Source organism: Aquimixticola soesokkakensis (genome assembly GCF_900172375.1).
Classification (GTDB): Bacteria; Pseudomonadota; Alphaproteobacteria; order Rhodobacterales; family Rhodobacteraceae; genus Aquimixticola; species Aquimixticola soesokkakensis.
The window spans coordinates 1-44,420 of record NZ_FWFS01000015.1 but is presented as its reverse complement, the minus strand read 5'-3'; the positions used below and the strand labels follow the sequence as shown (position 1 = coordinate 44,420).

The window sequence follows — 44,420 nt, the reverse complement described above, 5'->3', positions numbered from 1 at the left end:
CCACAACCAACATCTCCATCGCGCTCCCTCATGCAACTGAGAAAGCATCAAATCAGAAATATCAGGGGGGTCACTTTTGGACGCCGATTACCCCAATACTGGGGTCAATCTTGCATGCCGGTTCACATCTAGAGGCGGCGACCGCCGGCATCGACCGCAAAACGGGTCTCAGGAGCACAAGGTTCTGTTTGATGCCGGTCTCACGGATGTTGACGAGTAGTTCGGCACCCGGGCTTCCCTTGCTCTTGCTAGGAACAGCCATCCGCCTCTGCCCGCCAAAATCGTATAAGCTTATGTATATATTACCTAATGCCGTTTGGGTGTCGCCAGAGAAGCCCGATGAAGAGACCGTCAAGGCACCGCCATTGCAGTTAACCGCGACCCTGGCCCCGATCAGTGTAAGTCGTTTGGTCGCTTCAAAGGACGTAAACTGCGCGCCCTGCACGATATTCATGATCTCGAGTGGGACAAACTTTTAGAAATCCGCAAAAGTTTAAGGAATACAGTACGTTGAGGATGGGCGGATTACCACATTGAGAATAAGACAGAGACGATCAAACTTGCGTCACGATCGGAATTTCAGGATGTGCTGAGCCGCTTTGCAAGCGGGCCGCCGTTGCAAGGACAATAGCTTGCGCGACGCAGGATGGCGCTGCAATAGACCTTGAAAACGTATGTCTATGCTCCGGCACCGCGAAAAACGCATCAGCAGATTTAGCGAGTGGGGAAAGTGTACTGTCAGAAATCGCAACGGTTTTTATTTCTTTTTCGCGCGCCTCATGCACTATGGAGACAACCTCGGTGGCATAATAGCGAAACGAGACAGCAACCAGTACGTCTTGCTTTGTCATCGTTTTGGACATGTGTGTGGCAAGCCCGCCGCTCGGATCGAGCATCACGCAGCGTTTTCCGATCATAGTGAGCATATAGCGGAGGAATTCGGCAACCGGAGCCGACCGGAGTTGACCCACAAGATAAACGGTATTTGCTTCACTCAGCAAATCGGCGGCATAGGACAATTGCGCGGGATCCACGTCGTCCAACAGCGACTGAAGAGCTGCAATGTCCTTGACGACCAGCTCGCGCAAAAATCCGAAGTCGGTCGGATCGTCCCTGTTTACAAGCTCGTCTTCCAAGGCACGGATACGGGCTTCAAAGCCTGGTGCGGCTGTTTCCAGACGCTTTTGGAAAAGCAACTGGAGATCTTTGAACCCGGAATACCCAAGGGCCTGTGCAAAACGGACAAAGCTCGACGCATGGGTACCACATCGCTGGGCAATCGCATTGACCGAATGTACGGCCACTTCGTTCGGGTTTTGCGTCAGGAAACGCGCGATTTGCTGATAGGTCTTGCTCATAGTTTCGAAACGCTCGTGTATAAGCAACACGAGCGCTTCGTAATCCTTCGGTGGGGGTGTCGTCGATTTGTCCAGCGGTTTACTCCTCCCAAGCCCCTGCCTTAGACCATCAAGCGTCTCCCGGTCGGGGCGAAACGGCGAACCATCGTCGCGTCAGGGTGTCTCCTGCGCTGGTCTAGCTCAATTTTTTGTGCCGTGCCAGTCTTGACGGCTTCCTCCAGAGCCAAGAGGATCTCGACATCCGCGAGCCCCTCTTCGCCGCAGGCCTCAGGCGCAACCCCTGCAGTGATGCAGTCGGAGAAATATGCGGTTTGCCCTGCAAACTGATCGGTTTTCTCAAAGACATGCTCGATGACCTCCGCGCCGCGCGTCAGACGAACGATGGTCGGCGATTGAAAGTCATACGCGCATTCCACCGCAATGTCGCCTTCGGTTCCGGAGATACGGTATGTATCAAGCTGTTCTGCTCCGAAGCTGGCAACAAATTGCGCGACGCGCCCTTTGGGGAACATCATGGTGGCGGCGAAAGTCTCCTCGACTTCGCTAAAACGTGGGTCGTCGGTCTGATTACGGACAGCGGTGACTTCGACAGGTTCGTCGGCAAAAATATGGCGAACGGCATTCACGCAATAAATGCCGATGTCCTGCAAAGGTCCGCCCCAATGGGACGCTTTGAGCCGATGGTTGTCCGGGCCGGCCTGAAACGAGAACACCGACGAAAACACCCTTGGATCCCCGATCGCGCCCGAACGGATAAGTTCCAACGCATGGACCGTTCCCGGCTCGTTGTGCAGCCGGTACGCGGTCATCAGGTAGACGCCCGCGGCCTCGGCCGCCTCGATCATCGCGCGGCATTCGGCTGCGGAAATCGCGAGGGGTTTTTCGACGATCACATGTTTGCCCGCCTTCGCGGCACGGATCGCATAGTCGGCATGCATGGAATTAGGCAGAGCGATATAGACCGCATCCACCACATCGGCGGCAAGCATTTCATCATACTGGTCGTATGTGAATGTGTGCTCGATATCGTAGAATTCCGCAAGACGCTCGCTCGCATCGCGATTGCCACTGACCAGAGCCGTGGTCTTGGAGTTTCCGGTCACATCCACACCGGGTAGAAAAGCAATTTGCGAAATCCACCCTGCGCCCACGACGCCATAACGTATTGTCATCTTATTCTCCCACCTTGCGCCAGGCGCGTTCCAGAGAGGACTGCTGGATGTCCTCCAGCACTGTCTGGATGCGAAGCCCCGCGCGGAAATTGAACGGCTCTGCGCCGTCTCCGTTGATGGCGTTCAGGTAGCCTGCGACCTCGATCGCCTTGAGGTCGTTGAACCCGATCTGATGCCCGGGCGCGACGCAGAACAGCCCGTAAGGCGGGTGCGCAGGCGCGGCCTCGATCTTGCGAAATCCCTGACGCCCTGCGGCATCGTCCGTCGAATAGAAATGCAGCTCGTTGAAGCGTTCCTGGCTGAACGCGAGCGCGCCTTTGGACCCGAACACTTCGAAATCGTGCTGCATTTTGCGGCCCGTCGCTACCCAATTGGCTTCGATGGAGCCCGAGGCCCCGTTTTCGAACCGCAAAAAGGCACGTCCTATGTCGTCGACTTCGATCTTGCGCGTCGTGCCGCTTGCGTCCGTGCGGGCGTCGATGACCGTCACGCAATCGCCCATGACGTCGGTCACGGAGCCCAGCAGGAACTCGGCTGTGGCCAAGGCGTGGCTACCGAGATCGGCCAGGGCGCCGCCGCCGGCCGGGTCATGGCGGAAGGTGAACGGGCCAGTGGCATCCGCCATGTAATCTTCGGCGTGCAGCCCGCGATAGCCGTGGATTTCACCCAACTCGCCCGCCTCGATCATGGCGCGGGCAAGTTTCAGCATCGGATTGCACAGATAGTTGAACCCGACCTGCGTTTTCACGCCCGCAGCCTCGGCGGCCTCGGCCATCTCGCGTGCGTCCTGCGCAAGCGGTGCAAGGGGCTTTTCGCAATAGACATGCTTGCCCGCGGCAATCGCCGCCAGCGCCATCTCCTTGTGCAGGGCATTGGGCGCCGTGATCGAGACGATCCCGATTTCCGGGTCGGCAATGATGTCACGCCAATCGGCGGTCGCCTTGGCAAATCCGAAGGCACGCGCCGCACGCCCGGCTTCGGCCTCGTTGATGTCTGCGACGGTGTCCAGCTCGGCCTCGACCGGAAGATCGAAGACGCGCGAGGCATTGGTGAACCCGAAAGCGTGGGCCTTGCCCATGAAGCCGGTACCGATCAGGCCGACCTTGATCTTAGTTTTGGAGGGCAACATTGAACTTGTCCTTGTTTACGATCAACGCGGGATCGATCGTCCCGTTGAAATAGTCGAGAATGTTTTCCGCTGAGGAAACGGCCATGCGTTCGGCGGCATCCAGCGTCAATCCACCGATATGCGGCGAGAGTAGGACCTGGTCGAAGCCTGCCAAGGGATGGTCATGCGGTATCGGTTCCTGATGGAAGACATCAAGTCCGGCCGCGCCGACCTTGCCGCTGGCGAGGGCCGCTATCATGGCATGTTCATCGAGGATGCCGCCGCGAGAGGTATTCACCACCACGACACCGTCGCGCATCCGCTCGAATTCCGCCGCGCCGATCAAGGGCGCGCCCGTGTGCGGCAGGCAAAAGCACAGGACATCCGCCCAAGCCAGCCCATCGTCGAGCGTTTTCACGCAAGTAACGCCGTTTTCGGGCCAACCTTGTTTCATCAGGTAGGGATCAAAGGCGCGCACATTCATGTTGAATGCCCGCATCATGTCCGCAGTCTTGCGGCCAATGCGACCGTAGCCGACCAGCAGAAGGTTCTGCCCGCTGACATCCCGGGCCTCGAGCTTGTTGCGCCATTCCCACGGCCCAGTCCGCACAGATATATCGGACCGGAGCGCGCGTTTGCACGCGGCAAGGATCATCATGGCGGAATGTTCGGCGACCGAGGTCGAATTGACATCGCCACAAACCGACAAGGCAATGCCGCGGCTGTTGAGCGCCGCCAAGTCGACCGCGTCATAGCCGACGCCGTGGCGCGAGACGATCTTGAGATTCGGCGCCAGATCGACGGTCCGCGCACCCAGAGGCTGGGTTCTGAGCAGGACCGCATCCGCGCCCGCGATCTCGGCGGCGAGGCTCGCCTCGGAGGTCTCCGCGATATAGGTGACCGTCACGTCTTTGGCATTGTCCAGAATGGCTCTGCCCGATGCATGCAAAGGCCCCGCAACAACAACATGTACCATCAGTATGCTCCTCCTTTTGAGACCGCACCGGCCGCCGGAGCCTCCTGGGTACCGGTCAGATCGCGAAAACGCTTGACGCTCGCGGCTGCGGCTCCCGCCAAAAGTCGGGTGTCCCCGGAGACGGTTGTCAGGCTATAACCCCAACCGGCGGCCTTGGCGGCGTATTCCGGAGTGCCACAATGCAGGCAGGCCTTGATGCCGTTCTTTTCACAGACCTTTGCGATGTGCTGGATAAGCTCGATCATCTCCGGTTCTTCACGATCGAACCCCGGAGCGAGCCGGCCTTCCTGAGTGCCGAGCGTCAGATCGGCAGGGCCGACGTAGATCCCGTCAAGGCCCGGCGTCGCCGCAATGGCGTCCAGGTTTGCGACACCTTCGGCGGTTTCGATCATCGCAAGGGCCAGGACCTCTGAGTTCATCCCCAGACCGTAGCCGGGTAGGGCGACGCCCGCCCGGGTGGGTCCGAAACTGCGCTGACCATAAGGCGGGTAACGCATGTAGCTGACAAATTCGGCGGCTTGCTCGGCGGTGTTGATCATCGGGCAGATGATGTTCATCGCCCCCGCATCGAGGGCTTTCATGATGATGCCTGGTTCGAGCCACGGCACACGCGCCCCGATGGTCACGCCACTGGCGCGCATCGCTTGAAACATCGGCAGCACCGCGGAATAATCGAGCGCGCCGTGCTGGATGTCGATGGAGATCGCATCATAACCCTGCGCGGCCATGATCTCGGCGGTGAACGGGTTGCCAATGGAAAGCCAGCCATGCAACACGGGTTTGCCCTCGGCCCAGAGGGTTTTCACTTTGTTAATTGACATGATGGCTCCTCAGAACACGATCTGGGCGAGCTTGGTGTCAAGGTAGTCCTCAATACCCTCGCTGCCGCCTTCCCGGCCCAGACCGGAGAAATTGGTGCCGCCAAAGGGGGCTTCGGAAGCGGCCAAAGCAAAGCTGTTGATCCCCACCATACCGGCCTTCAAAGCCTTGACCGTCCTGCGCGCGCGCTCGGGCGAGGCGGTAAAAGCATAGGCAGACAGCCCCATGGTGGAGTTGTTCGCCCGGGTCAGAACCTCGTCGTCACCGGAAAACGACGTGATGGCCGCAACGGGGCCGAAGTTTTCCTCTGCGAACACCTCCTGATCGTCGGACACATTGGTCAGGACGGTCGGCTCGTAGAAGTGGCCCGTGTTGAAGGCCGAAGGCCGCTTGCCGCCAAAAGCAAGGGTCGCGCCGCCCGATACGGCATCCTGAACGATCCGGTCGATCGTTTCGAGGCTGCGCGCATTGATCAGCGGCCCCATCCCCACGCTCGGATCCAGGCCATCACCCAGCTTGATCTTGCTCGTGCGGGCCACAAAGCCTTCGACAAACCGCTCATACAGGGCTTCGTGGACGAACATGCGGTCCGGGGTCACGCAAACCTGCCCGCAGTTCGCGTATTTCGTGGCAACGATCGCGTCGAGCGCCATATCCAGATCTGCATCATCGTACACGATCAGCGGCGCGTTGCCGCCAAGCTCCATCGAAACCTTTTTGACCGTCTCGGCCGCGTCGCGGATCATTTGCTGACCTACGCGCGTCGAGCCTGTGAGCGAAACCTTGCGCACGCGCGGGTCTGCCATAATCGGGCCATAGGTCTGGTCGGTGTTGCCGACGACGAGGTTGACCGCCCCGTCCGGCAGGCCCGCCGCGCGCAGGCAGTCCACCATAACCATTGCAACGCCGGGGGTCTGTGACGACGGTCGCAGAACCACAGGGCAACCTGCCGCGAGGGCAGGGGCGAGTTTGCGCGCTGGAAGAGCTGCCGGGAAGTTCCAGGCCGTAAACGCGCCAACGACACCCACAGGCTCGCGGCTGATTTCAAAGCGCCCACCGGGCACACGGCTTTCGACGGTCCGCCCGTAGATACGGCGCGCCTCTTCCGCGTACCAACGGAATTGGTCGCAGGCGAGGACCCATTCGCGTCCCGCCTGTGCAATGGGCTTGCCGGTCTCGGTCGAGATCATGGTCGCGGCCTCGTCAGCCCGCGCGATCATCTCGTCGGCGGCCTTATGCAGCGCGTCGGCCCGGCCGAACCCGCCCATGGCCACCAGAGCCGGGAGGGCCTTGGCCGCCGCATCAATCGCGTTTTGCGTGTCGGCAACGGCCGCGGTCGCGATCGTCCCGAGCGATTTTTCCGTGACGGGCGACATGACTTGAGAGGTGCCTGAACCCGCAGTCCAGGCACCGTCGATGAAAATTCCGAATTTTTCGTACATGTCAGGCAAACTCGCTTGTCAGTACGGTGCGCCCCTCGGCCACAGACTTGAAGCAGGCATCGGCCAGCAGCAGGGCCAGACGACCATCCTCGAAACCGACCGGGACCGGCGCGCCGTTTTCGATGGCATCGACGAACTTGCTGATCTCGACGTCAAAGGCTGCGCCGTAGCGCTCGATAAAGAAGTGCTGCAGGGGCGAGGACACATTGGTCTCGGTTGCCAGATATTTCTTCATCGAGTGGTTGTGATGGTTGTCGGTGACCAGCATCCCCTTGGAACCCAGCATTTCGATACGCTGGTCATAGCCATAAACCGCTTCGCGGGAGTTGGTGATCACAGCCTGCTTGCCGCTGGCGGTCTTCAGAATGACGACAACCGTGTCGTAATCGTCGCATTCATCCATCAGGGTGGGGTTCACGAGGCGCGAGCCGGTAGCCGTCACCTCAGTCACCTCTTCACCCAGCAAGAAACGCGCAAGATCGAGATCGTGAATCGTCATATCGCGGAAAATGCCGCCCGACGTCTTGATATAGCCATCCGGTGCCATGCCGGGGTCGCGCGACGTGATCGTCACCTGATGTAACTCGCCGATTTCGCCTGCCGCGCGGGCCCGTTCAGCCGCCGCGTGGCCGGGATCAAAGCGGCGCACAAATCCCAACATGATCGGCACTTTGGTGCCTTCGATTCGCTTGGCCAGGGCGTTGACCCGCTCGAGAGACAGGTCGATCGGCTTCTCGCATAGCACGGCTTTTCCGGCCTTGACGCAGGCCTCCAGAAACTCGACGTGTGTCGAGGTCGGGGTCGCGATCAGAACGGCGTCAACATCGTCCGAGTTGATCGCCTCCAGGGCAGAGGCAAAGTTGGTTACGCCGTGTTTCGACGCGATCTCGGCAGCGAAGGGGGCGTGGGTATCAAAGACGCCCGCGAGCGTGGCTTGCGGATGCGTTGCGATATTGTCGGCATGCATACGACCAATTCGTCCGCATCCGAGTACAGAAATTCGTGGCATTGTGGCCTCCCATTTTTCTGTTGCAATGATCATTGCAAACTGTAAGTATTGTCAATAAGTATTTCGCAGAGTGCCGGTGGAGCGGTGCTTGCGAAGCAATCCGGGAGGAACTCTAAATGGATTCGAAAACCGTGCGCCTTACAATGGCGCAAGCTCTCGTGCGCTATCTTTGCGCCCAAAAGACTCGAATCGACGGAGAAACGGTCCCTCTGTTCGCGGGCGTTTTCGGGATTTTCGGTCACGGCAACGTCACCTGCTTTGCAGAGGCACTGGAGCGCGTACAGGACCAGCTGCCCACCTGGCGCGGTCAAAACGAACAGTCCATGGCGCTTGCCGCCATTGGCTATGCCAAGTCGAAAAAACGTCGTCAGATCATGATCGCGGCCTCGTCCGTCGGGCCTGGCGCCACCAACATGGTGACGGCCGCCGGCGTGGCGCATGCGAACCGTTTGCCTGTTCTGTTGATCTCGGGTGATACCTATGTGAATCGCCTGCCCGATCCCGTGCTACAACAGGTCGAGCACTTTGGCGATCCCACTCTGACCGTGAACGACTCGTTCAAGGCCGTGACCCGTTACTGGGACCGCATCGTGCATCCGGCGCAGATCATCCAGTCGTTGCCGCAGGCGATCGCCACGATGCTCGATCCAGCCGATTGCGGCCCCGCGTTCATCGGTCTGCCGCAGGACACGCAAGAGCTGGCCTATGACTATCCCGAGGAATTTTTCGAAGAAAAAATTTGGGCGATCCCGCGCCCGCGCCCCTCTGTCGATCAGGTTGCAGAAGCGGTCGAGGTTCTGAAATCCGCGAAAAACCCGTTGATCATCTCGGGCGGCGGTGTGCGCTATTCCGGCGCCGAGGCTGCGGTCGCGGCCTTTGCCAAAAAGCGCGGGATTCCGATGGCTGAATCCATCGCGGGCAAAGGAGCTGTCTGCCATGACGACCCGGTTTACGTTGGCGCGATGGGCATCGAAGGAAGCGAAGCCGCACGGAAACTGTCCGAATCCGCGGATGTCATTGTCGCAATCGGCACGCGCATGCAGGATTTCACCACGGGGTCGTGGACAACTTTCCCCAAGGACGCCAGATTCATCAACATCAATGCCGCCCGTTTCGACTCGCTCAAACACCGCGCCACGCCCGTCGTCGGCGATGCGCTGGAATGCGTAAATGATCTGGACGCGAAGCTTGGAGACTGGGCCGCGCCGGCTGAACGGATGGTTCAGGCGCAGGCTTGGTACAAGGAATGGAACGACCTCCTGGACGAAGGGCAAGCCCCGACCAATCAGGTCGTTCCCTCCTACGCGCAGGTCATTGCGGTTGTGAACAAGGTCGCCCGGCCCGACGACGTTCTGGTCACAGCTGCGGGTGGCCTGCCGGGTGAGACCATCAAGAACTGGCGCTGCAAGTCGCCGCATACCTTCGACTGCGAGTTCGGCTTTTCCTGCATGGGCTACGAGATCGCGGGTGCTTGGGGTCACGCGATGGCAATGGGCGGCAAAGGCACGCCGATCGTCATGTTGGGCGACGGGTCCTACATGATGATGAACTCGGACATCCATTCGTCGGTGATCGCCGGGCACAAGATGATTGTCGTCGTGTGCGACAATGGCGGCTTCGGGGTCATCAACCGGCTGCAAACCGGCATGGGCGGCGCGGGTTTCAACAACCTGCTCAAAGACAGCCGCGTCGTGGATCCGACCAACGTGCGCCATGTCGATTTCGTCAAACACGCCGAGGCGATGGGAGCCTATGCCCGCCAGTGCGACAGCCTCGCCGACCTTGAGGCCGCAATGGAATGGGCACAGACCACCGATGCCACCACCGTCATCTGCATCAATTCCGACGCCTACACTTGGACCCCCGGCGGGGCCGATTGGTATGTCGGCGTTCCCGAGGTCAGCCCTCGCGCTTCGGTCAACAAGGCCCGCAAGGGACAAGAAGAATTCCGCAAAAAACAGCGGCATGGAGTCTAAGCAATAATGTTGAAAGCGAAACTTGGCATTGCGCCGATCGCGTGGTGGAACGACGATCTCGAGGAACTCTCGGATGATGTCAGCCTCGACGAGTGTCTGAGGCAGGCCTCCGAGGCCGGGCTTACCGGCATGGAAACCGGCCGCCGCTTCCCCATGAACATGGCGGAGTTGGGTCCGGTGCTCGACAAGCATGGCATCTCCGTCTGCGGCGGCTGGTTTTCCGGCATGCTGCTGGATGGCGATATCGAGGTGGAGAAGGACCGCATCGCAGAGCAGCACGCCTTCTTCAAAGCGGCTGGCGCGCCTTGCATCGCCTATGGCGAGACCGCGCGCTCGGTTCAGGGCGAACGCCACAGGCCTCTGGCGCAAAAGCCCAAGCTGTCTGAGGCCGAGATGGCGGCCTACGGTCGCAGGATTTCCGATTTCGCGGACTGGTGTGCCAAGGAGGGGATGCCGCTGAGCTATCATCACCACATGGCTGCCGCCGTGGAAACCGAAGCGGAGCTCGACCTCTTTATGAAGCATTCCTCGGTCCCGCTTCTGTTCGATGCAGGCCATATGGCCTTCGCCGGTGGTGACAATTTTCGTGTGATCGAAAACCACCACAAGCGCATCAGCCATGTCCATGCAAAGGACATTCGGGGTGACGTCGTGGGCGGTCTGGACCGTTCGAAAGAGAGCTTTCTGGATGCGGTCATAAAAGGCGCCTTTACGGTGCCCGGTGACGGCAGCCTGGATTTCGAGGCCATTGCAAAGGCGCTGGCTGGCAAAGGCTATGAGGGGTGGTTCGTCATCGAAGCCGAACAGGATCCCATCGCAAATCCCCCGCTTGAAATGGCCAAAAAGGGCCGTGCCGAGCTTTTCCGCGTCCTGAACGCGGCTGGTTACGAGGTCGTCGGAGCATGAACAGAATTGACGGGAAAATTGCGGTCATCTCGGGTGGCACGCAAGGCTTGGGAGCCAACGCGGCGTTGCTGTTTGCGCAGGCCGGTGCCGCAGGGATCGCCATCGTCGGTCGCGGACTAGAAAAAGGTCAAGCCAAAGCAGCTGAAATCACCGCCGAAACCGGCGTTCCGGTCGAAATGATCGCTGCGGATCTAGCGAATATTGATGATGTTCTGCGGATCATCCCTGCTGCGGACAAAGCCTTCGGCACGGTCGATATTCTGGTCAATGCGGCCGGCCTGACGGATCGCGGGAACCTGTTGAACACGACCCCGGATCTGTTCGACCGGATGTTCGCGGTCAATACCCGTGCGCCGTTCTTTTTGATGCAAGACGCCGTCAAAATCATGGAGCGCGACGGCAAAGGCGGCCGGATCGTGAATATCGGGTCCACCTCGTCCAATGCCGGTCAGCCCTTTATCGCGCCCTATTGCGCGTCCAAGGCCGCACTGTCCACGCTGACCCGCAGCTCGGGCTATGCCCTCATGCGCAACGGTATTCACGTAAACCAGCTTGATATCGGCTGGATGGCTTCGGATCACGAGCGCGAACTTCAACTGGCGGAATCCGGAGACCCGGATTGGGAATCCAAAGCCAATGCAGGTCTACCTTTCGGGCGTTTGATCGATCCGCGCGAAGTTGCGCGGGCGGCCTTGTTCCTCGCCTCCGAGGACGCCGGCATCATGACGGGTGCCGTCATCCACTACGATCAGTCGGTTTGGGGCGGATACGACGGGCAAGCCCCCGGCCCCGCGGTGAGGCTCGCAAAATAATGTCGGTTCGTATTGCAATCATCGGAACTGGTGTGATGGGGGCAGACCACGCGAGGATCCTTGCATCCGATGTTCCGGGTGCGGCCTTGCAGGTTATTTGCGATGCCAACGTCACTCGCGCGCGGGAACTGGGCGATCAGCTGGGCGCAGCACATGTCCTAACGGATCCCCTCGAGGCGCTCAGCCGTGCTGATGTCGATGCGGTTCTGATTGCGAGCCCCGACAGCACCCATGCCGAACTGACCATCGCGGCGATGGAAGCCGGCAAGCACGTTTTGTGCGAAAAGCCGTTGGCACCGACTTCGCAAGAGTCGCTTCGCGTAATCGAGGCGGAAACCCGCCTTGGCGAACGCCGGGTGCATGTCGGCTTCATGCGTCGGTTCGATCCCGCCTACGGCGCCATGAAATCCGCCATGGAAAGCGGCGGGGTCGGTGACGCGCTGATGATGCACAATTTTCATCGCAACGTAACCGCCCCTGAATGGTTCACCGGCGAAATGGCCATTTCCAATTCCGCACCGCATGAATTCGATATTTGCCGGTTCGTGTTGGGTTCTGAATATGTCTCGGTGCTTGCGGTTCAAATGCCCAGCAAGAATGCCATCGCTCCGGTGTTTCTGGTTCTGAAAACCGCCGATGGCCAGATGGTCAATATCGAGGTGAACAACAATGCCGCTTACGGCTATGACGTGCGCTGCGAATTGGTCGGAAGTTCGGGCAGCGTCGATCTGAACGCGCCTGTTCACGCGACCTACAAGGCGTCGCTTCAAGCCGTGCAACGGTTCGACCCGGACTGGCGTCCGCGCTTTGCCGATGCCTACCGGCTGCAAAACAAAGCGTGGATCAATGGGATCGCAAGCGGTGCGACCGACCCGAGGCTGGCAACCGCTTGGGACGGGTTGTGTTCAACGCTCGTCGCAGAGGCCGGTGTGGTCTCGTTGCAAACGGGCACATGGCAACCGGTTTCATCGCCGGATGTACCGGCCCTTTATCAAGCGGCAAAGTCGAATTCTTTGCTGGCAGAGCGAGCTGAGTAAAAACGGTCGAGAAGATCTCGACCCAAAGGATTGCACTCGATTTTGGTGCATATTCGGCCATTTCGGTCAAACTTAGATGTCGTACCGCAATATAGCGGTTCAAATCAGGGAGGAGAAACGACATGAACTTTAAGAAAACTATCGTAGGAGCAGTGGTCGCGTCGATGACAGCGGGGGCGGCCATGGCCGCAGACATCGCACTTGTGATTGGCTCGAACCAGGATGCGTTCTGGAACGTTGTGAAAAAAGGTGCGGAAGACGCTGCCGTTCTGGTCGAAGCACGCGGCGGCTCGCTGACCATCCTGCAAACCCAAGGCTACGAAAACTACGGCCCCGATCTGGCCGTTCTGATCGAACAAGCCACCGCGCAGGGTGTCGACGGGATCGCGACTGTTCTTCCGGTGCCTGAAGCTCAACTTCCCGCAGTCAAAGCGGCAATCGACGCCGGGATCAAAGTTACCCTGCTTAACGGCGGAAGCGACTCTCTCGAGGAATCCGGCGCGTTGAACTACTTCGGTTCCGAAGAATACACCGCCGGTTATGAAGGCGGCAAATACCTCGCCATGGCCGGCGCAAAGAACATTCTTTGCCACAACCAGACGCCGGGTACTGCAAACCTCGACGCGCGTTGCCGCGGCGTTGTGGATGGCGCGACCGAAGCGGGGGCCAGCGCCCGTGAACTGCCGCTGCCCGCCAACCTCGACCAAGACGTTGCCGGTACGTCGGCCGCTCTTGAGGCGGAACTGAACGGTGATCCGTCCATCGATGCCCTTATCACCCTGGCCACCTGGGCTGCTGACGCCGCCTACGGCGCGATCGACAGCCTTGGCAAAACCGACACCGTCAAACTGGGCACTTTCGATCTCAGCCCGTCCACCCTTGACCGTATCAAGGCGGGCACGCAAACGATGGCAATCGACCAGACCCCCTACTACCAGGGTTTCCTGTCGGTCTCCACGCTTGCAGCGAACATCGATTTCGGCACCAAGATCGCGACCGCTCCTGTCCTGACGGGTCCTGCAATCGTTGACGCCTCGAACATTGACGCCACCTTCGCGGGCGTCGAGGCAGGCACCCGCTAATCGCACCGTAGCCTTTGATCTGGCCGGGTGGATTGCTCGGCCAGATCTATAAGCTGCTGCGCCAAAACCAACATAGGGGAGTGAGCTCATGTCAGAAGCCATTCAAACAGCCAAAAGCTCCAAGCCAATCGCCAGCCGTTTGTCGGTCGGCGAACTCATGCGCAGCCCGGCCATGGGGGCCTTTGTCGGCATGGTCTTGGTCTTTTGCATTTTTGCCGCATTTGGCTATCACAAGAACTTCATCAGCATCGTCGGGTTCGCCAACTGGATGAACTTTGCATCCATGATCGGAATTGTCGCTATCCCGGTCGGGTTCTTGATGGTTGCGGGTGAACTCGACATTTCGGTCGGCGCTATCATGCCGGCATCCGCCATGACTCTCGGTATCCTGTGTGGCCCCTACGAGCTGCCGCTTGGTATTGGGATGCTCATTACTTTTGCCATGGCCGCAGTCATTGGCTGCATCAACGGCATTCTGGTCACACGCACGCAAGTGCCCTCTTTCATCGTCACTCTGGCAACGCTGTTCGCCGTCGGCGGCCTGACGCTGACCCTGTCGGTGATTTTCGTAAACCGCCCGCAAGTGGCCTATGAAGCCCCCGAACTGGCAAAAGCCCTGCTTGGCGACCGCTATTTTGGCTTCCGCGCCTCAGTGTTCTGGTGGATTCTCCTATCGGGCATCCTCTATTTCATCTTGCACAAATCGCCGTGGGGAAACTGGATTTTCGCGGTCGGTGGTGACCCCGAAAGCGCGCGCAATGCTGGCATCCCGGTCAACCGCCTGAAAATTTCACTCTTCGTGCTAAGCGCTGTTTGTACCGCCTTTGCCGGTATGCTGCAGGTGGCCGCGTTCAACTCGGCGCAGTCCGCGACCAACTTTCCGCTGATCTTCAACACGATTATTGCATGCGTGGTTGGCGGCGTTGTTCTGACCGGTGGGTTTGGCACGCTGATCGGTATTTTCCTTGGTACCATGACGTTGGGCATCGTCCAGCAAGGTATCGGCTATACCGACATCGACCGGAACCTGTCTCAGTTGATCATCGGTATCATGCTGCTTGCAGCGGTCCTGATGAACGGGACGTTCCAGAAACTCGCCACAAGCTGGTCCACGGGTAAGAAGGAAGACTGACAATGAACGACGCAAAGACCGTCCTGGAACTGCGAAATGTCGACAAATCCTTCGGGCCGATCGACGTTCTGCACAAAATCAATCTTTCGGTGAAAGCCGGTGAAGTGCTCTGTCTGCTCGGTGACAACGGCGCCGGCAAGTCCACGCTGATCAAGACCATGGCGGGCGTCCACGCGCCCACCAGCGGCGAGATCCTCATGGACGGAAAACCGGTCTCCTTCAGCGGTCCCAAAGCTGCACAGGAGGCCGGCATCGCCTGCGTTCACCAATTTGGCGGGACGTTCCCGCTGATGTCGATCAGCCGCAGCTTTTTCGCCGGCGTCGAGCCAACGAAAGGTTGGGGGCCGTTCAAAGTCTTCGACCGCAAAAAGGCCAATGAGATTGCTGTCCACGAAGTGCGCAATTTCGGCATCACGCGTATCGACGATGGGGATCGCCTCGTCGGGGGGTTGTCAGGCGGCGAACGCCAGTCTTTGGCCATCGCCCGCGCAGTGTACTTTGGCGCCCGCGTCCTCATTCTGGATGAACCAACCGCTGCACTCGGCGTAAAGCAGTCTGCACACGTGTTGCGAATCGTGAACGAAGCCAAACGACGCGGCCTCGCCGTCATCTTCATCACGCACCAGGTTATGCATGCTTTGGCTGTGGGTGACCACTTTGCCGTCCTCATCCGAGGCGCCATCGCGGCCGATTTCAAGCAGGGAGAGAAGACCCGCGAAGAAATCGCCGACCTCATGGCTGGCGGTGAAAGTATGGCTGACCTTGAAGCAAAGGTGGGCGTCCAAGCCTAAAGCCATTTTGACCGTTTGCGTCGCGCTCTTTTCCTGGATTGGGGCGCGACGTTGTTTATACGAACTTCCGATACAATGGGCATCGCCTAATGCGTAGTTTCAAGAAAATCCTCATTGCCAACCGTGGTGAGGTTGCCATCCGCGTGATGCGGGCCGCCAATGAGATGGGCAAACGAACAGTCGCCATCTATGCAGAGGAAGACAAACTCTCGCTGCACCGCTTCAAGGCCGACGAGGCCTATAGGATCGGCGAGGGTATGGGCCCCGTGGCAGCCTATCTGTCGATCCCCGAGATTATTCGCGTGGCCAAGGAATGCGGCGCCGATGCAATCCACCCGGGATATGGCCTTCTTTCGGAAAACCCTGATTTTGTGGATGCCTGCGCTGCCAATGGCATCACCTTTATCGGCCCCAAGGCTGAAACCATGCGCGCGCTTGGCGACAAAGCCTCGGCGCGCCGCGTCGCGATCGAGGCGCGCGTGCCGGTCATCCCCGCCACCGAAGTTCTGGGCAATGATTTCGCCGCCATCACCAAGGAAGCCGCCGAGATCGGCTATCCCCTGATGTTAAAAGCAAGCTGGGGGGGCGGCGGTCGCGGCATGCGTCCCATCAATGGTCCCGACGAGCTGAAAGAGAAGGTTCTGGAAGGCCGTCGTGAGGCCGAAGCCGCATTCGGCAACGGTGAGGGTTATCTTGAAAAGATGATCCTCCGCGCGCGCCACGTCGAGGTGCAGATCCTTGGCGACAGCCACGGCCAGATCTATCACCTGTTCGAGCGCGACTGCTCGGTGCAGCGCCGCAACCAGAAAGTCGTTGAGCGCGCGCCCGCGCCTTACCTCTCCGAAGAACAACGCGCCGAGATTTGCGAGCTTGGCAAAAAGATCTGCCAGCACGTGAATTATGAGTGCGCGGGCACGGTTGAGTTCCTGATGGATATGGAAACGGGCCAATTCTATTTCATCGAAGTGAACCCCCGCGTTCAGGTGGAACACACCGTCACCGAGGAAGTCACCGGCATCGACATCGTTCAGGCCCAGATCCTGATCGCCGAGGGCAAGACCCTAGCCGAGGCCACCGGTGCCGCCCGCCAGGCCGACATCACGCTGCACGGCCATGCCCTGCAAACGCGCGTGACGACCGAAGATCCGAACAACAATTTCATCCCCGACTATGGCCGCATCACTGCCTACCGCTCGGCCACCGGCATGGGCATCCGTCTGGACGGCGGCACGGCCTATGCGGGCGGGGTGATCACACGCTTTTATGACAGTCTGCTGACGAAGGTCACCGCTTGGGCGCCGACGCCGGAAAAGGCGATCTTGCGCATGGACCGGGCGCTGCGCGAATTCCGTATTCGCGGCGTGTCCACGAACATCGACTTTGTCATCAACCTGCTCAAGCATCCGACCTTTCTGTCGAATGAATACACCACCAAGTTCATCGACACGACGCCGGACCTGTTCAACTTCAAGGCCCGTCGCGACCGCGCCACGAAAATCCTGACCTATATCGCGGATATAACCGTAAACGGTCACCCGGAAACAGCTGGCCGCCCGAAACCCGCGGCCGAGGCGCGCCTGCCCCGCGTGCCTGCCCTGCGGGTCGAAACGCCTGTTGCCGGCACCCGCCAGTTGCTGGACGAGAAAGGCCCGCAGGCCGTAGCCGACTGGCTGTCGGCGCAGAAAGACCTGAAGCTGACCGATACCACCATGCGTGACGGGCACCAGTCGCTGCTGGCCACGCGAATGCGGTCCATTGACATGATCAAGGTGGCCCCCGCCTATGCGGCCAACCTGCCGCAACTGTTCTCGGTCGAATGCTGGGGCGGCGCGACGTTCGATGTGGCCTATCGCTTCTTGCAGGAATGCCCGTGGCAGCGCCTGCGCGATATCCGCGAGAAGATGCCGAACCTGATGACGCAGATGCTGCTGCGTGCTTCGAACGGTGTGGGTTATACCAATTATCCCGACAACGTGGTGCAGGCTTTCGTCGCGCAAGCCGCGACCAGCGGAGTCGATATCTTCCGCGTGTTCGACAGTCTGAACTGGGTTGAGAACATGCGCGTTGCCATGGATGCCGTTATTGACGCCAACAAGGTTTGCGAGGGCACGATCTGCTACACCGGCGATCTGTTCGACCCCGAGCGGTCCAAGTACGACCTGAAATACTATGTCGCCATGGGCAAAGAGCTGCGCGAGGCTGGCGCCCACATTCTGGGTCTCAAAGACATGGCGGGCCTATTGAAACCCGCCCAGGCCCGCGTGCTGATCAAGGCCCTGAAAGAAGAGGTCGGCCTGCCGATCCACTTCCACACCCATGACACCAGCGGCGTGTCGGCAGCCACGGTTTTGGCGGCAGCGGATGCAGGCGTCGACGTGGTCGACGCGGCGATGGACGCCTTCTCGGGCGGCACCTCGCAGCCCTGCCTTGGCTCGATCGTCGAGGCGACCCGCCACACCGACCGCGACACCGGCATCGACGTGGGCGCGGTGCGCGAAATTTCAAATTATTGGGAGGCCGTGCGCCACCAGTACACCGCTTTTGAGGCCGGCCTGGAAGCCCCCGCTTCCGAAGTCTACCTGCACGAAATGCCCGGTGGCCAGTTCACCAACCTCAAGGCGCAGGCCCGTTCCATGGGGCTTGAGGACCGCTGGCACGAAGTCGCACAGGCCTATGCCGATGTGAACATGATGTTCGGCGATATCGTCAAGGTGACCCCCTCTTCCAAGGTCGTGGGCGACATGGCTCTGATGATGGTCAGCCAGAACCTGACCCGTTCCGAGGTCGAAGACCCTCTGCGCGATGTCTCGTTTCCGGAGTCGGTCATCGACATGATGAAGGGCAATCTGGGCCAGCCTCCGGGCGGCTTTCCGGACGGGATCCTCGCTAAGGTGCTCAAAGGGCAGACCCCCGACACCAGCCGCCCCGGCGCGCATCTGGCGCCCATCGATCTGGACGCCATCCGCGCAGAGCTATCGGAAAAGCTGGATGGTCAGGCCGTCGACGATGAGGATCTGAACGGCTATCTGATGTACCCCAAGGTCTTCCTCGACTACATGAGCCGCCACCGCGAATACGGCCCCGTTCGCACCCTGCCGACGCCGGTCTTCTTCTATGGGATGGAACCCGGCGACGAGATTAGCGCCGAGATCGACCCCGGCAAAAAGCTGGAGATCCGTCTGCAAGCCGTGGGTGAAGCTGACGAGGTGGGCGATGTGAAGGTGTTCTTTGAACTAAACGGCCAGCCGCGCACTGTGCGTGTGCCGAACCGTATGGTCAAATCCGCCACCGCCGCCCGCCCCAAAGCGCAGGCCGGCAATGAAGATCACATCGGCGCGCCGATGCCCGGCGTGGTCGCCTCGGTCGCGGTTAAAGTCGGCCAACAGGTGCACAAAGGCGATCTGTTGCTGACCATCGAAGCAATGAAGATGGAAACCGGCCTGTCGGCGGACCGCGACGCAACCGTCAAAGCCGTCCACGTCATCCCCGGCGCGCAGATCGACGCCAAGGACCTTTTGATTGAAGTGGAGTGACCGGTAAACTGTCATTTTCACATAATAAGTCTTATGCGTTTTTTTGGCTGACTCCAGATTTCCGTGTAGAATTCGTCCTCTATAACCTCCCTGAGGACGACTGACTGGCGGCACCGGTATTGCTGGTGCCGCCCTTTTCCAAAAGAGCAACTGAGCGGCAATTAATGTTCGCGAGACGGAGCGAGATATGCGCGAAAGTTGGTGACGCTCGATCAGGCGGCGGCTTGAATGTGGCGGACATCGTCGCGGAACTCAACCCCGTTGATGACCTCCGGCATGCGGTTCCGACCGTCGAGCTTTCGCCATTTCGTCTGCGCGGACATCATTAGCCGGAAGGCCATGGCCAATCCGGTCTTCCGTCTGAGACAGCCCTTGGTGCGCTTTGTCCGGTGCCGGACGGTGGCGAAAGTGCTCTCGATCGGATTTGACGTTCGGATATGTTTCCAGTGCTCGGCCGGGTAGTCGTAGAAGGTCAGCAGCGCATCCCGGTCCTTCACCGGCTTGGCGACCGCCTTGTCCCATTTCACGCCATAGGCGTCGACGAAAAAAAGTTGAAGGCGGCGGTTGCGGCGGCCCGAGTTTCGGCCTGCCAGATGTCGTGCATGTGCGCCTTGGCCTTCGGCTGCACCGATTTTGGCAACGCAGAGATACGCAAATCCTTCGCGCGTGCGCAGATAGGTAATATCCGTTACCCACGCCCGATCCGGAGCATCAACCGCGAGTTGGCGATCCAGCGTGTTGTCGACGACGACTGAGGGCTTGCCACCGTAAACGCCGGGTTTCTTCTTGTAGCCGATCTGTGCCTGAACGCCCGCAATCCGAGCCAGACGGGCAACGCGGTTCTCGGATACAACCTCGCCCATATCGATCAGGTCATCATAGAACTTGTGGTATCCATAGACCTTACCGCTGTCTTTCCACGCCTGCTTCACCAGCTTGGTCTGACGCCGATCTTCCTGCGCACGCTGGCTTAAGGGTTCCTTAACCCATGCATAGAAACCGCTCGGGTGGACGCTCAGCATCTTGCACAGAACGCGGACAGGATGCTGCTCGCGATGCGCGCGTACTCACTTTGCATCCCTGGCGAAGTAGGCGCTCAGCATTGTCCTCGGACCAATGGCGGACAAGCCTCGCCCTATTTTAGGATGTCGCGCTCCGCCGTGACCCGGGCCAGCTCTTTCTTGAGACGGCGAACTTCGGCCTCCTGATCCGTCTGCCTCAGCGCCTTCGAAAATTGCGCCATCCAAGTATACAGCGACTTGGTGCTCAATCCGAGCCGTTCAGCCACCTCCTTAACCGAATAACCCCGCTCCGTGACCTGCGCCACCGCATCGATCTTGAACTCATCCGAGTAGCGAATTTGCCCTGACATTTGCATCGTCCTTGCTTCCAAAATTATCAAGCAAAGCGTCTACAAATCTAGGGGCACCTCAATTGACGATAAGGACTTCGACGTCATTCCGCGAGTTACGACTTTCGCGGATATTAGCGAGTTTATGCTCGCCTTCCTCGAGTGGCGCGCCGTCCGTCTCAATCTGGGCATGGCTAAAACAGCGATTTCCGTTCCCTTTCCCGATGTAGAAAATCCGGTCCTTGAGCGCCCCTTTCTCGCGGGGGTCGGCGAGGGCATAGACGTAAGCCGCAAGCTTTGCGGACACCATGGCGTTAAATGACAAGAGGTAATCCTTCCGTTAGGGGGTAAATCCAACATCGATCAACCATGGCTGCAGATCAAGTGGGCAGGCCTTGGAGGGCGTCCGCTCGCAGCGCAGGACGTCGCTGATGCGTCGACTGAGTGCAGATTTAGCGCAGATGTTGTGAACGGCAGAAAGGTCCCGCACATCAGACCTTGAGCTGTCAATTTCGCTGCGTCAGGTGTCGAACGGCAGCTTTGCGAAAGCTGCAACGCAGCGTGTGACCCGTCGGGCAACGGCGGCAATGGGCCGGGAGCGCCGGAAAGCCAAGCCACGGACACACCTGTCGCCATTGACGCTTCCTGAGTTTGGTGTCGTTCGGGCAGGTGCTAAGTCGATATCGCGCATTAGGGTGCTTCGCGCGGGCCTGCGGACGCTCCTGCTCCTGCGCAATGGTTAGGCTCCTTCTCGTGGCTCAACGTGAAAGGATGGCTCATACTCCGCAGACAAGGTCAGTTAGAAAGCGGCGGTTGCGTGCTCCCGCAGCCAAAAAATACAAGAATTATCAAGACGCCAACAGCCGCCCTCCGAGGCGGCTTTTGCACGCCAGCAGTCCAGCCCAACGTTTGTCGAATGCCCCTGTAATCTAGGGGGCTTTTTGCGTTTTGGGGAAACGAAATCCATCTGCCCATTGTCTCGGGCAACTCGCAGTTGCGTGCGCATCCGGTTCCAGCCATCATCATCCCATAGTTTTCCAGACGGTAAATCGACGAAGAAGGATTTTGCCCTCGGATCAGCACCTTGCAAGCAGAGAAATGGGCGAACGATGAAGCAGGACGACTTTCGGAATTGGCTGATGGCGAAGGGGCAGACGGATGTGACCGCTTCCTCCCGCGTGAGCAGTGCCAAGCGCGTTGAACAGTACCTCGGGGATCTGGACGAGTTGTTCGCGCAAGAGGATCGCGACAGCGTCCTGAACCGATTTACCTACACCGTCGAAGATGAACGAACAGTACGCCCGAACCCCTCGCCGGTGCCCATCGACGGCGTCTTGCGCACGGGTCTTGCCAGCCTCCAGCAGGCCCTGAAGCTGTACCATTCTTTCGCGACCGAAGAATCCAATGTGCCCGACAAGGCAGAACACCAGGCATTGGTCGACCGCCTCACTCGCAAAGAAGTCGAGGCGGCGATGCAGGAATGCGATGAGTTGGGCCTGAAGGCGTTCCTCGCCCGTGGTGGCTTTGCCAGCCCACAGGTCTGGGTCAGCGATGAAGGCAAGGATCAATCCTATCCCGCGAAGGCCACGGTCGCAGCAGCTTTGGGGCATCTTCCCAATGGCCGTACTCTCGCGGCGAAGGAATTCTACAACGGCTTCGGCGAGGCACAATCCTTCGCCAAACTTGAGGCTCTCGGGTTCCAGATCATTCGCAAGAGTGCCAATGCAAAGGATGACGCCTTCACTCGCGACCGGATCGAGGGCGCGATGGACGCCTACGAAGCGTTCCGCAGCTCAGGGGCACATGCCGATGCGTTCTCGAGCTTCGGAGAGCCGAAGGATTTTTGGGTGCGGTCCAGCCGCCCGCGCCAAGACAAGTGTTTTCCGACGAAACCAATTGTCGGGTACCTTCTGGGCAAGGCGTCGAACACATTCAATGGTGGGTGGAGCCAGTCGGGGGATGCGGCCGCAAGACTGCATGCGGCGGGCTACGTCATCATTGATCAGCATGACACGCCGTTGCCGCTACCCGACCAGCACACGCATCTGATGCGCGGGGCGGAACGTGCGCGACTCGTCGCCCTGAATTATTACATCGCACCTGCCCGCGAAGCGGACATGACCTCGGTGTCTATCCGCGCATCAAACCTCGCGCGAGATATATCCGAGCAAAATGCCTTCCCGACGATTTGCAGCGCCTTGGGAGGCTATAAGTTCAAGGACCTGGCAGGTTACACGGCACTCCAGTCGACCACGCCGAACCCCTCCAGCACGACAACATTTACATTCGTCCTCGATGGCGAGGAGGGGAAGGCGATGGCAGAGTCAGATGCCCCCAAGCAGGGCCACGCCGCCCAAGTGATTGCAGCCACCACCAACCTGATCCTCTACGGACCTCCCGGCACCGGCAAGACCTACCAGACGGCGTGGGAGGCGGTTCGTCTTTGCCTGGGTGATGCCTTTGCTGTCGATCTCTCCGGAGAGAAAAACCGGGATCGGTTGATGGCGGAATACCGGCGCTTGATGTCCGAGGGCCGGATCGAGTTTGTGACCTTCCACCAGTCGATGTCATACGAGGAATTCGTCGAGGGGCTGAGACCGAACACCGGCTCTACGAGCCCGGATGCGCCTCCTGACGATACGGCCCCTTCAGCCGGTTTCCGGTTGAAGGACGAGCCCGGGATATTCAAGGCGGTATGTGCGCGGGCTCAGCGTGACTCAGGGGAGAACACTGACGCAAATCGGCTTGATCGCACCCGCCGCGTCATACGGCTCGGGCTTACCGGCGCAAACTGGCGAGCGAAGTTCGAACGTGCCATTGCCGAAGCAGCGGTCGAATGGCCGCATGGCGGCGACATAGACTGGTCGCCGCCGGAGTTCGACAGCTGGGATGCGATCAAGGCGAAGCGCCAGGAGGAGGATCCCGAGATCATCGGAAATCACCCGACTGTCTATGGAACATCGCTGTTCCGCGGTGCAGAACCCGATGATTACCTCGCGCTCACCGTTGGAAAAGGGAAGATCGTCGCGGTCGGAAAATTTAAGGGCGAATACCAGTTCACGCCGGGTGTTTCTGGTCAGCAGCCTCGTCACGCGCGTACAGTCGAATGGCTTTGGCACGACATTGAGGGTGTGAACCGCGCCGGGATCTACGGCAAGGATTTCACTTCGTTCCATACGGCCTATCCATTGCTCGAGGATCAGCTTACCTGGGACGCGCTGGAGATGGTGATATTCGGACCGAAGGCTGTTCCGCAACTCGAAGTGGCGCGGCCCTTTGTTCTGATCATCGACGAGATCAACCGCGCCAACATCTCGAAGGTTTTTGGCGAACTGATCACGCTCCTGGAACCGGACAAGCGCCTCGGGCGGCGCGACGAAATCCGGTAGTGTCTCAGTTTGAATTTCAGGAGGTTTGGCATGAAGGCTAAGATCGCCCAAGATAACCGAACGTTAATGCCCAGCGCGCACAATCGTGAACAATCTAGATTTATCCACATCTTGTTGCTGTGGATAAAAGTTCCACATTTTGTGTTGACTGTGATACACACTATGGCAAGAGGGTGCCGAACCCTCACAGGAGGAAATGAACACCATGCCAAAAGGACCGCAAGGGCAGAAGCGCCCAGCGGACGTGATCGGCAATGCAGTTCACATTGCCAGGATCGCGACCGGAGAAGAACAGGAAACGAGCCTCAAGCAACCAGCCAAGCGCAAGAGCGGCTTGGCGGGTGCGAAGGCGCGTCAGGACAACACCACAGCAGAGGACCGCAGCGAGATCGCCAAGAAGGCCGCTGCGGCACGGTGGGGTTGATGCCTAATTACGATCCCCGTGCGGTAGCCAATGAGTTTTTAAAGCTCAATGGTGGACCGATGAATCAGATGAAGCTGCAAAAGCTAGTTTACATGGCTCATGGGTGGAATCTTGCGATTAACCGCCAGCCGCTTGTATCTGGCAGGATTGAGGCTTGGGACGGAGGTCCAGTTATGCGGGTCATCTGGAACCACCTTCGTGATTTCGGGCTGAACACTGTAGATGTTCTATTCGGGAGCGGCCCGAACGCTCCCTTTATTGCTGAGATGACGGAGGATGAATCCGCGATTGTCTCACATGTTTGGAGTAAGTACGGCCAGTACACTGGCTTGGAATTGTCAGAGATGACTCACAAGTCAGGAACCCCTTGGAGTAACTCTTATTTTGGTCTCGGCAGAAATGCCGCTCTTTCGCAGGCAGACATTCAGCAGCACTTTATTGAGCTTGCTTTAGCTGGGCGTCAGCAGGTTGTCTGAGAACATCACGCTTGATGATATGGACAACGCCCCGTCTGAAACTGCGCAGACGGGGACAGATGTTGTTGTAACTAGGGATGATCTAACAGCAGCGCTTGCCCGCGTGTCGGACGAAAACTCTCAGCTAAAGCAAGACCTTGAAGCAGCGCAGAAAAAAATCAAGACCACCGAAATACTTGACGACCTCCTTGAGCCGAGCGCTAAGAAGGCCTTCAATTACATGTTCTGTTATTCAGGGGCGGTTGGCATCATATTGCTGATGAATGGATTTGGTTTTTTTGTGAACGTGCTGGACCCAGAGGTTTTGAAGTTCTTAGTTGGTAGCACGGCTGTAACTGTTATCGGCCTGGTCGGCATGGTCCTTACAGGAATATTTGTCGGCGCACGTAGATAAAGTGAACTTTTTGCTTGCTAGCTGGCCTGCGAATACCTATGTTCTAGGTATGAACAAACTTGATACCAAAACCCGCGCAATGATCCTGAACATGCTGGTAGAGGGCAACTCCATGCGCTCAATTAGCCGCGTGGTCGGGGTGTCCATCAACACAGTGACTAAGCTGCTCGTTGAGGCTGGTGAGGCTTGCGCCAAGTATCACAACAACACGGTGCGCAACGTCAAAACGACTCGCGTAGAGTGCGATGAAATCTGGTCATTCGTCTACGCCAAGGACAAGAACGTAATCGGCGCTAAGGCGGCTCCTGATGGCGCTGGCGACGTCTGGACATGGACTGCAATCGACGCTGATAGCAAGATGATCTTGTCCTATGAGGTTGGGGACCGTTCGGGCGACACAGCTTACGAATTCATGGTTGATCTGGCCTCTCGACTAGAGAACCGCGTACAGCTTACCACAGACGGTCACAAGGCATATCTGGACGCCGTAGAGGGAGCGTTCGGTGGCGATATTGACTATGCGATGCTGGTCAAGATGTACGGCGGCACAACAGGTCAGCAGGGGCACGAAAAGAAGTATTCCCCGGCTGGCTTCACCGGATCGCGCAAACAGCAGGTATTTGGCGAGCCTGTGCGCGAACTGGTCAGCACGTCCTACGTTGAGCGCCAGAACCTCACGATGCGCATGGGGATGCGCCGCTTCACTCGCCTGACCAACGGTTTCAGCAAGAAGCTGGAAAACCACCTGCACATGCTTTCGCTTTATTTTGTTCATTACAATTTCGTGCGCATCCACAAGACGCTGAAAATGACACCCGCAATGGCGGCTGGCGTTTCCGACACCCTGCATGACACAGCTTGGATAGTGGGTCTGATCGACGCCAATGCGCCTGCACCAAAGAAGCGCGGACCTTACAAAAAGAAATCAATTTCAAACTGAGACACTACCCGAAATCCAGCTGACCTTGCCCTATTCCAAGAAGCGCTTTGGTGTACCGCAGAACTTGCACGTCATCGGCACCATGAACACGGCCGACCGCTCGATTGCGCTGCTGGATACCGCCCTGCGCCGTCGGTTCACCTTCAAGGAATTGATGCCGAACCCGGCGGTCCTGTCCCCGAATGTCGGCGGGATAAACCTGCAAAAGCTGCTGACCACGATCAACGACCGCATCGAGTATCTCTTCGACCGCGAACACCAGATCGGGCACGCCTATTTCACTGGCTGCACATCGGCCGAGGCGGTCGAGGACGTCATGCGGCACAAGGTCATTCCGCTCCTGTCCGAGTATTTCTACGAGGATTGGTCGAAGGTCGCCGTGGTTCTGGGCGATGGCCCGCAGGGCCCATCCCGGTTTCTGGAGGCGCGCCGCCTGACTGCGCCGCCCGGAATTGCCGCTGATGACTTCAGCGGCGAGAGACTGCGCTGGCGGGTGAAGGACCAGTTCGACTTCTCCGAGTTCGCGCCCTGATGCCCGCCTTCTGCGTTGGCGAATGGAAGACCGTGCCCCATGGCGATGGGGAAGGATGCATTCCGCCGCATCTTGCCCAGCGCCTTGTAGCACTGGCCAAGGCATCTCCCTTTGCTGGGCGCGGCGGTGATGGTGTGCTGGAGTATCGCCGCCATGACCTGCGGGCGCGGGGTGTGGTTGGCGTTCTGGCGGTGCCGGGCTGCACGCTGGAAATCCTGCCGAAGATCGACGTCGGCGAAAAGGAAGGCTCGCCCCAGGAGACGCGCGAGATCCGCAAGCGCCTTGTGCACATGCTTGCAGTGGCCCTCAATCTCAAGGTCGAGACCGGACGTATGACCGACCTCGACTGGCAGCGCGAAACCCTGCTGGAAATCCTGATCCGCATCTTTTGCGACAAGCTTACCGAGGCGGTGCGCCGGGGCATGCCGCGGCGCTACACCCTTCATGACGACGACCTGCCGACCTTGCGGGGATCGCTGGATATCCCGCGTCAGTTCACGCGGCATCTCGCAAACCCGGGCCGCCTGGCCTGCCGCTTTGATGAGTTGTCCGAGGATATCGCCCTCAACCGCATCATGAAGGCGACCATCGTGCATCTGGCGGGCATGTCGCGCACCGCGACGAATGTTCAGCGGCTGCGGGAACTGGCCTTCGTTTATGCCGAGGTCGCGCAGGTGCATCTCCCGGCCCTGCAGTGGGACGATGTTGTCATCGACCGCACCAACAGTGCCTGGCAGGAACTCTATGGAATGGCGCAGCTGTTCCTGCGCAACCGGTACCAAACGACCAGCGCTGGCTCGGGGCAGGGATCGGCACTGTTGTTCGAGATGAATGTCCTGTTCGAGGAGTACATCGGCCGTCTGGTGACGCGGGCGCTGGCGGGGTCCGAATTCCGCGTGACCCTGCAGGGTGGCCGCCTGTTTTGTCTGAGGTCGATCGACGACGAACGTGCGGTTTTTCAAACCAAGCCCGACATCCTCATCAAGCTTGGCGATAAGGTTGCCCATGTGATCGACACCAAGTGGAAACGTATTTCCGAGCGGATCGACGATCCGAAACAGGGGGTCTCCCAGGCGGATGTCTATCAGATGATGGCCTATGCTCACCTCTACAAGGCTCCGCGGTTGACGCTGCTTTATCCCCACCACGCGAGCCTGGGCGACGAGGAAGGGATCCGCGCGCGGTTCCGGGTGACGGATCAGGAAACACTGCTGGAAACGGCAAGCTTCGACACCTCCAGCGGTGCCGACCTTGTGGACCGCATTCGCGGCCGGATCCTGACCGGCATCGAAGAAATGTCCGCCGCAGAACCGTGAGGGCGAAGGACACGCCCATGGCAGGGACACAATTGTGCCCCTCGCGGTACGGGACTGGAATGACCGCATCTGCCATCGTCGACCAGCAGCGGATAGCTGCCGCGCGTTGATAGCGTGAATCCATGAAACAGGCCGGGCGATGCGCCGCAGTCTAGGCGTCTTTCGCTTCCTGCGGAACCTTCGTCCGGCCCGGCTTTTACCGGCACGCCCGCGCTTGATCGCGCAGTACGACATAGTCGCTCCGCACCCGACGCGCTTGCCACACCCGAAACCGACGAATATCAAACCTGAGGACTCTCGGTATTAACGAGGGACGACCGGGGGGGCAGGTCACGATCAGCGCCACAGCGATGAAAAGCCAGCGCAGGGTGTTGAGATACGACACCAGGGGCAGGATGGCGGATTGCGTTTCCGCCAGGACCTCTTGCGCGACTTCGACACCGGCGGTACCGACCGTCGCGATGCCTGCAGCGCAACCGCCTTTGAGGGGCCGGCTGTCGGCCAGCACTTCGCGGGCAGGCAGGGTTTCCGGCACGAAGGGTTCTCCCCAGCTGCGCGCTGGCCCGAGAGGGCGGTGTTTCCGCTGCGGAGCTGTGCCGCGAACACGGCATGAGCAGCACAAGTGGCGGGCGAAGTACGGCGGCATGGATGCCAGCCTCATCAGCGAGATGAAGGCGATGGCCGAGGAAAACCGACGCCTGAAGCGGATGTATGTCGACGTCAGCATGCAGAATGACCTTTTGAAGGAGGCACCTGGAAATAAAACGGCCAGCTCAGCGCCGAGAGTTGGCCGTGAAAGCGGTGGCGATGAAGGGCGTCAGCATTGCATTCGACCATTATTCTTGAACCAATGGCGATCAATGTTCTCATCATGCCGGCCTTCGAGGTCAGCGAGACCTGTTACCGGTACAGCCCCAAGCTGGACGACGAGAACGAGCAGATCGCCGACCTGTTGCTTGGGCTGACGAACGCGAAGAAGACCTGGGGCTTCGGTCTCTCGTGTACATGCGCAATGTTCAGGGCCATGGCTGGAACCACAAGCGCGTGTACCGGATCTATCGCAAACTGGAGCTGAACCTGCGCCCCTCTCGGGACAGCCCTGTGGGATGCCCTGCCGGGTGACAATCAAGCCCCGCAAGCGGTTAAAGCGCGAGGTGCTGGCGATTCCAGAGGCGGCGAATGAGGTCTGGTCCATGGATTTCATGGCCGACCGGCTTGAAGATGGGCGCCAGTTCCGGCTGCTGAAGTTCTGGACGACTTCAACCGGGGGGGCTCGGCATCGAGGTCGACTTCTCGCGGCCTGCCGAGCGGGTTGTCCGGGCCCTGAACCGGATCATCAATGGCGTGGCCTTCCGAAGACGATCCGGGTGGACAACGGGCTTGAATAGTCAGTGGAGCGTTGATGGAATGGGCCGAACACAAGGGCATCGCTCTTGCCCACATCCAGCCCGGGAAGCCGCAGCAAAATGCTTATGTAGAGCGCTACAATCGGAGGGTCCGGCATGAATGGCTGGACCTCCACATCTTCGCAACCCTCGACGAGGTGCAGCAAGTTGCCACTGAGTGGCTCTGGTCCTACAACAACGAGCGCCCCAACATGGGCAATGGCGGCATGATCCCCGCCCAGAAACCGAGAATGGCCGCGTAAATTCTACGTTCAAGCCCTCGCAAAAACGGGGGGATTACCGAGGCCCGAAAGCGAAAGCCGCAATGAGCGAAATTGACCTTCTCCAGACCGATTGTTCGAAATGTGCCGCGCTGTGTTGCCTTGTGCTTGCGTTCGACAAGGGCAAGGATTTCGCGTTTAGCAAGAACCCCTGCGAGCCCTGTCGCAATCTGTCGCACCATGCCTGCGGTATTCACGATGACCTGATGGCCCAGGGCATGTCCGGTTGCGTGGCCTATGACTGTCTCGGTGCGGGCAATCGCGTGGTCCAGGAGGTGTTTGACGGGCGTTCGTGGCGCGATGATGCGCGGCTGACGTCGATGATGATGGAGGCGTTTTCAGCGATGCGCGAGGTTCACAAACGCATCGATCTGTTGCGTGCGGCGCAGATGTTGCCTCTCGCGCCACAAGATGAGCACGCCCGCGCGGGCTTTCTTGCACGTTTGGAGGATCAGCGCTGGGAGGGTCAGGATCTTGCGGAGTTCGATGTTGGCCTCGGGTTGGAAATCGATTTGTATTTCCACACGATCCGCGATTTGTGGCCCGCGCCACCCCCAGCCGACGGAAAACCCGTGGTTTAAGGCGGCGCGGGTCCCAGCTTAGGCCGATTGCATGTCCAGCGCCTTACCGTCGAATTCCGACGAGGTTGCGGCTTGGGCAAGGACGGCGGCAACATCCGCGCGGCTTGCTTTGGCGCTTTTGTCGACCTCTCCGCCCAGCACGATTTTGGCGCTGCGCCCGTCGTTGGTCAGGCTCACAGGGCGCAGGATTGCATAGGTGAGCCCTGAGGCCTTCAGATGCGCGTCGGCGTCGTGTTTCGCCTGAAGATAATGTGCCAGAGGGCTGCCCCCATCGGGGTGATCCGCCCCGATGGAGCTAAGCATCACAAAGCGGCTGAGCCCGGCCTCTTTGGCCAGATCGATGAGACGCTTTGCGCCGTCGCGATCGACTTTATCGGTCATATCCGGTCCGGTTGCCCCGCCTGACCCCGCCGCAAACACCGCCACATCCATGCCGTCACAGGCACCCGGCTGAAGATCGGTAAGATCGCCGCTGCGTAGACGAACGCCTGCGGGCAGGCTGCTGGTGTCGGAACTTTCACGCACAAGGGCCGTGACGCTGTGGCCGTGGTCCAAAAGATCTTGGGCCAGAATGCGCCCCGTTGCACCGGTCGCGCCGGCGATGAGAATGTTCAAAGACATAATGCTGTCCTTTCTGTCTTTTTGAATTTAAGCGGATCAGGGCAGGAAGATCGCTTTGACGTTGACGAATTCCTTCATCCCAAAGCCCCCGTGTTCGCGCCCATAGCCGGAGTCCTTGACCCCGCCAAAGGGCATGTTCGGATCGGCTGCGCCGAATGAATTGATGCGCACCATGCCCGTGTCAAAGTGATCGCGGGCCAGTTTCAGCGCCCGCTCTTCGTCCTTGCAGAAGATGCCGCCGCCCAGACCGTAGCGGCTGTCGTTGGCGATACGCATCGCATCGGTGTCGTCCTTGGCGCGGATCACGGCGGCAACCGGCCCGAAAATCTCGTCGTCATAGGCGGGCATTCCGGGGGTGACATCGACAAGCACCGTGGCGGGGTAAAACGCCCCGTCGCGCTCAGGAACGTCGCCGCCGCACAACAGTTTGGCCCCCGCGGTCACGCTGTCCTCGACCTGGCCTTTGACCGTGTCGCATTGATCCTGGCTCGACAGCGGGCCAAGTTGGGTGCTTTCGTCGGCCGGATCGCCCATTTTGATCGACGCCATCTGCGCGACAAAGGCGTCCAGGAAGGCGTCATAAACTTTGTCGGTCACGACAAACCGTTTGGCCGCGACGCAGGTTTCCCCGTTATTATAGAGCCGCCCCATCACGCAATATTTGACGGCTGTTTCGATGTCCGCGTCTTCCAGCACGAGATAGGCGTCGTTGGATCCGAGTTCGAGCACGGTTTTCTTCAAAGCTTTGGCGGCCACGGCGCCAACGTGACGCCCCGCGCCATCACTGCCCGTCAGGGTCACGCCCCGCACCAACGGGTGCGCGATCAGCGTGTCGCTGGTGTCATGGTCGATCAGGATGACCTGAAACAGATCCTCGGGCAGACCCGCTTCGATGCAGAGCTCGCGCAAACGCAGCCCCGTGCCTGTGCAGATGCTCGCATGTTTCAGCACGCAGGCGTTCCCCGCCATCAGGTTGGCGGCCAGCACGCGCACGGGTTGATACAGAGGGAAATTCCACGGCTGGATGGAATAAATCACGCCAGTCGGCTGATAGCTGACGACGCCGCGCGCGCCATCCGCGCCATGGGTGCGGTCCTCATCAGCCAAAAGAGCGGGTCCGTTTTTGGCGCAATAGTCAAAAAGCGCGGCGCAGAGGTCGACTTCGCGCTTGCCATCCCTGAGCAATTTGCCGGTTTCCTGCGTCATCAATGCAGCCAGCTCATCGGCCGCGCCGCGCAGGGTTTCAGCGATCTTGGTCAGATAGGGCGCGCGTTGGGCGTGTGTGAGGTGGCGCCAGTCCTCAAAGGCGCCGTGCGCGGCTTGCAGTTTTGCGGTGGCCTCTTGGGCGGACATCATCGGATAGGTCTGGATCGTCTTTCCAGTCGCGGGGTTGGTCGTTGTGATCGTGGACATGACTGTTCCTTTGTTCGTTACCAAAGCAACAATCGGGCCTCACGTCAGGTTCCATTCTGCCGCTGCGGCAGGCGCACAAGCGCCGCCTGTGTCACCCTATGCCGCCCCCGCTGTGCGAGGTGGCCATGCCTGAGCTGACAGGGGCCGCGACCTTAACCGCTTCCAAAAGCGCCGTGGACGGGGTAGGCAGACCGATCCTTGGGAGTTTGGACTGATCATGGCGCAAAATGCCACTATTTACAAAATCGAGCTGTCGGTCTGCGATATGGATCGACACTATTACGAGACCCACAAACTGACCGTTGCCAAACATCCCTCGGAGACCGACGAGCGGTTGATGGTCCGCCTCCTTGCCTTTGCGTTGAATGCGCATGAGCATCTGGAGCTGACCAAAGGTCTGTCCACGGACGACGAGCCCGACATCTGGCAAAAAAGCCTGAGCGGCGAGATTGATCTTTGGGTCGCGCTCGGGCTTCCAAGTGAAAAGGTTGTGCGCCAGTCCTGTAGCAAGGCGAAATCCGTGATTGTCTACCCCTATGGCGGCAAAACCGCCGAGATGTGGTGGGAGAAAATCCAGAACAGCACCAGCCGTTTCGACAACCTCCGTGTGGTGAATTTTGCCCAGGCCGATACCACCGCGCTTGCGCAACTGGCAAACCGCGCGATGAAACTTCAGGTCAATATTCAGGAGGGCGACGTCATGATCGGCCTCGACGAGACCACGCTCTACGTCACGCCCCAAATATGGAAGGATGACAGCTAGAAAGTATTGCTCACAGGCTTTCGTTTTGCCCAAGCGTCGGGCGATCCGGCAGGGCTACTGGGTTTGCAACTCAAACCCGCTTTGCAGGGCAAGCGGCGCATTCTGGACTGTGATGATGTCGCAGGGGAAGCTTTGAACTTCCGCGCTTGCGAGCGTTTTTCCGCTGCGGATCAGGCTGTCCATCTGGATCGTCGCTTTTCGGGAAATTTCTACGATGGGCTGCAAAACCGTGTAGCTGAGCTTGCTCTCGGCGACGGCGCGGACCGCTTCGGGGGAGCCGTCAAAGCCGCCGATTGCAATGCCAGCAGCCCAGCTTTCATTTCTCACCGCGTCGAAAGCCCCCAGAGCCATCTCGTCATTGGCGGCAAGGATGCCTTCAAATTTGACCCCCGAGGCCACCAGGCCCGTGACGAGTTCGAAGGCGACATCGCGCTTCCATGAGGCGACCACGCTTGCGACAGGTTGAAGCTCCGGATAGCCCTGCAAGACCTCTTCGAAGCCGCTGCGCCGCAGTTTGGAATTCAGATCGCTTCCAGGGCCGTGCAGGATGATGTAGCGGCCCTTTTGGCCCATGAAACGTGCAAAATTCATCGCAGAATTGCGCGCACAGGCCAGATTGTCGGAAACGAACTGCCCTTGGCTGATGCCCTCTTTGACACGCGAATTCAAGATAAACACCGGAATCTCGGCGTCTTTTACGGCCCTGATGGACGAGAGGGATTTCTCCGAGCTTGCCGGATCAAGCAAGATGGCGCTGCTTTGATGGGCGATCGCGCGCGACATAAGCTGTGCCTCGGTTTTTAGGTCGCCCGAATGGGCATAGACATGCACACGGTAGCCAAGGCTTTGCGCCTGGCGTTTGGCCGCTTCTCCTTCGGCAAACCAAAAGGGGTTCGAGGGGTCGTTTACAATGACAGTAACGATTTTCTGTTGGGCAGCAGCGCCTTGACTGACAACTGCACTCAAAAGGCTCGCACATAGGATCGTTCGAAACATTTTGGCTCCTCAGGCAGATTTCGCAAGGTTTTTGCTTTGACGCAGGCGCTCGATATAGGCCGCGTAAGCGGCATTGAGCGCCTGTTTGTAGCGGGTGGCGTCGGCGCGCGAGGGGTTGGGCTTGCGCGCTTCGGCCTCGAGTTTTTCGGCGACTTCCGCCATGGCCATCGCGCCGACCATTTTTGACGAGCTTTTCAACGTATGGGCGGTGCGGCGCACGTCTTCGTAGTTGCGGCTTTCGATATCCGGGCCGAGTGTCTCCAGCCGCCCGGGGGAAGACGCGATAAAGCTTTGAAGGAGTTTGCCAAAACCGCCGCCCAGCATTTCCTTGGTTTCCCGCAAAACCTCCACCGCGAGAACGCTGTTTTTGGGAACATAGGCGGCCGGCTCCTGCGCCTGTTCAACGGGGCTTGGAACGGGGGCCGGTTTGGGTGCGCTGGTGGCGGCTTGTGGTATCTTGTCCAAGCCCGAGAGCGCGGGTTTGCTTGGGGGAGGCGGCGTGACCACTGGCGGCGCTTTCGCGACATCCGCCTGCGGTGTCGCATTTGCAGGCATGACCGGTTTCTGGCCTGGCGCCTCGGGGTCCGGCGGCAAGGCTTTGACGACCTCTTTGACAGGCGCTGACGCAGGGGGGCTGACAGGGCTGTCGGGGACCGCGTCGTCAGGAACATCGGGCGATACGGGCTTTTGCGGCGCGGCAGTCGCTTGGGGCGGTTCTGCGCCGGACAAGAACTGCGGCACGGGGTCCTTGACGGGAATAACCGGAACGCGCGCGCGGACTTGCGCTTTGGGGCGCAGCTGAGCGAGGATCTGCGTTACCTCTTTTTGTCGTACGGGTTTGGACAGGAATTCGTTCATCCCGGCCTGAAGGCAGGCTTCACGATCTTCTTTTTGCGCATTCGCGGTAAGGGCGATGATGGGCAAGACGGCAACATCGCCCGCAGCCATGCGGCATTTCAATTCCCGCGTCGCGGTGAGACCGTCCATGATTGGCATTTGACAGTCCATAAAGATGACATCGAGGGATTTTCCATCCCCGATTTTCTCAAGGGCTTCTTGGCCGTTCCAGGCTGAGGTGACGACGCAGCCCAGCTTTTCCAAAAGCGCAAGGCCGTAGATCTGGTTCACCTCATCGTCATCGACCAGCAGGACGCGCAGCCCGTCAAAGGTGATGGCAACCTCCGATTTCGTGTCCTGTTCGTCGACTTTCGAAAAGCTGCGATGATGGAACGCCGTTGCAATCGCGCAGGTCACAGCGCCAGCCGTGTGGGGCGCATTCAGGACAAAACAGGCCGAGGATTGTTCGTCTTGCGACATTGGCTCGTTGCCCAGAATGGAGGAGCGCAAGATCCCGACTTTCAGTTTGCCTGCTCCGGGCGTTTTTGCTTGAAACTCCGATATCTTTCGCGCGGCAGCGGCATCCTCGACCAGCACCAGATCGAAGGGATCACATCGTTCGATGGCGGCTTGGATCGCGGCATTGGCCTGCTCGATATCGGGGATGCTGACGGGCTGGGCGCCGGAACTTTCAAGCGCGATCAGGGCAGCAATGCGGCGTTGTGTGTCGGTGAGAACAACCAAAGTGTTCTGGATGCCCAGGACGCAGCGCTCGCGGCGGAAAGGTTGCGCGGTACAATCCGCTTCCATCCTCAGCATGAAGGAGAAAGTCGATCCGCGCCCGATTTCCGAATGGGCGGTGATGTCGCTCCCCATCGCACGGGCGAGATCGCGGGTGATGGGCAAGCCAAGGCCCGTCCCGCCGTAATTGCGCGTCGTGGACACATCGGCCTGCTCGAAGGGTTCGAAGACCGCTTGCAGGCGACTGCTTTCGATGCCGATGCCCGTGTCTTCGACGGTGAATTTCAACACAACGGTGCCGTCGGCCCCCTGTTCCATGAAATCGACCCGCAAGGTGACCGAGCCTTTTTGCGTAAATTTGATCGCGTTCGACAAAAGATTTGTCAGAATCTGCCGCAGCTTCATGCTGTCAACAAGCACAGGCAGACAGGCCTGCATCGGCAGGATCGTGACCAGTTCGATTTTTTTGGTGGCTGCCAGAATGCTGAGCGCGTTGGAGACATTCGTGACAATTTCGCCCAGATCGCAAATCTGCGGGTCCAAAACCACTTCTCCGGCTTCGATTTTCGAGAAATCCAAAATCTGGTTGATCAGCGCCAACAGGTTTTCGGCAGAGCCGCTAAGCGTGCTCAGGTTCTTGCGTTGCCCTTCGTCCAGCTGCGTGTCCATCAATAGGTCGGCCATGCCGATAATCCCGTTGAGAGGCGTGCGCATTTCATGGCTCATCGTGGCAAGAAAACGTGTTTTTTGGTAGTTCGCTTGCGTCGAGGCTTCGGCGGCGCTGGCCGAGGTGCGGGCGGCTTGCCGACTGAGGCGAATTTGTTTGAGGTTGATGTAGGCCGACAGCCCGACAATGATCATCCCGACAAAGAGGATCAGCTGGCTGACGCTTTTGCGCTCGATCACGTGGCTCCAGAATGTTGCCGCTTGATACTGTGCAAAAACTTGCAGCGTCATCGGCCCGACATGCGCGACCGCCGCAAGGGGCGTGGTAAAGCCGGGCTGGCCGGGGCGCTCGAACAGGGTCGTAAAGCCCAAAGGCGCAGCCATTTCCACCTTTGTGGCAAAGGACAGGGCTGGCAGGTCGGAGAACAACAGCAGGCGGCGAATGCTATAGGTGACGAATAAAAAGCCGCGCACCTCTTGGGCGGCTCTGGTTTCATAGACGGGGTGCAACAGGGTGATGAGGTCGGAATTGTTGTTCTGTCCGGGAAGAACGCCGCCCTCGAAAAACAGGATTTGATCGGTTGGGTCGCGCTGGATGCGGCGAAATCGTGCCTGAACATCGCGGGCAAGTTTGTCAAACGGCAGATGGCTGGCATCCGCATTATCGGCGATGGAGAGCATTTGTTCGCCCACGGCCAAGGGCACCCAGCCGTAGGTATTGGCCACGTCAACGCCGCCTCCGATCACGACAGATGCAAAAATCGACAGCTCATCGGGATCAATGGCCTCGGAGGCCAGAATAAGACCCTCCAGCGCGATCATATTCTGATAGGGGTGGTTCAGGGATTGGTCGAGGTTGGTTTGCACTTGCTCGGTAAAGCTCCGGGCATCAGTGGCAAGGCGCGCCTGAAAATCATGCTGCAGCGTGAGATAATCCAACACCAGTGCTGCCGCGAGAAACGCGCTGAGCACAAGCACCGCTAGTCGCGGGTGGCGGCGTTGCGAAGCGGGGGATTTTGTCTTTGTCGGGTCGCTCAATTCATCCGTCATAATCGCCTCACTCACCAATCAAAATCCGCCGATGTTCGCATGAATGCGATGGCACGTGTTCCGGTTTCGTTGTATTTAAGCTCGTCAAAGGCCGTGGCTTTGGCGCGGGCAATGCCGCGCCCGTGCGACGCGCCAGAGCGGGAAATTTCAATCGCGGTATATTCGCGCCAATCAAACCCGTTGCCCGGATCATCCACCAACAAGAAGACACCGTCAGCGCGGCGCGAAACCGTCGCGACAGCGTGGCTATCGGGCTTGTCGGACAAGCGTGTGCGGATTTCGTCGCGCAGTCGCCCATCGTCAAGCAGGCGTCCTTTTTCCTCAAAGCCGATGCCGCAAATCCCGTGCTCGACGGCGTTAAACAACAGAGCCGCGATGCCATCGACGCAGCGGTCAGGGTCGCTGAAGTAATTCGCCACGAACCCCGCCAGCGCTGCGGCGTCCTCCATGGTGCGAAAGGTCATCTTGGTGGCTTCTGTCAATTCGAAACCGCGTGTGGATTTCTTGTCGACCATGAGCATTGCGCTTTGCTCGGCCTGGCGCAGCGCGGCTGTGAGAACCGAGGACAGGATGCGCGCGTCCGTCGGCTTTTGCAGGTAGTAGAACACGCCTGCGTCGATCCCTTCGCGGATTTCGTCGGGATCATCGGAGCCGGTCACCATAATGACCGGAATCCGCGCAAGGTCGCGGCTTTCCTTGAGGCGGCGCACCACGTCGATGCCGTTCAGGCCGGGCATTTCGCGGTCCAGAAGAATGACACTCGGCTCAAACCCGGCACCCAGACGCTCAAGCGCGTCTTCGCCACTGCGGGCGGATTGGGTGGCATAGCCGAGGCGCTGGAGCAGCGCTTCGATCATTGTCAGGGCAACAGGATCGTCGTCAACGGCGAGAATGGTGGTCTGATGTGGCGACTCGGTACGCATGCCGGACATGACGGGTTCCTCAACTTTCCTTGAAAGCATCCTCAAGGGCAACTTTTACTGGCTTGAACAAATACGCGAGAACGGTGCGAGAACCGTTAATGATCTCGGCGGAAACCACCATTCCGGGCAAAAGCGGATAACTTTTCCCCGCCAGAACCAGGTCATCGCGTTCCAGATCGACCTCGGCACCGTAGTAGACATCGCCTGTCTCCGAGACGGAGGCCGCAGGCGACAGCGAGGCAATCGTGCCGCTGACTTTGCCAAAGCGGATGAAATCAAGCGATGTGATTTTGAGATCCACCGGCTGGCCGATGTAGATATTGCTGATCTCGCGCGCAGGAATGCGAATGCGCGCGACCAGAGGGTCATCTTGCGGGACAACATAGCCCAAAGGTTGCCCTGCACTGACAAAGTCGCCCACGGCGAGGCGATCGGGCAGCTTCAGAACGCCGTCCACGGGCGCGCGGATGGATTTGCGCTCGATCCCTTCGCGCATCCCGAGAATTCTTGCCTCGCTTTCGGACAGTTCTGCATAGGCCTGTTGCAATTGCTGGCGGGCGTCGGCTTTGCGGGTGCTGGTCAAAGAGGACACGCGCGAGAGCAATTCCTGCTCTGCGTTGAGATTGCGTTGCAACTGCGTGGTCAGAATATCCAGATCTGCCTGTGCATCGGCGGCACTCTGACGCGCTTCCAGAATCTCGGGAAAGATAACGAGCTTTTTCTCGAACAGCTCTTCGCGGCGCAGCAAAAGATCTTGCCGCGCGCGTAGGCGTTCGGTTTGGGCCGCGATTTGACGTTCGAGAATGGCGCGATCGCGGATATTCTTGTCAATCTGGTCGAGAAAAATAGCGGTCTGGTCGCGCAGGGAGTCCTTCATCGCGCGATAGGCCTGCTGCGCTTGCAACACTTCGGGGGTCTCATCGCTTGCGGCGCCAAAGTCGGGGGTGCGCTCCTCCACGAAGGCGCTGAGCCGCTCGATCCGCAGGCGCAGCGACAGGTTCATGCTTTGCGCGATACTCAGTTGTGTGCGCTCGGCGTCATCGTCGAGTCGGGCAATGACATCGCCGGCTTTGACGACATCGCCAGACCCGGTGTTGAGCGCCAGAATCCGACCGGACTCGCGATGGACCAATTCGCGTTCGAAACTTTGGGGCATGATCTGCCCTGTGCCGCGTGCAACTTCCGGCAAGGTCGCAAAGGCGGTCCAGACCAGCGTCGCCAGCAGCGATCCGGAAATCCCCCAAATGGCAAAGCGCAGGCTGAAATGATCGGGGCGTTCCTCAAGGCGCGCGCTTTCCGCCAGATGGCGCAAGTGACGCGCTCGCCGCGAGGCCGTTTGCGGCACCTGCGGGGGGGGAGGCAGCCTTGCGACATCGGTGTCGCTCAGAGCGGGCGTAACATCGATGGTTTCGCTGCCCGCGTATTGCAGGGCCGTGTCGCTTATGGTGCGCGCACGCCGCAGACCTAAAAAACCGGTGCGCGGGCGCGCTTCGTCTTGCTCGTTCATACCATCCTCACGATCTTATCAAGCGTGCCGATTTGGGCGCGTCCGTTTTCTTGCAGGGCGACCACGCGATCCGCCATCCGCAGAAAATCTGTTCGATAGCTGACAAACAGGATGGTTTTCTCTGTGCGATAGCGGGTGAGGCAGCGCCGGATATCTTCGTCAAATCCCGCCAGCAGCATCGCGGTTGGCCGCTCGTCAATCAGCAGGATTTTTGTGTCGCGCAGCAAGGCGCGCGCCAGCCCCAATCGCTCGCGCAGAAGCGGCATGGTTTCGCCCAGAACCGTGGGATCGATGACCGTATAGATGCCATCGGGGAACTGGCTGATGGCCTCCCAGGCGCCCACCTCGACAAGAGCGCTTTCGATTTCCGTGTCGCGGGCGATCGGCATGCCAAGGCGCATGTTCGCCGCGATGGTGCCGGAGAAAAGATCAACATATTGAGGTACATAGGCGATCTGTTCGCGCAGATCGACAGGGTTGAGTTGGCGGATATCAAAGCTGCCGATCCGCACGCCACCCAGTTGCGGGGTCACCAGCGCCAGCGGCATTTTCAACAGGCTGCTCTTGCCACTGCCGCTGGGGCCTGTGATGCCGATGACTTCGCCTGCCGCGATTTCGAGTGAAAAGCCCGAAAAGATCAGCGGCGCCTTGGGGTCGTAGCGCAGCGCTATATTTGAAAACTGGATGTGCCCGCCCAGCCGGGAGGAGGCCATGCTGCGCGGCTGGGCTGTTTCCTCATCCTCCATATCCATCAACTGGTTGATCTGGATGACGGAATTTCGCAACTGTTCAAGGCGGGGGACCATGCCAACAAGTGCATGCAGCGGAGAGAGCGCGCGAATTTGCAACATGACGCAAGCAATCAGGGCACCCGCGCCCATCTGCCCCGCCCAGATCAGTTTTGCACCGAAAAACAACGTCAGCACGGTGCTGATGCCGACCAGAAAATGCGCCAGTATTTCAGAGCGCGACCCGACCAACGCCAGCCGCATCAGCGCCATTTGCTCGCGACCGGAGAGGGCGCGATAGCGGTCCTGCCATTTTTCGGACAGGCCATCGAGGCGGATCGCTTCGAATTTCGCAAAGGTTTCCAGCGTGAATTGCTGCATCCGCGAGCTTTCGAGAGCAGCGCGGCGAATTTGGATGCCCGCACGTCGGCGGCTGGCGAGGATCAGCAGAACAAACATCCCCATCACAAACAGTGCCGGCAGAACGATGGTGTGTCCAAGCAAGGTCAAAAACACCAAGGCCATCAGCGACATCGGCAGTTCCATCGCTGAAATCATCAGCGGACCGCAGAGAAAGTCCCGCACCGCTTCGAATGTCTTGATCCGCGCCAGTTGGGACGAAATTCCCGCACTGGTCAGGGCGTTTGCCGGAAGGCCCAGAAGCTTTTCAAAGCTCGCGCAGCCGACGATGTAATCCAGCCGCGCCATCATCCAAACTGCAAACCGCGACCGCAAGCGGCGCAACAGCAGTTCGATCCCGACGATCAGGGCGGCCCCGAAGCACAGATAATACAAAGGGTTCAGGTCGCCGCTGCTGATCACTTGGGAATGCACGACCAGTATCAGGACGGGCACCAGCAACGACATGAGGTTCAGGCCAACCCCCAGCACCAACATGAACCGCATTTGCGGGCGAAACCGCCGCAAGACGGCAGCAAACCATGTCCAGCCCGTGCTTTCGCGGGCGGTTTTCGAGGTCGCCATATCGCTTTCGACAATGCGCGAGAACACCAGAACATCGGCCCGCCCATCAGAGGTCTCAAGCGGCACATGCGCGCCTTCGTGACCGTCAAACAAATGGGCTTGCCCCGTCTCGTTGTAAAAAACCTGTGCGCCATGATCCGGTGTGCACACCAGTGCCGGCAAAAGGCGTTCGTCCAAGTCGCTCAATTTGGCCTTGAGGCGCAGATAGCGAAAGCCCAGAGAGGCCATCGCATTGATGAATGCGGTTTCATCGAAAACCTGATCGGGGGCCCCTTGTAGGACCGACGCGATGGTGCGCGGATGGACAAGCGGATCCAGCTTGAGAACCATCATGCAAAAACACATCGCAAGGGCTTCGTCTTGGGATCGGATCGTCCAGTTCGTGCCCTTCAGCCGCGCATATAAAAGCTGTGCGGAATTGTCGGTAAATTGCGACCGCGCAGCCGAGGCTGCGGCCCTGTCGGGTTTGGGCGCAAGGGCGGTCATACGCGAAGCTCGCGGTAAGAGGTGACGGCGAGCTTTTGCGTTTCTTGCATCCGCTCGGCGCGCAAATGGCCCGCGTCGAGCGTGTAGCGGTGCTGCGCGAGGCCACAGAGCGTATTGTCATTGCTCGCGAGGACCACGGTCGCATGACCGCGCAGACGGGCAAAAAGTTCAAACAAAGCCGTGTAGCTGCGGCGGTCAAGTCCGGTATCGGCGTGATTGAACAGGATCACCTTGGGGCGCGGCGCAAGGGCACGCGCCAATGCAAGTCGTTGGCGCATTCCCGGCGGCACCGGATCGCCCCCGTCACCGCGCAAAAACGTGTCAAAGCCGCGCGAGAGGACCGAGAGGTCTTCGTCGAGGCGCAGTTGTTTGGCGATGAACAGCACATCGCTGGTGGGGATCATCCCAAATCGCGAGAGATTGTCCATAATGGTCCCGCGATACAGGGTCGTGTCGGATTTGAGATAGGCGACCTGGCGCGTGCGCACCGACTCGGGAAGGGTTGTAATCGGCTGCCCGTTGAGCAGGACCGCGCCAGAGTCCGCAGAGTGGAGTCCCGAAAATGCGCGAAAGACCCGGGTGAGCGCGCCATGCGGGGCCCCTTGCAAGACGCTCATTTCAAAGCGCGGGAAGTCAAGCGTCGCGCTGTCGATCAGCAGGGGATGGTCGGCTGTCTGGTGCTCGTGATGCAGGGTCAGCGCGCTCAATGCAAAGAGCCCCATATTTTCGGGGCACTCATCGCGAGGCAGGGCGTTTGTCGCGGGCACAACGCTTAAAAGCGCTTCAACTTGTTTGGCCTCGACCTGATGCTCCTGGCGGCGGTTCAACATCCCAAGGGCCTTTTGCAGCGGCGGCATCGCGCGGCCCGACAGGATGATCGACGCAATCATGGCGCCAACCGTGATGTTGCCTTCAACGGTCAGATAGGCCCCAAAGAGGATCACGCTGAAAATTAGCAGCGTTGAAAAGCTGTTGGTGAGATCGAACAGAAAGGTCTGGCGGCGGCTGACCTCCAGGTGGTCTAGGGAGCTTGCGTATTTTTTCTGCTCGTAGAGGCCGACCATATTGCGCTCGACGGAGAGCGCTTTGATTGTTTGGGTCGCGCCCAGGATCTCGACCATCAGATCAATCCGCGACGCATCGCTGCTTTGACGACGTTGCTTGGCATCAAAAAGCGCCGATCCCGCGATCAGCGTATAGATCACAAACAGCAGGATCAGCCCAAGCGGCACCAGAACCAGTCGCCCGGCAATCATCGCGATCAAGCCCAGTGTGAGGGGAATGATCACGATTTCGGCCAATACGATAATGCGCTGGCCGCTGCCTTCTTCGCGGTAGCTGCGCACAAGGTTCAAGAGCGCCAGTTTGCCGCCAACCCCCTGTTTTTGCGCGGTTTCGATTCGCCCCGATAAGAGCGACCCCATGACCTGGCATCCCGCGCGATGGGCGAAACTTGCCCCCTGCAAACCCAGCAAAACACTGCGGGCCCACCGTAGGAACGCCTCGGCGCACAGACACAGCAATGCGATTGCGACAAGGACGTTCAGCGAGCTCAGGCTTTGGTTCGGAATAAACCGATCATAGACCTGCTGCACGGTGAGCGGGATGATGAGCTCGAAAATCACGATCGAGATCGTCGCCGCAATCAATGGAAGCCGCGGTATCTCCGCGCGTGCCTGCTGAATCATAAGCCCTCTCAAAACAATGAGAAGGAACCCAAACCGCTTGACCCATCCTGCTCGCCCCAAGGCAAAAGTCCAAACCCAAGCGAAACATCGCCCTCAGGAGCCGGAATATCGGCACTTGCGTCCCCACTCGCAGACCCCGTCGAGGCGCCCAGAGTTTCCTCCAGTAAAGACGACGAATCGAGCGAGGAGGTCGCTCCTTCTTCCGCCTCAGTCTGCGTGGTTAAGACTGAGGAAAGGTTAAAGAGGCTATCAATATCCAAAGAGACATCGATATCGCCGAGGATTTCCTCGACCGGGTCGAGCGGAATCTCCGCTTCCACAGGTCCAAGGTCGACGGAAATGTCGCTCTCCTCGCCCACATCGGGGGTTTCACCACCCAGCGAGACGTCGATATCGCCCAAGATGTCCTCGACCGGATCGAGCGGAATCTCCGCTTCCACGGGTCCGAGGTCGACAGAGATGTCGCTATCCTCGCCAACATCTGGCGTTTCGCCGCCCAGCGAGATGTCGATATCGCCGAGGATTTCCTCCACCGGGTCGAGCGGGAGTTCGGCTTCCACGGGTCCAAGGTCGACGGAAATGTCGCTATCCTCACCCACATCGGGCGTTTCGCCGCCCAGCGAGACGTCTATGTCGCCGAGGATTTCCTCGACCGGGTCGAGCGGGATTTCGGCTTCCACGGGTCCAAGGTCGACGGAAATGTCGCTATCCTCGCCCACATCGGGCGTTTCACCACCCAGCGAGACATCGATATCGCCGAGGATTTCCTCGACGGGGTCGAGCGGGATTTCGGCC

General features: G+C 59.3%; 34 protein-coding genes and 4 pseudogenes. 18 read left to right on the top strand and 20 right to left on the bottom strand.

Annotation, left to right across the window (positions count from 1 at the left end):
* Window positions 1-554: 554 nt before the first annotated feature.
* The 7 genes from AQS8620_RS16375 to iolG form a co-directional block, all read right to left on the bottom strand.
* Entirely contained in the window at window positions 555-1,388 is an 834-nt protein-coding gene (locus tag AQS8620_RS16375) for a MurR/RpiR family transcriptional regulator (protein WP_268805609.1), read from the bottom strand.
* A 71-nt stretch (window positions 1,389-1,459) separates the two neighbouring features.
* Window positions 1,460-2,530 (bottom strand): Gfo/Idh/MocA family protein, encoded by a 1,071-nt coding sequence (locus AQS8620_RS16370; RefSeq protein ID WP_085838100.1) that lies wholly within the window; start codon window positions 2,528-2,530, stop codon window positions 1,460-1,462.
* 1 nt (window position 2,531) lies between these two features.
* Window positions 2,532-3,659 carry a Gfo/Idh/MocA family protein gene (locus tag AQS8620_RS16365; protein WP_085838099.1) on the bottom strand — a complete coding sequence of 376 codons (1,128 nt, stop codon included), beginning with the start codon at window positions 3,657-3,659 and terminating at the stop codon, window positions 2,532-2,534.
* Window positions 3,640-4,614 (bottom strand): hydroxyacid dehydrogenase, encoded by a 975-nt coding sequence (locus AQS8620_RS16360; protein ID WP_085838098.1) that lies wholly within the window; start codon window positions 4,612-4,614, stop codon window positions 3,640-3,642. The genes AQS8620_RS16365 and AQS8620_RS16360 overlap by 20 nt, the downstream gene beginning before the upstream one ends.
* Window positions 4,614-5,435: an HpcH/HpaI aldolase family protein gene (locus AQS8620_RS16355; RefSeq protein ID WP_085838097.1), complete on the bottom strand. Its 822-nt coding sequence runs from the start codon at window positions 5,433-5,435 to the stop codon at window positions 4,614-4,616. Before AQS8620_RS16355 ends, AQS8620_RS16360 begins: the two co-directional genes overlap by 1 nt.
* 9 nt (window positions 5,436-5,444) lie before the next feature.
* A complete protein-coding gene (locus AQS8620_RS16350; RefSeq protein WP_085838096.1) occupies window positions 5,445-6,875 on the bottom strand; it encodes an NAD-dependent succinate-semialdehyde dehydrogenase in 1,431 nt (476 codons plus the stop codon).
* A gap of 1 nt (window position 6,876) precedes the next feature.
* The gene (iolG, locus tag AQS8620_RS16345) at window positions 6,877-7,884 is read right to left on the bottom strand and encodes an inositol 2-dehydrogenase (protein WP_085838106.1); all 1,008 of its coding nucleotides are present in this window, start codon (window positions 7,882-7,884) and stop codon (window positions 6,877-6,879) included.
* Between the two features lie 116 nt (window positions 7,885-8,000).
* Here iolG and iolD point away from each other — a divergent pair, with 116 nt between their 5' ends.
* From iolD to AQS8620_RS16305, 8 genes are all read left to right on the top strand, one after another.
* Entirely contained in the window at window positions 8,001-9,860 is a 1,860-nt protein-coding gene (gene iolD / locus AQS8620_RS16340; RefSeq protein ID WP_085838095.1) for a 3D-(3,5/4)-trihydroxycyclohexane-1,2-dione acylhydrolase (decyclizing), read from the top strand.
* 6 nt (window positions 9,861-9,866) lie between these two features.
* Window positions 9,867-10,766 carry a myo-inosose-2 dehydratase gene (gene iolE, locus AQS8620_RS16335; RefSeq protein WP_234990529.1) on the top strand — a complete coding sequence of 300 codons (900 nt, stop codon included), beginning with the start codon at window positions 9,867-9,869 and terminating at the stop codon, window positions 10,764-10,766.
* Window positions 10,763-11,578: an SDR family oxidoreductase gene (locus AQS8620_RS16330; protein WP_085838094.1), complete on the top strand. Its 816-nt coding sequence runs from the start codon at window positions 10,763-10,765 to the stop codon at window positions 11,576-11,578. Before iolE ends, AQS8620_RS16330 begins: the two co-directional genes overlap by 4 nt.
* Window positions 11,578-12,615: a Gfo/Idh/MocA family oxidoreductase gene (locus AQS8620_RS16325; RefSeq protein WP_085838093.1), complete on the top strand. Its 1,038-nt coding sequence runs from the start codon at window positions 11,578-11,580 to the stop codon at window positions 12,613-12,615. Before AQS8620_RS16330 ends, AQS8620_RS16325 begins: the two co-directional genes overlap by 1 nt.
* Window positions 12,616-12,737: 122 nt before the next feature.
* Window positions 12,738-13,697 (top strand): substrate-binding domain-containing protein, encoded by a 960-nt coding sequence (locus tag AQS8620_RS16320; protein ID WP_085838092.1) that lies wholly within the window; start codon window positions 12,738-12,740, stop codon window positions 13,695-13,697.
* A gap of 88 nt (window positions 13,698-13,785) precedes the next feature.
* The gene (locus AQS8620_RS16315) at window positions 13,786-14,829 is read left to right on the top strand and encodes an ABC transporter permease (protein ID WP_085838091.1); all 1,044 of its coding nucleotides are present in this window, start codon (window positions 13,786-13,788) and stop codon (window positions 14,827-14,829) included.
* Window positions 14,830-14,831: 2 nt separating this feature from the next.
* Window positions 14,832-15,620 (top strand): ATP-binding cassette domain-containing protein, encoded by a 789-nt coding sequence (locus AQS8620_RS16310; protein WP_085838090.1) that lies wholly within the window; start codon window positions 14,832-14,834, stop codon window positions 15,618-15,620.
* 89 nt (window positions 15,621-15,709) lie between these two features.
* Window positions 15,710-19,153: a pyruvate carboxylase gene (locus AQS8620_RS16305; RefSeq protein ID WP_085838089.1), complete on the top strand. Its 3,444-nt coding sequence runs from the start codon at window positions 15,710-15,712 to the stop codon at window positions 19,151-19,153.
* Between the two features lie 212 nt (window positions 19,154-19,365).
* Here AQS8620_RS16305 and AQS8620_RS16960 read toward each other — a convergent pair.
* From AQS8620_RS16960 to AQS8620_RS16290, 3 genes and pseudogenes are all read right to left on the bottom strand, one after another.
* Window positions 19,366-19,802 (bottom strand): annotated as a pseudogene (locus tag AQS8620_RS16960) (transposase); the annotation flags it as partial.
* Window positions 19,792-20,525, bottom strand: a pseudogene (locus AQS8620_RS17255) (IS3 family transposase); the annotation flags it as partial. The pseudogenes AQS8620_RS17255 and AQS8620_RS16960, both read right to left, overlap by 11 nt.
* A 58-nt stretch (window positions 20,526-20,583) precedes the next feature.
* The gene (locus AQS8620_RS16290) at window positions 20,584-20,829 is read right to left on the bottom strand and encodes a GIY-YIG nuclease family protein (RefSeq protein ID WP_143267571.1); all 246 of its coding nucleotides are present in this window, start codon (window positions 20,827-20,829) and stop codon (window positions 20,584-20,586) included.
* Window positions 20,830-21,613: 784 nt separating this feature from the next.
* On the opposite strand from AQS8620_RS16290, the gene AQS8620_RS17295 reads away from it, so the two are divergent.
* From AQS8620_RS17295 to AQS8620_RS16255, 7 genes are all read left to right on the top strand, one after another.
* Complete coding sequence (locus AQS8620_RS17295; RefSeq protein WP_085838085.1) at window positions 21,614-23,893, top strand: ScoMcrA-related endonuclease; 2,280 nt, start codon at window positions 21,614-21,616, stop codon at window positions 23,891-23,893.
* Window positions 23,894-24,089: 196 nt separating this feature from the next.
* Window positions 24,090-24,317, top strand: coding sequence for a histone H1 (locus tag AQS8620_RS16280; protein WP_200809649.1), 228 nt, complete (start codon window positions 24,090-24,092; stop codon window positions 24,315-24,317).
* Complete coding sequence (locus AQS8620_RS16275) at window positions 24,317-24,793, top strand: Panacea domain-containing protein (protein ID WP_085838084.1); 477 nt, start codon at window positions 24,317-24,319, stop codon at window positions 24,791-24,793. The genes AQS8620_RS16280 and AQS8620_RS16275 overlap by 1 nt, the downstream gene beginning before the upstream one ends.
* The gene (locus tag AQS8620_RS16270) at window positions 24,786-25,187 is read left to right on the top strand and encodes a hypothetical protein (RefSeq protein ID WP_085838083.1); all 402 of its coding nucleotides are present in this window, start codon (window positions 24,786-24,788) and stop codon (window positions 25,185-25,187) included. Before AQS8620_RS16275 ends, AQS8620_RS16270 begins: the two co-directional genes overlap by 8 nt.
* Before the next feature lie 49 nt (window positions 25,188-25,236).
* The gene (locus tag AQS8620_RS16265; RefSeq protein WP_200809648.1) at window positions 25,237-26,127 is read left to right on the top strand and encodes an IS1 family transposase; all 891 of its coding nucleotides are present in this window, start codon (window positions 25,237-25,239) and stop codon (window positions 26,125-26,127) included.
* Window positions 26,128-26,152: 25 nt separating this feature from the next.
* A complete protein-coding gene (locus tag AQS8620_RS16260) occupies window positions 26,153-26,659 on the top strand; it encodes a 5-methylcytosine-specific restriction endonuclease subunit McrB (protein WP_200809647.1) in 507 nt (168 codons plus the stop codon).
* Entirely contained in the window at window positions 26,659-27,975 is a 1,317-nt protein-coding gene (locus AQS8620_RS16255; RefSeq protein WP_085838080.1) for an McrC family protein, read from the top strand. Before AQS8620_RS16260 ends, AQS8620_RS16255 begins: the two co-directional genes overlap by 1 nt.
* A gap of 337 nt (window positions 27,976-28,312) precedes the next feature.
* Here the strand turns inward: AQS8620_RS16255 and AQS8620_RS17290 are convergent.
* Window positions 28,313-28,552 (bottom strand): annotated as a pseudogene (locus tag AQS8620_RS17290) (YcbK family protein); the annotation flags it as partial.
* Between AQS8620_RS17290 and AQS8620_RS16245 the strand changes: the two are divergent.
* Both AQS8620_RS16245 and AQS8620_RS16240 read left to right on the top strand, forming a co-directional pair.
* Window positions 28,534-29,623 (top strand): annotated as a pseudogene (locus AQS8620_RS16245) (IS3 family transposase). The pseudogenes AQS8620_RS17290 and AQS8620_RS16245 overlap by 19 nt on opposite strands.
* A gap of 62 nt (window positions 29,624-29,685) precedes the next feature.
* Window positions 29,686-30,222, top strand: a complete 537-nt coding sequence (locus tag AQS8620_RS16240) for a hypothetical protein (protein ID WP_085838079.1) — start codon at window positions 29,686-29,688, stop codon at window positions 30,220-30,222.
* Window positions 30,223-30,240: 18 nt separating this feature from the next.
* Here the strand turns inward: AQS8620_RS16240 and AQS8620_RS16235 are convergent, their stop codons facing one another.
* Both AQS8620_RS16235 and AQS8620_RS16230 read right to left on the bottom strand, forming a co-directional pair.
* Window positions 30,241-30,837: an SDR family oxidoreductase gene (locus tag AQS8620_RS16235; RefSeq protein WP_085838103.1), complete on the bottom strand. Its 597-nt coding sequence runs from the start codon at window positions 30,835-30,837 to the stop codon at window positions 30,241-30,243.
* Window positions 30,838-30,879: 42 nt separating this feature from the next.
* Window positions 30,880-32,256: an NAD-dependent succinate-semialdehyde dehydrogenase gene (locus AQS8620_RS16230; RefSeq protein ID WP_085838078.1), complete on the bottom strand. Its 1,377-nt coding sequence runs from the start codon at window positions 32,254-32,256 to the stop codon at window positions 30,880-30,882.
* Window positions 32,257-32,473: 217 nt separating this feature from the next.
* Here AQS8620_RS16230 and AQS8620_RS16225 point away from each other — a divergent pair, with 217 nt between their 5' ends.
* Window positions 32,474-33,019 carry a YaeQ family protein gene (locus AQS8620_RS16225; RefSeq protein WP_085838077.1) on the top strand — a complete coding sequence of 182 codons (546 nt, stop codon included), beginning with the start codon at window positions 32,474-32,476 and terminating at the stop codon, window positions 33,017-33,019.
* A gap of 54 nt (window positions 33,020-33,073) precedes the next feature.
* Here AQS8620_RS16225 and AQS8620_RS16220 read toward each other — a convergent pair whose 3' ends face one another.
* The 7 genes from AQS8620_RS16220 to AQS8620_RS17100 all read right to left on the bottom strand — a co-directional run.
* Window positions 33,074-34,015, bottom strand: a complete 942-nt coding sequence (locus AQS8620_RS16220) for a D-ribose ABC transporter substrate-binding protein (RefSeq protein ID WP_085838076.1) — start codon at window positions 34,013-34,015, stop codon at window positions 33,074-33,076.
* A gap of 9 nt (window positions 34,016-34,024) precedes the next feature.
* Window positions 34,025-37,324, bottom strand: a complete 3,300-nt coding sequence (locus AQS8620_RS16215) for a hybrid sensor histidine kinase/response regulator (RefSeq protein WP_143267570.1) — start codon at window positions 37,322-37,324, stop codon at window positions 34,025-34,027.
* The gene (locus tag AQS8620_RS16210; protein WP_159453268.1) at window positions 37,321-38,241 is read right to left on the bottom strand and encodes a response regulator; all 921 of its coding nucleotides are present in this window, start codon (window positions 38,239-38,241) and stop codon (window positions 37,321-37,323) included. Before AQS8620_RS16210 ends, AQS8620_RS16215 begins: the two co-directional genes overlap by 4 nt.
* Before the next feature lie 10 nt (window positions 38,242-38,251).
* Entirely contained in the window at window positions 38,252-39,739 is a 1,488-nt protein-coding gene (locus tag AQS8620_RS16205; RefSeq protein ID WP_085838073.1) for an HlyD family type I secretion periplasmic adaptor subunit, read from the bottom strand.
* Entirely contained in the window at window positions 39,736-41,937 is a 2,202-nt protein-coding gene (locus tag AQS8620_RS16200) for a peptidase domain-containing ABC transporter (protein ID WP_085838072.1), read from the bottom strand. The genes AQS8620_RS16205 and AQS8620_RS16200 overlap by 4 nt, the downstream gene beginning before the upstream one ends.
* Window positions 41,934-43,625 (bottom strand): ABC transporter transmembrane domain-containing protein, encoded by a 1,692-nt coding sequence (locus AQS8620_RS16195; protein ID WP_085838071.1) that lies wholly within the window; start codon window positions 43,623-43,625, stop codon window positions 41,934-41,936. Before AQS8620_RS16195 ends, AQS8620_RS16200 begins: the two co-directional genes overlap by 4 nt.
* 8 nt (window positions 43,626-43,633) lie before the next feature.
* Window positions 43,634-44,420 (bottom strand): hypothetical protein (locus AQS8620_RS17100; RefSeq protein WP_200809646.1); only part of this gene is annotated, 787 nt, incomplete at its 5' end.

What these genes read in the sequence shown, in the direction of transcription:
- AQS8620_RS16370 (WP_085838100.1), bottom strand. Translation starts at nt 2,530, where the DNA reads ATGACAATACGTTATGGCGTCGTGGGCGCAGGGTGGATTTCGCAAATT.
- AQS8620_RS16365 (WP_085838099.1), bottom strand. Translation starts at nt 3,659, where the DNA reads ATGTTGCCCTCCAAAACTAAGATCAAGGTCGGCCTGATCGGTACCGGC.
- AQS8620_RS16360 (WP_085838098.1), bottom strand. Translation starts at nt 4,614, where the DNA reads ATGGTACATGTTGTTGTTGCGGGGCCTTTGCATGCATCGGGCAGAGCC.
- AQS8620_RS16355 (WP_085838097.1), bottom strand. Translation starts at nt 5,435, where the DNA reads ATGTCAATTAACAAAGTGAAAACCCTCTGGGCCGAGGGCAAACCCGTG.
- AQS8620_RS16350 (WP_085838096.1), bottom strand. Translation starts at nt 6,875, where the DNA reads ATGTACGAAAAATTCGGAATTTTCATCGACGGTGCCTGGACTGCGGGT.
- iolG (WP_085838106.1), bottom strand. Translation starts at nt 7,884, where the DNA reads ATGCCACGAATTTCTGTACTCGGATGCGGACGAATTGGTCGTATGCAT.
- iolD (WP_085838095.1), top strand. Translation starts at nt 8,001, where the DNA reads ATGGATTCGAAAACCGTGCGCCTTACAATGGCGCAAGCTCTCGTGCGC.
- iolE (WP_234990529.1), top strand. Translation starts at nt 9,867, where the DNA reads ATGTTGAAAGCGAAACTTGGCATTGCGCCGATCGCGTGGTGGAACGAC.
- AQS8620_RS16330 (WP_085838094.1), top strand. Translation starts at nt 10,763, where the DNA reads ATGAACAGAATTGACGGGAAAATTGCGGTCATCTCGGGTGGCACGCAA.
- AQS8620_RS16325 (WP_085838093.1), top strand. Translation starts at nt 11,578, where the DNA reads ATGTCGGTTCGTATTGCAATCATCGGAACTGGTGTGATGGGGGCAGAC.
- AQS8620_RS16320 (WP_085838092.1), top strand. Translation starts at nt 12,738, where the DNA reads ATGAACTTTAAGAAAACTATCGTAGGAGCAGTGGTCGCGTCGATGACA.
- AQS8620_RS16315 (WP_085838091.1), top strand. Translation starts at nt 13,786, where the DNA reads ATGTCAGAAGCCATTCAAACAGCCAAAAGCTCCAAGCCAATCGCCAGC.
- AQS8620_RS16310 (WP_085838090.1), top strand. Translation starts at nt 14,832, where the DNA reads ATGAACGACGCAAAGACCGTCCTGGAACTGCGAAATGTCGACAAATCC.
- AQS8620_RS16305 (WP_085838089.1), top strand. Translation starts at nt 15,710, where the DNA reads ATGCGTAGTTTCAAGAAAATCCTCATTGCCAACCGTGGTGAGGTTGCC.
- AQS8620_RS17295 (WP_085838085.1), top strand. Translation starts at nt 21,614, where the DNA reads ATGAAGCAGGACGACTTTCGGAATTGGCTGATGGCGAAGGGGCAGACG.
- AQS8620_RS16280 (WP_200809649.1), top strand. Translation starts at nt 24,090, where the DNA reads ATGAACACCATGCCAAAAGGACCGCAAGGGCAGAAGCGCCCAGCGGAC.
- AQS8620_RS16275 (WP_085838084.1), top strand. Translation starts at nt 24,317, where the DNA reads ATGCCTAATTACGATCCCCGTGCGGTAGCCAATGAGTTTTTAAAGCTC.
- AQS8620_RS16265 (WP_200809648.1), top strand. Translation starts at nt 25,237, where the DNA reads ATGAACAAACTTGATACCAAAACCCGCGCAATGATCCTGAACATGCTG.
- AQS8620_RS16255 (WP_085838080.1), top strand. Translation starts at nt 26,659, where the DNA reads ATGCCCGCCTTCTGCGTTGGCGAATGGAAGACCGTGCCCCATGGCGAT.
- AQS8620_RS16240 (WP_085838079.1), top strand. Translation starts at nt 29,686, where the DNA reads ATGAGCGAAATTGACCTTCTCCAGACCGATTGTTCGAAATGTGCCGCG.
- AQS8620_RS16230 (WP_085838078.1), bottom strand. Translation starts at nt 32,256, where the DNA reads ATGTCCACGATCACAACGACCAACCCCGCGACTGGAAAGACGATCCAG.
- AQS8620_RS16225 (WP_085838077.1), top strand. Translation starts at nt 32,474, where the DNA reads ATGGCGCAAAATGCCACTATTTACAAAATCGAGCTGTCGGTCTGCGAT.
- AQS8620_RS16220 (WP_085838076.1), bottom strand. Translation starts at nt 34,015, where the DNA reads ATGTTTCGAACGATCCTATGTGCGAGCCTTTTGAGTGCAGTTGTCAGT.
- AQS8620_RS16210 (WP_159453268.1), bottom strand. Translation starts at nt 38,241, where the DNA reads ATGTCCGGCATGCGTACCGAGTCGCCACATCAGACCACCATTCTCGCC.
- AQS8620_RS16205 (WP_085838073.1), bottom strand. Translation starts at nt 39,739, where the DNA reads ATGAACGAGCAAGACGAAGCGCGCCCGCGCACCGGTTTTTTAGGTCTG.
- AQS8620_RS16200 (WP_085838072.1), bottom strand. Translation starts at nt 41,937, where the DNA reads ATGACCGCCCTTGCGCCCAAACCCGACAGGGCCGCAGCCTCGGCTGCG.
- AQS8620_RS16195 (WP_085838071.1), bottom strand. Translation starts at nt 43,625, where the DNA reads ATGATTCAGCAGGCACGCGCGGAGATACCGCGGCTTCCATTGATTGCG.